The 41,987-nt window shown below is 46.6% G+C and carries 47 protein-coding genes and 1 riboswitch (1 of these 48 only partly in view); of the genes, 5 read left to right on the top strand and 42 right to left on the bottom strand.

Annotated elements, in window-relative coordinates; all coding sequences use genetic code 11:
- Nucleotides 1-16: 16 nt before the first annotated feature.
- The 15 genes from ispD to C805_RS09650 all read right to left on the bottom strand — a co-directional run bounded on the left by ispD (nucleotide 17) and on the right by C805_RS09650 (nucleotide 12,952).
- Nucleotides 17-760 (bottom strand): 2-C-methyl-D-erythritol 4-phosphate cytidylyltransferase, encoded by a 744-nt coding sequence (gene ispD / locus C805_RS09720; protein ID WP_016213663.1) that lies wholly within the window; start codon nucleotides 758-760, stop codon nucleotides 17-19.
- Nucleotides 760-1,794, bottom strand: coding sequence for a tRNA (adenosine(37)-N6)-threonylcarbamoyltransferase complex transferase subunit TsaD (gene tsaD, locus C805_RS09715; RefSeq protein ID WP_016213662.1), 1,035 nt, complete (start codon nucleotides 1,792-1,794; stop codon nucleotides 760-762). Before tsaD ends, ispD begins: the two co-directional genes overlap by 1 nt.
- A 6-nt stretch (nucleotides 1,795-1,800) precedes the next feature.
- Entirely contained in the window at nucleotides 1,801-2,355 is a 555-nt protein-coding gene (locus C805_RS09710; RefSeq protein WP_016213661.1) for a DUF6715 family protein, read from the bottom strand.
- Nucleotides 2,356-2,382: 27 nt separating this feature from the next.
- Entirely contained in the window at nucleotides 2,383-3,288 is a 906-nt protein-coding gene (locus tag C805_RS09705) for a ribonuclease Z (RefSeq protein ID WP_016213660.1), read from the bottom strand.
- Between the two features lie 11 nt (nucleotides 3,289-3,299).
- Nucleotides 3,300-3,527, bottom strand: coding sequence for a hypothetical protein (locus C805_RS09700; RefSeq protein WP_016213659.1), 228 nt, complete (start codon nucleotides 3,525-3,527; stop codon nucleotides 3,300-3,302).
- Nucleotides 3,528-3,650: 123 nt separating this feature from the next.
- On the bottom strand, nucleotides 3,651-4,103 hold the full coding sequence (gene rimI / locus C805_RS09695; RefSeq protein WP_016213658.1) for a ribosomal protein S18-alanine N-acetyltransferase: 453 nt from the start codon (nucleotides 4,101-4,103) through the stop codon (nucleotides 3,651-3,653).
- Nucleotides 4,100-4,819 (bottom strand): tRNA (adenosine(37)-N6)-threonylcarbamoyltransferase complex dimerization subunit type 1 TsaB, encoded by a 720-nt coding sequence (gene tsaB / locus C805_RS09690; protein ID WP_016213657.1) that lies wholly within the window; start codon nucleotides 4,817-4,819, stop codon nucleotides 4,100-4,102. The genes rimI and tsaB overlap by 4 nt, the downstream gene beginning before the upstream one ends.
- Nucleotides 4,816-5,250, bottom strand: a complete 435-nt coding sequence (gene tsaE, locus C805_RS09685; RefSeq protein WP_016213656.1) for a tRNA (adenosine(37)-N6)-threonylcarbamoyltransferase complex ATPase subunit type 1 TsaE — start codon at nucleotides 5,248-5,250, stop codon at nucleotides 4,816-4,818. The genes tsaB and tsaE overlap by 4 nt, the downstream gene beginning before the upstream one ends.
- A gap of 60 nt (nucleotides 5,251-5,310) precedes the next feature.
- Entirely contained in the window at nucleotides 5,311-5,820 is a 510-nt protein-coding gene (locus tag C805_RS09680) for a YcxB family protein (RefSeq protein ID WP_016213655.1), read from the bottom strand.
- 287 nt (nucleotides 5,821-6,107) lie between these two features.
- Nucleotides 6,108-6,572 carry a 6,7-dimethyl-8-ribityllumazine synthase gene (gene ribE, locus C805_RS09675; protein WP_016213654.1) on the bottom strand — a complete coding sequence of 155 codons (465 nt, stop codon included), beginning with the start codon at nucleotides 6,570-6,572 and terminating at the stop codon, nucleotides 6,108-6,110.
- 43 nt (nucleotides 6,573-6,615) lie between these two features.
- Nucleotides 6,616-7,818, bottom strand: a complete 1,203-nt coding sequence (locus C805_RS09670; protein ID WP_016213653.1) for a bifunctional 3,4-dihydroxy-2-butanone-4-phosphate synthase/GTP cyclohydrolase II — start codon at nucleotides 7,816-7,818, stop codon at nucleotides 6,616-6,618.
- A gap of 31 nt (nucleotides 7,819-7,849) precedes the next feature.
- The gene (gene ribE, locus C805_RS09665; protein ID WP_016213652.1) at nucleotides 7,850-8,500 is read right to left on the bottom strand and encodes a riboflavin synthase; all 651 of its coding nucleotides are present in this window, start codon (nucleotides 8,498-8,500) and stop codon (nucleotides 7,850-7,852) included.
- Nucleotides 8,482-9,639, bottom strand: coding sequence for a bifunctional diaminohydroxyphosphoribosylaminopyrimidine deaminase/5-amino-6-(5-phosphoribosylamino)uracil reductase RibD (ribD, locus tag C805_RS09660; protein WP_016213651.1), 1,158 nt, complete (start codon nucleotides 9,637-9,639; stop codon nucleotides 8,482-8,484). The genes ribE (C805_RS09665) and ribD overlap by 19 nt, the downstream gene beginning before the upstream one ends.
- A gap of 16 nt (nucleotides 9,640-9,655) precedes the next feature.
- The gene (locus C805_RS09655) at nucleotides 9,656-10,282 is read right to left on the bottom strand and encodes an ECF transporter S component (RefSeq protein WP_016213650.1); all 627 of its coding nucleotides are present in this window, start codon (nucleotides 10,280-10,282) and stop codon (nucleotides 9,656-9,658) included.
- A 297-nt stretch (nucleotides 10,283-10,579) separates the two neighbouring features.
- Nucleotides 10,580-10,744: riboswitch (FMN riboswitch) on the bottom strand.
- 66 nt (nucleotides 10,745-10,810) lie between these two features.
- Nucleotides 10,811-12,952, bottom strand: coding sequence for a Tex family protein (locus C805_RS09650; protein WP_016213649.1), 2,142 nt, complete (start codon nucleotides 12,950-12,952; stop codon nucleotides 10,811-10,813).
- A 177-nt stretch (nucleotides 12,953-13,129) separates the two neighbouring features.
- Between C805_RS09650 and C805_RS0104435 the strand changes: the two genes are divergently transcribed.
- Together C805_RS0104435 and C805_RS09645 are read left to right on the top strand one after the other, a co-directional pair.
- Complete coding sequence (locus C805_RS0104435) at nucleotides 13,130-13,504, top strand: DUF4190 domain-containing protein (RefSeq protein ID WP_016213648.1); 375 nt, start codon at nucleotides 13,130-13,132, stop codon at nucleotides 13,502-13,504.
- 13 nt (nucleotides 13,505-13,517) lie between these two features.
- A complete protein-coding gene (locus tag C805_RS09645) occupies nucleotides 13,518-14,621 on the top strand; it encodes a hypothetical protein (RefSeq protein ID WP_016213647.1) in 1,104 nt (367 codons plus the stop codon).
- Between the two features lie 112 nt (nucleotides 14,622-14,733).
- Here C805_RS09645 and C805_RS09640 read toward each other — a convergent pair whose 3' ends face one another.
- The 4 genes from C805_RS09640 to C805_RS26955 are packed head-to-tail and all read right to left on the bottom strand — an operon-like array spanning nucleotide 14,734 to nucleotide 17,014.
- Nucleotides 14,734-15,489 carry a DUF975 family protein gene (locus C805_RS09640; RefSeq protein ID WP_016213646.1) on the bottom strand — a complete coding sequence of 252 codons (756 nt, stop codon included), beginning with the start codon at nucleotides 15,487-15,489 and terminating at the stop codon, nucleotides 14,734-14,736.
- Nucleotides 15,490-15,514: 25 nt separating this feature from the next.
- Nucleotides 15,515-15,637, bottom strand: a complete 123-nt coding sequence (locus tag C805_RS27305) for a hypothetical protein (RefSeq protein WP_022750920.1) — start codon at nucleotides 15,635-15,637, stop codon at nucleotides 15,515-15,517.
- 58 nt (nucleotides 15,638-15,695) lie between these two features.
- A complete protein-coding gene (locus tag C805_RS09635; protein WP_016213645.1) occupies nucleotides 15,696-16,430 on the bottom strand; it encodes a PepSY domain-containing protein in 735 nt (244 codons plus the stop codon).
- A gap of 32 nt (nucleotides 16,431-16,462) precedes the next feature.
- On the bottom strand, nucleotides 16,463-17,014 hold the full coding sequence (locus C805_RS26955) for a hypothetical protein (protein WP_016213644.1): 552 nt from the start codon (nucleotides 17,012-17,014) through the stop codon (nucleotides 16,463-16,465).
- A gap of 178 nt (nucleotides 17,015-17,192) precedes the next feature.
- Between C805_RS26955 and C805_RS09625 the strand changes: the two genes are divergently transcribed.
- Nucleotides 17,193-17,633, top strand: a complete 441-nt coding sequence (locus C805_RS09625) for a DUF2752 domain-containing protein (RefSeq protein WP_016213643.1) — start codon at nucleotides 17,193-17,195, stop codon at nucleotides 17,631-17,633.
- A gap of 7 nt (nucleotides 17,634-17,640) precedes the next feature.
- Here the strand turns inward: C805_RS09625 and C805_RS09620 are convergent, their stop codons facing one another.
- From C805_RS09620 to C805_RS09580, 10 genes are all read right to left on the bottom strand, one after another.
- Nucleotides 17,641-18,846, bottom strand: coding sequence for an aspartate kinase (locus C805_RS09620; RefSeq protein ID WP_016213642.1), 1,206 nt, complete (start codon nucleotides 18,844-18,846; stop codon nucleotides 17,641-17,643).
- Between the two features lie 24 nt (nucleotides 18,847-18,870).
- Nucleotides 18,871-20,076 (bottom strand): cofactor-independent phosphoglycerate mutase, encoded by a 1,206-nt coding sequence (locus C805_RS09615; protein ID WP_016213641.1) that lies wholly within the window; start codon nucleotides 20,074-20,076, stop codon nucleotides 18,871-18,873.
- 17 nt (nucleotides 20,077-20,093) lie between these two features.
- On the bottom strand, nucleotides 20,094-21,296 hold the full coding sequence (locus tag C805_RS09610) for a homoserine dehydrogenase (protein ID WP_016213640.1): 1,203 nt from the start codon (nucleotides 21,294-21,296) through the stop codon (nucleotides 20,094-20,096).
- A gap of 29 nt (nucleotides 21,297-21,325) precedes the next feature.
- Nucleotides 21,326-21,769 carry an ACT domain-containing protein gene (locus C805_RS09605; RefSeq protein WP_016213639.1) on the bottom strand — a complete coding sequence of 148 codons (444 nt, stop codon included), beginning with the start codon at nucleotides 21,767-21,769 and terminating at the stop codon, nucleotides 21,326-21,328.
- Nucleotides 21,770-21,936: 167 nt separating this feature from the next.
- Nucleotides 21,937-22,434, bottom strand: coding sequence for a TPM domain-containing protein (locus tag C805_RS09600; protein ID WP_016213638.1), 498 nt, complete (start codon nucleotides 22,432-22,434; stop codon nucleotides 21,937-21,939).
- The gene (locus C805_RS09595; protein WP_016213637.1) at nucleotides 22,431-23,483 is read right to left on the bottom strand and encodes a TFIIB-type zinc ribbon-containing protein; all 1,053 of its coding nucleotides are present in this window, start codon (nucleotides 23,481-23,483) and stop codon (nucleotides 22,431-22,433) included. Before C805_RS09595 ends, C805_RS09600 begins: the two co-directional genes overlap by 4 nt.
- Nucleotides 23,484-23,511: 28 nt before the next feature.
- Nucleotides 23,512-24,357, bottom strand: coding sequence for an SPFH domain-containing protein (locus C805_RS09590; protein ID WP_016213636.1), 846 nt, complete (start codon nucleotides 24,355-24,357; stop codon nucleotides 23,512-23,514).
- A complete protein-coding gene (locus C805_RS27485; RefSeq protein WP_016213635.1) occupies nucleotides 24,317-24,805 on the bottom strand; it encodes an SPFH domain-containing protein in 489 nt (162 codons plus the stop codon). The genes C805_RS09590 and C805_RS27485 overlap by 41 nt, the downstream gene beginning before the upstream one ends.
- 156 nt (nucleotides 24,806-24,961) lie before the next feature.
- A protein-coding gene (gene prfB, locus C805_RS09585) for a peptide chain release factor 2 (protein ID WP_155957607.1) occupies nucleotides 24,962-26,078 on the bottom strand; the annotation gives its coding sequence in 2 pieces (ribosomal slippage) (nucleotides 24,962-26,002 and nucleotides 26,004-26,078; 1,116 coding nt in all).
- A gap of 145 nt (nucleotides 26,079-26,223) precedes the next feature.
- A complete protein-coding gene (locus tag C805_RS09580; protein WP_016213633.1) occupies nucleotides 26,224-26,940 on the bottom strand; it encodes a DNA alkylation repair protein in 717 nt (238 codons plus the stop codon).
- 80 nt (nucleotides 26,941-27,020) lie between these two features.
- On the opposite strand from C805_RS09580, the gene C805_RS09575 reads away from it, so the two are divergent.
- Both C805_RS09575 and C805_RS09570 read left to right on the top strand, forming a co-directional pair.
- A complete protein-coding gene (locus C805_RS09575) occupies nucleotides 27,021-27,521 on the top strand; it encodes a methylated-DNA--[protein]-cysteine S-methyltransferase (protein WP_016213632.1) in 501 nt (166 codons plus the stop codon).
- A 31-nt stretch (nucleotides 27,522-27,552) separates the two neighbouring features.
- A complete protein-coding gene (locus C805_RS09570) occupies nucleotides 27,553-27,948 on the top strand; it encodes a hypothetical protein (RefSeq protein WP_016213631.1) in 396 nt (131 codons plus the stop codon).
- 18 nt (nucleotides 27,949-27,966) lie between these two features.
- Here C805_RS09570 and C805_RS09565 read toward each other — a convergent pair whose 3' ends face one another.
- From C805_RS09565 to C805_RS09505, 13 genes are all read right to left on the bottom strand, one after another.
- Nucleotides 27,967-28,308, bottom strand: coding sequence for a hypothetical protein (locus tag C805_RS09565; protein ID WP_016213630.1), 342 nt, complete (start codon nucleotides 28,306-28,308; stop codon nucleotides 27,967-27,969).
- A complete protein-coding gene (locus C805_RS09560; RefSeq protein WP_016213629.1) occupies nucleotides 28,295-28,573 on the bottom strand; it encodes a hypothetical protein in 279 nt (92 codons plus the stop codon). Before C805_RS09560 ends, C805_RS09565 begins: the two co-directional genes overlap by 14 nt.
- A gap of 1 nt (nucleotide 28,574) precedes the next feature.
- Nucleotides 28,575-29,927 (bottom strand): AAA family ATPase, encoded by a 1,353-nt coding sequence (locus C805_RS09555; protein ID WP_016213628.1) that lies wholly within the window; start codon nucleotides 29,925-29,927, stop codon nucleotides 28,575-28,577.
- Nucleotides 29,928-30,016: 89 nt separating this feature from the next.
- Nucleotides 30,017-31,135, bottom strand: coding sequence for an N-acetylmuramoyl-L-alanine amidase (locus C805_RS09550; protein WP_016213627.1), 1,119 nt, complete (start codon nucleotides 31,133-31,135; stop codon nucleotides 30,017-30,019).
- Between the two features lie 28 nt (nucleotides 31,136-31,163).
- The gene (gene pyk, locus C805_RS09545; protein ID WP_016213626.1) at nucleotides 31,164-32,915 is read right to left on the bottom strand and encodes a pyruvate kinase; all 1,752 of its coding nucleotides are present in this window, start codon (nucleotides 32,913-32,915) and stop codon (nucleotides 31,164-31,166) included.
- A gap of 108 nt (nucleotides 32,916-33,023) precedes the next feature.
- Entirely contained in the window at nucleotides 33,024-33,956 is a 933-nt protein-coding gene (gene arcC, locus C805_RS09540; protein WP_016213625.1) for a carbamate kinase, read from the bottom strand.
- 219 nt (nucleotides 33,957-34,175) lie between these two features.
- Nucleotides 34,176-35,780 (bottom strand): S1C family serine protease, encoded by a 1,605-nt coding sequence (locus C805_RS09535; protein ID WP_016213624.1) that lies wholly within the window; start codon nucleotides 35,778-35,780, stop codon nucleotides 34,176-34,178.
- 505 nt (nucleotides 35,781-36,285) lie between these two features.
- The gene (locus C805_RS09530; protein ID WP_016213623.1) at nucleotides 36,286-36,711 is read right to left on the bottom strand and encodes a GtrA family protein; all 426 of its coding nucleotides are present in this window, start codon (nucleotides 36,709-36,711) and stop codon (nucleotides 36,286-36,288) included.
- A gap of 472 nt (nucleotides 36,712-37,183) precedes the next feature.
- Nucleotides 37,184-39,010 carry a glutamine--fructose-6-phosphate transaminase (isomerizing) gene (gene glmS, locus C805_RS09525; RefSeq protein WP_016213622.1) on the bottom strand — a complete coding sequence of 609 codons (1,827 nt, stop codon included), beginning with the start codon at nucleotides 39,008-39,010 and terminating at the stop codon, nucleotides 37,184-37,186.
- Nucleotides 39,011-39,024: 14 nt separating this feature from the next.
- Entirely contained in the window at nucleotides 39,025-40,140 is a 1,116-nt protein-coding gene (locus C805_RS09520; protein ID WP_016213621.1) for an LCP family protein, read from the bottom strand.
- Between the two features lie 182 nt (nucleotides 40,141-40,322).
- Nucleotides 40,323-41,102, bottom strand: a complete 780-nt coding sequence (locus tag C805_RS09515) for a glycosyltransferase family 2 protein (protein ID WP_016213620.1) — start codon at nucleotides 41,100-41,102, stop codon at nucleotides 40,323-40,325.
- Nucleotides 41,096-41,863 carry a glycosyltransferase family 2 protein gene (locus C805_RS09510; RefSeq protein ID WP_016213619.1) on the bottom strand — a complete coding sequence of 256 codons (768 nt, stop codon included), beginning with the start codon at nucleotides 41,861-41,863 and terminating at the stop codon, nucleotides 41,096-41,098. The genes C805_RS09515 and C805_RS09510 overlap by 7 nt, the downstream gene beginning before the upstream one ends.
- Nucleotides 41,860-41,987: the 3' portion of a sugar transferase gene (locus C805_RS09505; RefSeq protein ID WP_016213618.1), read on the bottom strand. The gene runs 1,288 nt beyond the window's last position; the window shows 128 of its 1,416 coding nt (coding positions 1,289-1,416); its start codon lies off the right edge, out of view — the gene reads right to left on this strand; its stop codon occupies nucleotides 41,860-41,862. The genes C805_RS09510 and C805_RS09505 overlap by 4 nt, the downstream gene beginning before the upstream one ends.

The raw sequence follows: 41,987 nt of genomic DNA, 5'->3' as shown, positions 1-41,987 counted from the left end.
CAGTTCGCCTTTCCCCTTAATTCCGGCGGCAAAACACCTCTGCCAGCCTTAAATCTTCCGGCGTCGTTATCTTTATATTTTCATAGGAACCTTCCACCAGTCTGACTTTCTGATGGCAGATGGTTTCCAGTACCATGGCGTCGTCTGTTACTGAAACCGTTTTTCCCTCTTTTTCACATTGTATCAGTTCCTGGTAGGCCTGATAAATCAGGGAAAACCGAAACACCTGGGGAGTCTGTATCTGCCAGACACGATTTCTGGGCGGCGTTTCCCCGGCAAACAGAGCGTCATCCGCAATTTTAATGGTATCTTTCACCGGCATACCCGCCACACAGGCCTGAAATTCCTCCACTGCCCCGGCACAGCGCAGAATCGTCTCCTGGTCCACGAACGGTCTGGCACCGTCATGTATCATCACATAATCAGGAGGATTCTTCTCCTTGTTCAGTTCTTCCAGACCGCAGAAAACCGAATGGTACCGTTCCTTTCCTCCAGGTATCACCGCTTTTATTTTTGTAAATCCATATTTTTCCACAATTTCCTTCCGGCACCAGGAAATGTCTTCTGCCCCGGTTACCAGAACAATTTCTTTCATCATGCTTTTCTCAAAAGCAGACAGTGCATAAAAAAGCACCGGCTTCCCATGAATCATAAGATATTGTTTGGGTATGTGGCTTTTCATGCGCATTCCCCTTCCGGCAGAAAGCACAATAGCTGCGTAGGTCCTGTCTTTTATTTTTTCTTCCCGTTTTTCTTCCATCAGCGCTCCCCCAGTTTCAGGCCAGGCACGGCGTTCAGCTCCCAGCCGTCTCTCCTGCCGGCCAGAAATTCATGGAAAGCGGCCGCTCCGATCATCGCGGCATTATCTGTGCAGAATATGGGAGACGGATAAAAGAATTTAATTCCTCTGGTTTTACAGGCTTCTTCCATTCCCCTGCGCAGCGTGCCATTGGATGCCACGCCGCCGGCAATGGCAAGGGTATCCATTCCCGTTTCCTCCAGCGCATGAACCGCATGTTCTATCAGCACATCTGTCACAGCCTTCTGAAAAGAAGCTGCAATATCTGCCTCCACAACGGGAATCTGCTTCATCCGGCACCCATTAATGTAATTCAGTACCGCGGATTTTACGCCGCTGAAGCTGAAATCATACGGATGTTCTGCCACCTTCGCCCTTGGAAATACAATGGCGTCGGGATTTCCCTCTCCGGCCTTTTTCTCAATTTTGGGTCCGCCTGGATAGCCCAGTCCGATGGCACGGGCAACTTTGTCAAAAGCCTCTCCTGCCGCATCGTCCCTGGTCCGTCCCAACACCTCATACTTTCCGTAATCTGCCACTTTCACCAGATGGGTATGGCCGCCGGATACCACCAGGCACAGAAAGGGCGGTTCAAGTTCTTTATTTTCAATATAGTTGGCACAGATATGCCCTTCAATATGATGTACGCCGATCAGAGGCTTTCCGGCCCCCCAGGCAATTGCCTTGGCTTCCGCTACTCCCACCAGCAGCGCTCCCACCAGCCCCGGTCCGTAAGTAACCGCTATTGCGTCCATATCTTCCAGAGCCAGCTTCGCTTCTGACAGAGCTTCTTCAATGACCTGATTAATTCTCTCAATATGCTTGCGTGATGCAAGTTCCGGCACTACTCCTCCATAGAGGGTATGGAGATCTATCTGAGAAGAAATAATGTTGGACAGCACCTCTCTTCCGTTCTTAACCACTGCCGCCGCTGTTTCATCACAGGAACTTTCAATTGCAAGGATTACCACGTCTTTTTGTTTATTTACCGCCATTTTTCTTTACTCCTGATAAAATCCCAGTATTTTCCATCTTCCGTCGTCGTCTTTGCGCAGGATATAAGTCTGGCTGGCACGCCCTGATTTATCTTTTCCGCTGTAATTTTTCAGGAAATATGTCACATCCACATAAGCGCATTCCCGTCCGTTTCTGGTCTTATACTCTACCTCTTTACTGCTTTCCACGCTGATATCGGAAATGGCTTTCTCATCTTCTTCATAACTGGAAATTTCTGCTTTTACGGATTCCAGATACACTTCCGGAGGATTGATTTCCTGCAGTTCCGCATCCATCAGCTTTCTGGCCTGCTCCGTCAGTTGTACCAGCTGTTCCTGGCTGTATTCCTGACTGTAATAGCATTTCAGAATCCGATTGTAAAATTTTACCACTTCTCTGGCCGTTTTGGGATAAGACTTTTCCAGGTCTTTGGAAATCAGCATTTCCACTTCTGTCATTTTTCCCTCGCCTGTGTCGCGATGGGACAGATAATAATAATATCCCAGACAAAGAGCGGCGCAGATTATCACGACCACCGTTGTCTTTATACCACTTTTCATAAAATCCCTCCTTACCCGATTCCGTCTTTACCGAAAATCCAGTTCCACCGTTTTTCCGTCTTTCCCCAGTTTTGCCTCCGGATAAATACTGCGTACTTCTTCCATATATTCTTCCGCCCGCACCAGAGAGGGACTGAAATGGGTGAGCCACATGTCACTGACCTCTGCGGCTTTTGCAATTTCCGCTGCTTCATAAAAGGTCATATGCTTATACTGCCTGGCTTTTACGGCCTTTTCTTTTTCTCCGTACATTCCCTCTATGATTAATAAATCGGCATGTTCGGCATGTTCTGTAATAGCGGCCACAGGCCTGGTATCTGTACAGTAGGTCACTTTTATGCCTTTTCTTTTGGGGCCAAGCACCATATCCGGCGTATAGGTCCGTCCTTCCAGCTCCAGTGTCTCGCCTTTCTGCAGTCTGCCCCAGCAGTTTTTGGGAATTCCGAGGCTCTGGGCCTGCGCAACCTGAAATTCTCCGGCCCTGGGAATCTCAAGGGTATATCCATAACAGGTCACATTATGATTTACGCGGAAGGCGGTAATATAATATCCCCGTTCCTGCAGATGTTCCACCGGCTGCGTCAGCTCTCTGTAGCGAATCTCAAAGGGCAGCTCCGGCGCAATGGTGCGCAGTGCGGTTACCACCCGTTCCAGTCCTCTGGGCCCAATCATGGTAAGGGGCTCCGTCCGCTCCGCATTTCCCATGGTAAGCAAAAGCCCCGGCAGACCGCTGATATGATCTGCATGGTAGTGGGTAAAACATATGGTGTCAATGGGTTTTGCACTCCAGCCCTTTTCCTTCATGGCTATCTGAGTACCTTCCCCGCAGTCAATCAGCAGGCTGCTTCCGTTGTACCGCGTCATCAGTGCGGTGAGCCAGCGGTAAGGCAGGGGCATCATTCCTGCCGTGCCCAGTAAACATACATCTAACATTCCATTTCCTTTCAGACTAATTCTGTCACTTCTATGGTTTTTACCGGAATCTGAAAGCTCTTAACCCATGCGTCATAGCAGGATTCACAGATGTCAAATTCCTGTATTTCTCCGTCTTTTCCGGAAAAATACCCCCACTCTTTCTCCACATGAAGAAACTCCCTGCGGGGTATTCCGGCCTGTTCCTGTATTACTTTTTTACAGCAGTTGCATATGATTTCCTGTTTTTCTGTCTTCATCTGTTGTCCTCCCTGTTTCCGTAGTTATAATCCCGGAATTTTCAAAGGGCTGTGCCCGTTCATCCATTTTATTATAGCGAACAGTACCTGCCTTTTGAAAGAGGGAAATCTATCCATGAAGCCTCACAGACAGGGCGGCTGTTCCCATACCATAATCATTCCATCCTCTCTGGGCAGCTCATATAAATTTTTTCTGACTCCGCAGCTGTGAAATCCCAGCTTCTCATACAAATGAACGGCCGGGGCATTGCTCACCCGCACTTCCAGAATCAGGCGGCGGATATCTTTTTCCTGCGACTGTTCCTTCAGTACATTCAGCATCCTGTACCCCACTCCCTGGTTCTGCCAACCTGGGGCCACAGCCACATTCACAATCTCTCCTTCTCCGGAAAAACAGTACATGCCGCAGTACCCTGCTATGATATTTTCACTCCATGCTGTCAGAAATAATGTATCCTGCTGCAGGGAATCCAGAAATGCCTGTTCTGACCAGGGCTGGGAAAACAACTGTTTTTCTATCATGGCAACCGCAGGGATGTCCTGCGCCTTCATAGTACGAATCACAATTTCTGTCATACGGTATCCTGTCCGGCCCTTTCCCTGGCCAGCCGCTCCCGTTCTGCCTGGGCCAGCCGCAGATAATCAGGCCTGTGCTGTGCTGCTGTCTGAATGTTTCCTTCTCTGTAATAATTCAGACCCAGGGCAGCTATCGAAGCTGCCCGCTGTTTATTCATATGTGCCGGTGCAAAGGAACAGGGCACCTGGCAGTTTTCTTCAATATAAGAGCGAAAAACCGGCACTCCGTCTCCCAGAAATATCACCGGCCGGTTTCTTTCGTTGATTTCTATTATAATTTCATCAATTCCAACGGCACACTGGGGCTTTAGCACCTGCATCCCTTCTTCTGTAAATTCATACAGTCCCGTATAAGTCTGATTTCTTCTGGCATCCATCAGCGGGCATACCATGTCCCGGCTGCCATAGAGATTATACGCCAGCCCGTCCACAGTCGGTATCTGAATCAGCGGCTTTTTCAACGCAAGGCCCAGACCTTTTGCCGTGGCGGAACCAATACGCAGACCTGTAAAAGAGCCTGGCCCTCCTGCCACTGCTATGGCGTCCAGGGTATTTAAGTCCAACTCTGTCATTCTGACTATTTCATCCAGCATGGGAAGCAGTGTCTGGGAATGGGTTTTCTTATAATTGACGGTATACTCAGCCAGCAGATTATCGTCTTCCACGATGGCTGCGCCTGCCACCAGCCCGGAACTGTCCAGTCCTAATATTTTCATTTTGTTACCTCACTTATTGTAATTCTGCGGTAATCAAAGCCTTTTTCCGGATCTTTTTCAATTCGGATTTCCTTATGGTTCTTTGGAAGAATTTCACGAATCAGTTCCGCCCACTCTATAATGGTCAGACCCTGTCCATAGAAGTAATCTTCATATCCGATTTCTTCCATTTCCTCCACGTCCCCAATCCGGTATACGTCAAAATGATAAAAAGGCATTCTGCCTTCTTCATATATCTGAACAATGGTAAAAGTCGGGCTGCAGACCGGTTCTTCCACGCCCAGCCCCCTGGCAATTCCCTGAGTCAGCACGGTTTTCCCGGTACCCAGATCTCCGGTCAGCGTATACAGCTCTCCGGGCCGGGCCTGCTCTCCCAACTTCTGTCCCAGCCGGAAAGTTTCTTCCGGTGAAAATGTTTCTGTTCTCTCCATAAGTTCCTCAATTCTCATACTAAGTCTGAATGGCTGTTTCCTGTTACGGAATCCAAATTTCTATACCCGGAACGGATTCAGTTTCAGACGATAACCATCCAGATGATTGATGGCAAGAGCCACCACCGTCTCATATTTCTGTCCCAGCGCTTCTCTGGGAATCACATAGGCATTCATTCTGTTGCTATAAATCAGCAGATTGTTTTTCGTGGAAACCATTTTGTAAATCTGCTTCCACTCCAGGTCTCCGGTTTCTTCTCCCTGAGACACATGGACTCCTTTTTCATCAATCCTGTAGTGCAGAGCCTGCTGCAGCACCTCGGAACTTCTCACCTGTTTTTTTGAACGCAGATACAGGTTGCCCGGCACATAAATCAGAAATACAATTCCCAGTACCACATAAAATACTGTGTATATGATACTTACTTTCCCATATGTTATCACAGAGGTTATCAGCACCCAGATTCCCACCAGCGTGGCCATAATTCCCTGCATTCCATGGTATGCATGATACAGGTTAAACCGGTACATGTCTTTCTCCGTAATATTTGTATCAAATTCTACTGACATTTATCTGCTCCTTTTCTTTTGGCTTTCGTCATATTATACTCTTTTTGGCCAGGTATCACAAGGGATTTTTCATAATTTCATTCCTTCCCGAAAGATTGCAGAAAACGGAAGAAAACAGACGGAATCATTGAAATATCACAATGACTCCGGCGGAAATTTCCCAGGAAACAGACTGACAGAATTCACAAAGCGGGGCCCGTTCCGAAATGTTCCGTGCCCCGCCTGCAGATTTCTCAACCTGATTCAGGTACCAGAAGTACCCAAACCCCGGTTTTAAATTCTGATTCTTATTTCATATTCTGTATCAGATTTACCATTTCGATGGCAGCACAGGCCGCATCATATCCTTTGTTTCCGGCTTTGGTCCCGGAACGTTCAATGGCCTGTTCAATATTATCTGTGGTGACTACACCGAAAATGGTGGGAATTCCTGTTTTCAGCCCTACTGTGGCCACGCCTTTGCTGACTTCTGCGCACACATGGTCATAATGGCTTGTGGCGCCTTTGATGACGGTTCCAAGGCAGATCACTGCGTCATAATTCCCGGACTCAGCCATTTTCTGTGCAGTGAGGGGAATCTCAAAGGAGCCGGGCACCCATGCCAGGGTAATATCATCATCTTTCACACCATGGCGGAGTAATGCGTCCTGTGCGCCGCTTACCAGTTTCGACACGATAAATTCATTAAATCTGGAGGCTACAATTCCTACTCTGGTTCCGTTTGCTACTACATTTCCTTCTAATACTCTCATCATTTTTCCTCTTTTCCTTTTTGATATGTTACTGACATGCTGTTTAATAATCCGTCATGTGCTGCATTTTGCTCTGTTTTGTTTTCAGATAAAAAACATCTGTTTTTTTCGCCGGCATCTGAATGGGCACCCGCTCTTCAATGGAAATTCCATAGCCGGAAAGCCCGGTGATTTTTTTTGGATTATTGGTGAGCAGCCTGAGCTTCTCTGCGCCCAGGTCATGAAGAATCTGAGCACCGATGCCGTAATCCCGCAAATCAGGAGCAAATCCCAGTTCCACATTGGCTTCCACTGTATCAAGGCCTTTTTCCTGCAATTCATATGCTTTTAATTTATTAATCAGGCCAATGCCTCTGCCTTCCTGCCGCATATACAGAAGGATGCCCCGTCCTTCTTCTGAAATAGCTTTCATGGCCGCATCCAGCTGTTCGCCGCAGTCGCAGCGGTCAGAGCCGAACACATCTCCTGTCAGACACTCGGAATGTACCCGGCAAAGCACAGGTTCTCCATTGGCAACGTCTCCCATGGTCAGCGCCACATGATGCTCTCCGTTCAGCTTGTTGACATAACCGTAGATTTCAAATTCACCGTATCTGGCAGGAAGTTTTGCATGGGCTTCCTGATGTACCAGACTGTCCCGTTCCATGCGGTAACGCACCAGGTCTGCAATGGTAATCACCGTCATATCAAATTTTTCCGCCAGTTCCAGGAGCTCTGTGGTACGCATCATGGTTCCGTCTTCCCGCATGATTTCACAACACAGCCCGCTGGGTTTCAGTCCGGCCAGAACTGCCAGATCCACAGTAGCTTCCGTATGTCCGGTCCGTTTCAGCACGCCGCCTTCTCTGGATTCCAGGGGAAACATATGGCCCGGTTTCCGGAAATCCTCCGGCCTGGCATCGTCTTTCATGGCCGCCAGGGCCGTTTCCGAACGCTCAAAAGCAGAAATTCCTGTCTCCGTATGTATTCCGTCAATGGATACGGTAAATGCCGTCTGATGGTTATCTGTATTCTGTTCCACCATCTGTTTTAATCCCAGTTTCTGACAGAGTTCTCTGCTCATGGGCATACAGATCAGTCCTTTTCCATGAGTGGCCATAAAATTAATATTTTCCGGTGTTGCAAATTCTGTGGCACAGATAAAATCTCCTTCATTTTCTCTGTCCGGGTCGTCAATGACCATGACAATTTTCCCCTGTCTGATATCCTCAATGGCCTGCTCTATGGTGTCGATTTGCCTGTTCATTTTTTCTTCCTCCCTGTATATGGTTTTATATTCAGAAAAATCCGTGTTCCATCAGGAAATTTTCTGTAATTCTGCTTTCTTTCTTTGTTTCTTTCGGAGCAGATAAAAGTTTTTCCACATATTTTCCAATTACATCACACTCAATGTTGATCATGCTTCCTGCTTTCTTTTCGGTCAGCGCTGTTTCCTTCCGGGTATGGGGAATTACTGACACCTGAAAATCCCCATCCGTTACTTTTGCCACGGTCAGGCTGATTCCGTCCAGTGCCACCGAGCCCTTTTCCACAATATACCGTATAAGCTCCGGTTCCGAGGCTATGGTATACCAGACTGCATTCTCTTCCTGCCGGATTTCTGTCACTGTTCCGGTTCCGTCAATATGGCCTGCCACAATATGTCCGCCGAACCTCCCGTCTGCCGCCATGGCCCGCTCCAGATTTACCTTTCCCGGAACTTTCAGCTCCGACAGGCTGCTGCGGCGCATGGTCTCTGCCATTACATCTGCCGTAAAGCCATCCTCTGCAAGGGAGGTCACCGTAAGGCAGATTCCATTGACTGCAATACTGTCCCCCACTTTCGTTCTTTCCAGCACCTTCCGGCACCGGATTTTAATACGGGCAGACAGGGTTCCTTTTTTTATTTCGCAGAGTTCTCCTGTTTCTTCTATAATTCCGGTAAACATGTCTTCCCTCCAATCCTGCCTGTTATGCACAGATCCTTTCCATATCTCATTACTTCTGTCTGCTGCAGTTCCACAGCGTCCTTCATCCGGGAAATTCCTCTGCCTTCCACCGGGGATTTTGCCTGGGCTCCCGCTACCAGCTTCGGTGCGATAAAGCCATACACGCGCTGCACCAGTCCTTCCTGCAGAAAAGAGGCGTTCAGGGTTCCTCCTCCCTCCAACAGAATGCTGTCAATGCCCCTGTCTGCCAGCTTTTGCAGCAGATAACAGAGATTTAACTGATTTTGCTGTTCTTTCAGGGGAACTTCCAGCAGATTTACACCCTGCTGTTCCAGTTTTTTCACGGTTTCTTCTGTCTGACTTCCCCATCTGGCTGCCTCCCTGGGATTCCATGCCACAATTGTTTCAATTTCAGACGATGTTTTCACAATCTGACTGTCCAGAGGAATCCGCAGTCTGGAATCGCAGATAATCCTCACCGGATTCCGGCCTCCTTCCATGCGGCAGTTCAGCATGGGATCGTCTGAAAGCACCGTGCCGATTCCAGCCATAATCCCCCGGTAACGGTTGCGCAGGCACTGCACATATGTCCTTGCCTCCTCCCCGGTTACCCACCTGGAATCTCCGGTTTCACAGGCTATTTTCCCGTCCAGGGTCATGGCATACTTCATGGCAACGAAAGGCGTTCCATGTTCCATATAATGGAAAAACACTTCATTCAAATCCCGGCATTCCTGCTCCAGGATTCCGGTTTCCACCAAGATCCCATGTTCCCGCAGTATCTGAATCCCTTTTCCCGCTACTCTGGGATTGGAGTCCGTACAGCCCACATAAACTTTTCCAATCTTTTTTTCTATGATAATTTCCGTACAGGGAGGAGTTTTTCCATAATGGCAGCATGGCTCCAGATTCACATAAAGCTCCGCCCCTTCCAGATCCTCCTGACAGTCCTTAAGTGCATTCCGTTCTGCATGATATCCCCCGTACTGTTCATGATAACCTGCGGCGACTGTTTTTCCGTTTTTCACCACCACACAGCCCACCATGGGATTGGGAGATACCTTTCCCGCCCCCTGTACTGCAAGGTCCAGTACCTGCCTCATATAATCTTCCGGTGTTTTATTCCTGTTCTGCTGCATGTCTGTTCTCCTGATTTTACTTCCTGTATGCTCCTTTTAAGAAAGGAGACAGGGGCTTGTATATTAACATGGTAATCACCACGCTGAAAATTCCCTTAACAAAGGTAAAAGGTGTGTTGAACACAATCAGACACTGGAAGATATCTTTCACTCCTGGGAAAATCATCTGATATGCCGCCAGAATGGCTTCTTTCGGCATGAAATTATAGTACACCGGATATACAATGAAATAATTGGAAAAAATACTGATTACTGCCATCAGTGCCGCACCTGCCACTGCTCCGGCAACGGCGCTTTTTCTGCCTTTCCATTTCCGGTAAACCAGACCGGCCGGAACCACAAAGCTGGCTCCCAGAATAAAATTGGAAAGCTCCCCTACGCCTCCGGTGGTGGTCATAAACAGATGAAGCAGATTTTTAATCAGGCAAATGAGCATTCCGCTGACAGGCCCCATGGCAAAAGCCCCCACCAGCGCCGGCAGTTCTGATAAATCCATTTTTATAAAGGACGGCATAACCGGTACGGAAAATTCCAGGAACATCAGTACAAATGCTATTGCTGACAGCATGGCTGTCATGGTAAGTTTCCAGATATCTTTCTGTTTTGCCTGTTTTCCTACAGTTGCAGTATTCATGGTACTCATAATAATTCCACTCTCCTTAATTGTATAATAGAACAAAGCGGACAGGTCCGCTTCAACTCCCTGAATCCCTCACTCATAAGGGACCTGGACGGTTTGCTGCGCCGAGTGCGGTCACGCAGTGACATCTTCTATTCGCACGAGCGTGCATATTCTTTTTTCTTCTATAGGAAGACACTTTCGCGCTTTAGCGTAACAAGGTATTTCCTGTAGAAATTTTCACTTCGCACCCCTGCGCATAAAAAAACCCTGAATCCGGAGATTCAGGGCATATAAAAAACTACATGCATAATAAAACAATGTTTTCTTCTCCCATCCAGACTGTACTGTCGGTTTTGGATTCTCACCAAATCATGCCTTACGGCTCACGGACTTGCCCTCTGAGGGGTATCACCGTCGGTCGGGAATTCTTTCCAAAATTACCTGCTGAAAATTCTGAAAAGTCACCCTGCCCTGAAGAACACTATTTAATTTATGGCTATATTTTACTCCTGGCTGTCATTTCTGTCAACTGACATATTTTAGCATGTGTCAGATTTTCATTGTGAGCTGAATTCGTTTTTTCTGCAAATCCACGCTCATGACTTTCACCTCCACTATGTCCCCCACGCTGACTGCTTCCAGAGGGTGTCTGATGTAGCGTTCCGTCATCTGAGAAATATGTACCAGTCCGTCCTGATGCACTCCAATATCCACAAAGGCTCCAAAATCAATCACATTGCGCACGGTTCCTTTGAGAATCATACCAGGGGTCAGATCCTTCATTTCCAGTACATCATTGCGCAGGACAGGTTTGGGCATATCGTCTCTTGGGTCTCTCGCCGGCTTTTCCAGCTCTTTCACAATATCTTTAAGGGTCATTTCTCCCAGTTCCAGTTCTGTCGCCAGTTTTTTATAATCTGAAATTTTTTTCGAAATTCCGGACAGTTTCCCCTCCTGAATTTCCTCCGGTTTATATCCCAGCTTTTCCAGAAGTTTCAGTGTTGCGTCATAGCTTTCCGGATGGACGCTGGTACCGTCCAGAGGATTTTTTCCATTGCTGATACGCATAAAACCCGCACACTGTTCGTATGCCTTCGGCCCCAATTTGGCCACCTTTAACAGTTGTGCCCGTGTCAGGAATCTGCCGTTTTCTTCCCGGTAGGCCACAATATTTCTGGCAATTACCTTTGAAATACCGGAAATGTACTCCAGCAGGGAGGCGGAAGCGGTGTTCAAATCCACACCCACTTTATTCACGCAGTCTTCCACCACGCCGCCCAGAGCGTCGCTTAATTTTTTCTGATTCATGTCGTGCTGATACTGTCCTACTCCAATGGATTTCGGATCTATCTTTACCAGTTCCGCCAGGGGATCCTGAAGGCGCCTTGCAATGGAAGCCGCGCTTCGCTGCCCCACATCAAAATTGGGGAATTCTTCCGTGGCCAGCCTGCTGGCAGAATATACGGAAGCTCCGGCTTCATTTACAATCACGTACTGTACCGGAACGGGAAGCTCTTTCAGTAAATCCACAATAATCATTTCCGACTCTCTGGAAGCAGTTCCATTTCCAACAGAAATCAGGGAAATTCCGTATTTCTGAATCAGCTTTTTCAGAACCGCTTTGGATTCTTCCACCTTATTCTGGGGCGCTGTGGGATAAATTACCGTCGTATCCAGCACTTTTCCGGTGGAATCCACCACAGCCAGTTTGCAGCCGGTACGAAATGCAGGATCCCAGCCCAGCACTACTTTTCCTGCAATGGGCGGCTGCATTAATAGCTGCTCCAGGTTCTTTCCAAACACCCGGATGGCGCCGTCCTCTGCCCGTTCTGTCAGCTCATTGCGGATTTCCCGCTCAATAGCCGGTGCAATCAGCCGTTTATAGCTGTCCTCCGCCACTGCTTTTAATGTGGGCGCCGTATTGGGGTTGTCTCTGGAAATGATCTTTTTCTCCAGATACTGCTGAATCTTTTCTGTGGGAGCTTCAATTTTTACAGTGAGAATTTTTTCTGATTCTCCCCGGTTCAGCGCCAGGATGCGATGGCCTGCCAGTTTTGCCAGTCCCTCCTCAAATTCATAATACATTTCATAGACCGACTCTTTTTCAGGATCTTTGGCCGTTGAAATGATTTTTCCGGTATTCATGGTAATATCACGTATGTATTTCCGGTAATCTGCCTCATCGGAAATATTTTCTGCCAGAATATCCATGGCTCCTGCAATGGCGTCTGCCGGAGTTTCCACCCCTTTTTCACTGTCCACAAAAGGCTGCGCTTCTGTTTCCAGACTTTCTTTTGTCATCTGCAGCAGAATAATATTTGCCAGCGGCTCCAGCCCCTTTTCTTTCGCAATGGTTGCCCTGGTTCTCCGCTTCGGCCGGTAAGGGCGATACAGGTCTTCCACTGCCACCAGCGTTTCCGCAGAAAGAATCTGCTGTTTCAGTTCTTCCGTCAGTTTTCCCTGCTCCTCAATACCGGACAGTACCTGCTCTTTTTTCTCTTCCAGATTGCGCAGATAGGTCAGACGTTCGAAAAGATTTCGAAGCACTTCATCATTCAGCGCCCCGGTGGCCTCCTTCCGGTATCTGGAAATAAACGGGATGGTATTTCCCTCGTCAATCAATTTTACCGCAGCTTCTGCCTGTTGTCTGCGGATATTCAGTTCTTCCGCTAACTTTGCAATAATATCCATGGGTAACTCTCCTTATTTTTCTGTCTCACACTGCCAGTTATCTGAAATCATACTCCAGGCAGTTTCCGCTCTTCATTATATCGGATTTGCCGCTGTCTTTCAAGAAAATATATTTGTGTTTTTCACCGGCACATGCTACAATAATAGCACTATCATGGAATGTTTAAGGAGGTTTTTATGGATTACGAATCAAATAAATCTTACCTGGAAATGCGTTCTGCAGGTATGTCCGTGGCGTCTCTGGTTCTGGGTATACTGGGACTGGTTATGAGCTGCTGCGTCTATCCTGCCATAATTTTCGGCTCCCTTGCCATTATATTTGCTCTGCTTTCCAGAGGAGGCGAAATGCACACCAACAGCTATGCCAGAGCCGGACTGATTCTGGGCATAATCGCCATAGCCTGCGGCATTCTCTTCCTGTTATACTCTTTCTTCACCATAATGGCCCAGTTTGGCGGTATGGAAGGTTATCTGAATTATATTGAAGATACGATGCAGGAACTCGGATATCCCGATGCAACCAGTCCCTATGATTTTTACGATATGCTGTAAAGGAGGCAAAACCATGTTTCAGCCCGCAGAATTAATCAGTAACTATCAGAAAATGAATCCGGGAGAAGCCCGCCTGTCTGCCATTCGGGAAGCCATATGGCAGGCGGACCTGGCAAAGGATTCCCCTTATATGCTGTATTTTCGCTGTGAATACGCCAATGCCAGCCGGGAGGCAGACACTTTTTTACTGCAGCTCTATCTGATTTTCCCGGAAATACTGAAGATTTTTGAAGAACAGCCGGACATTCGGATGCCGGACTGCAGTTTTATGAATGCCACTGATACGGTTCAGGAACTTTTTTCAGAAATGGTGTCATGTGCTGACTTTTTCTATCAGATTCCTGTGGCAGACATGGAAAGATATCTGGAAAAATACAAAGATTTCTGTCTGAAATACGGTTATGCTCTGTTCTCTTATTACATGGCTTCCGCCAGGCTGTACCGGCAGATTGACGACAAAGAACGCACCATGCAGAACCTGAAAGATTTTAAGGCTCTCTGCCGGACTGAAAATCGAAAAAATGCCAACTGCCTGGATTTTATTGCAGAGCTGGCCTGCTGGTATGACGATTTGGACACCCTGCTTAAGGCAACCCGAATGCTGGAGAAAAAATTCCCGGAATCCAGCCAGCTTATCTATGAATATGGCCGGCTTCTGTACTGTTATGCAGTACGCAGACAGGATCTTAAGGCAGCCGCCCCTTATTATGAAAATCTGCAGCGGCTCTGCCGGAAATTCCGGACTGGCAACCCATATTTTGCAGATACCATGGTTTACCTGGCTTTGACGGATCAGAAGAAAGCCTGGAGCTTTTTTCAAAAAGAAGCACCTTCCCAGATAACAACCACCGTACCTCTGGATAAAATGGAATTTTCCACCGGCGCGGAGATTATGATGCGCAGCCTGATGAAAAGCGGCAGGAAAACTGTGCGCATTTCTCTTCCGGGCAATCAGCCCTGGCAGCTGGAAGACGACTGTTATGAAACAAAGGTGCTGGCAGAATATTTTGGGAAAGAAGCCAGGGAAATCTCCGCCAGATTTGACGCCCGCAACGGAAATAACCATTCCATGGAGGAATATGAACTGTTCCTCAGCGCGGCAGAAAACTGTATTTAAAAAGGTACAGGTGCTGTGGCAAAATAGCCGTCGTATACAGGATATGGAATTCAAACCCAGAGAATCTATCCATCTATTGTATATAGGCTGCATTTTGCAACAGCACATGATTCTATTCGAAAAATTCGGCACATGATTCTGGTTTTTCCATTCTGTCCAGTTCTCCGGTCACATCCAGATAGAAGCTGATCAGAGTCTGGCTTATATAAGGTGTAATCCAGAGCATACCCAGCCCGCAGGAACACATCCCCAGCAAACTCCACCCGATAAAGCTCAGATACAGATAAAACAGCCGGCCTTTGTTTCCATCCATCAGGCTGCGGCTTTCCCGGAGAGCCTCCAGAGCTCCCATCTGTGTATTGTCCACCAGCAGAAAATATGCCAGAGCAAAGTGCAGAGACACCAGTATCAGAACCACAATTCCCACCAGATACAAAACAAATCCGATCACGTTTGCCAGCACAGCTCCCTGTACCATTCCCACTGACCAGCAGATAGACCCAGGCAGAATGCAAAGCAGCTCGATTCCGAATATCACAAGAGAAGCCAGAATATAACGATCCGGCCTTCTGGTAAATTCTCCAAACATCATACTGAGTTCCGGATCCCGTTTCCGTGCGAACCCCAGCATCATTCTGGTAATTCCGCACCTCATGAGCATGGCAATTATGCTCACAAACAGTACCGCCAGCATATATGTGACAAACTGTACCATTCCCATTCCGCTGAACAGAAACAGACAATAAAATGGGATCAGAATAGCTGATGTAATCAGGCCCGACAACAGAGTCGCCCCAATGACCAGTCCCCAGTGGCCTGTCAGTTTCTCCCTTGCCAGTCTTTTCAATTCTGCCGATGTTCGTTCCATATCTTCCTACGCTCCATTTCTGTTTTTATATTACGGTCAGTTCTTTCCTTTCCACCTGGTACAGCTTCCGGTTCAAATCCTGCTGATTCTCTTTTTCACAGTCCTCTTCCCCTGATATTTCCTTATTTATACAATTTCGCACCTGCACAGAAGCAGCTCCTGATACCTTTCACTGCCTCTGTACCTGTGCGAAAAAGTCTGAGATATTAATCTCTGTAATCCTGATCAAAATCCAGTATCTCTCCTGTTATGGCATGGATTTCAAGATCATATTCAAATTCGTCTTTGATCATCTCCACTTCATAAAGAGGCACTCCGTCATCCCTGTCAAATTCCACCTTGATTACCGTTGCGCCGGGTACCTTTGACAGAGCGATCTGTTTTGCCTTCTCGGCCCCAATATAGTTATTGTTACTCTGTTTGGGCTTGATTTCCTCTTTCCATTCATATCCAATCAGTTCACGGGTTCTTGCATGATATTCCAGTTCATACTTCTTATTCCCTTTTTTCATCTTAACCTTATACTGGTCAATCCCATCGTCATATTTCAAACGGATACTGGTGATGGCTGCGCCGGGAACTTTCTTCTGTGCAAGGCTCCTGCATTTGCTCTCGCTCATTTTTTTCTTCCTGCTGGAACGGTTGAGCTTATGCTGTTCCCATCCATACTCAATCAGCTTTCCATCGGAAGCCCGGTAAGTAAGATTATATTCTTTGGTGCCTTTTATCATTTCAATCTCATAAATCAGCACTCCCTTTTCATAATCTTTATCTGATTCTGTTATTGTTGCATTTTTCACCTTTTTCCTGGCCAGCTTCTCTGCCTGTCTGATACTGGTAATTTTCTTCGCATATGCAGTATAGGGAGTTACCAGAACCCCCACAGATACAAAACAGAACATCAGAAGCAGCAGGGCTGCTATTTTACGTCTCTGAGCCATAGATAAAACCTCCTTTTCTTATTTGGATTCAATTATGCTGCATAATCAATATTTTTTCCTTTTGCGTCCTCTTCTCCGAGAATCTTCCGGCTCTTCTCATAAGGGTCTGCCGGATACTTTATGCTGGTGGAAGTTGTTCCGCCGGACACATAATTTTTCCCGCATTCCGGACAGACGGAAGTGTGAATACTCACAGAGGCCCTGACCACTTTCCCGTCATTCTGAGCCGCCTTTGTATATGCATTGGAAACATGCTCTCCCTCGTGAGCCCGCACTGCACTGCCTGCCGCCTCAGGAGAAATATGAGCTGCCGCCTTAAAGGAAACATTTTCATTGGAGCCGTCCTGATACCTGCGCTTTGCACAGGTCTGGCATTTCTCTCCGTTTTTTTTCACGGAATCGTCTTCGCTTTCCCGATCCCAGTATACCCCCTCCGCTTCATAGTCTCTTCCGGTTCTGCCGGTTCCCTGTGCTCCGGAATCCCCGCTGTTCCTGTAAATCCCGTTCATTCCATCCTGGTACCGGCTGCTGTTTCCATAATCATTATAACTGTAGCCGCCGATTCCCCCAATTGCTCCTGCCATACAGACACCTCTCTTTTATTTCTATGTTTATGAAACACAATATCTGACTATTTTTCAGAATATATTATATCATACTTTTTATATTTTGACAAACAGGAAAAAAGAGATTATACTAATATTTCGTAACAGTTCGGCCACAACAGGCTGAACTTACAATATAATGATTAAGGATGATATTATGAGACAACGGGAAAAAGAAGAAACTGCCCTGTTCTTTACCGGCTGGACATTGTTGGCCATATTGTGTTTATTTTGGATATTTTACCGGCTGTTCCCCGGCTTTTTTTCCAGCCTGCTGGTACCCTGCCTGGTCAAAAGCACTCTGGGAATCTACTGCCCTGGCTGCGGCGGGACCAGAGCTGCTGCTGCCTTTCTGAGAGGTGATTTTCTCACTTCTTTCATCTGCCATCCTCTGGTTCTTTATACCGCTGCGGTGGGCGGCTGGTTCTTAATCACTCAGACCATTGCGCGCATTTCCGGACGCCGGCTGAACATCGGTATGAAATACCGGGACGGCTATATATGGGCCGCCCTTGTTATTGTAATTGTGAATTTTATAGTCAAAAACCTGCTGCTGTTTCTGTGGCATGTGGATTTATTAAAAGATTTTCATCTGTAATCCCGGATTATTCTTCAATAAACTGGTCATGCACTGCGCGCATGGCTTTCTCCACATCTTCTTCATCAATCAGCACCGTAATGCGAATTTCTGATGTGGCAATCATGCGGATATTAATTCCGGCATTATAGAGGGCTTCAAACATACGGGAAGCCACGCCGGGATTGGACTGCATTCCTGCTCCTACAACAGACACTTTTGCCACGGTGTCATTTACTTTGATTTCTCTGGCTGTAATTCTGTTTTTATGCTCTTCCAGAATGGCAACGGTTTCTTCTGCATCATCTCTGGCCACAGTAAAGGAAATATCTTTCGTTCCTTCCCGGCCGATGGATTGCAGAATAATATCCACATTGATCTGGTGTCTGGCCAGCAAATCAAATATTTTAAAGGCTATTCCTGGTACATCCTTTACTCCGAACACTGCGATTCTGGCTGTGTTTTTGTCTACTGCAACTCCGCTGACAAGCATACTCTCCATGTCTGTCTCCTCCTTTACGATGGTTCCCTCGGCGTTATTCAGACTGGAACGGACCACCAGCTGCACACCATATTTTTTTGCCATTTCCACGGATCGGTTATGCAGCACTTTTGCCCCCAGTGTGGCCAGCTCTAACATTTCATCATAGGTAATTTCCGGAACTTTTCTGGCGTTGGGCACAATCCGCGGATCCGCAGTATATACTCCCTCCACGTCTGTATAGATTTCACAGGCGTCTGCGTGCAGTACCGCCGCCAGCGCCACTGCTGTGGTGTCAGAGCCGCCCCGGCCCAGCGTGGTGACGTCATCGTATTTATTCACGCCCTGGAATCCTGTGACAATAACAATTTTCCGGTTTTCCAGCTCATGCCGGATACGCCGGGTATCTATTTTCTTAAAACGGGCATTTCCATATCTGGAGGAGGTCTGCATCCCCACCTGAAAAGCATTCAGGGAAACAGACGGTACGCCAAGAGCTCCCATGGCCATGGACATCAGGGCGGTGGAAGTCTGTTCTCCGGTGGTCAGAAGCATATCAAGTTCTCTTCTGGAGGGATTCGGATTGATATCCTTTGCCATCTCCAGCAAATGGTCCGTGGTTTTACCCATGGCAGACAATACCACCACCACATCATTTCCCTTCTGATAATCTTCCATGCAGCGTCTGGCCACATTATAAATCCGTTCTTTATCTGCTACGGAGCTTCCTCCGAATTTTTTTACTATTAACATAGGGTTCTCCTGAAACTTTTTTCGTCATTTTCCGGAAATCAGATAATCAATCATTTCACATCCTCTGGAAACACGATGGCCGCTTCCGGCCGCCTCTTTTTCATTGTATTTCCAGGTATTTTTCTGGGGTGCGGTACTGTCATACAGAAGATAAGGCACATCGTCCCCGGTATGGGTTCGGATGCGGATGGGGGTAGGATGATCCGGCAGAACCAGAAGCCGGAATTCCTCTCCCGCCTGTTCCAGTCCCTCTTTGACAGGAGCAATCACCTGTTCATCCAGAAACTGAATGGCCTGCACCTTTTTCTCTACGCTGCCCTGATGGCCCATTTCATCCGGAGCTTCCACATGCACATATACAAAATCATAACTGTCTTTTGTCAGCACATCCACAGCCGCCTGGGCTTTCCCCCGGTAGTTGGTATGAAGACCGCCGTTTGCCCCTTCTACCAGAATCGTTTTCATGGAAGCTCCCACTGCAATTCCCTTCAGTAAATCCACAGCCGATACCATGGCCCCTTTCAATCCTGTTTTCTCCTCAAAAGAAGAAAGGGAAGGCCTGGTTCCGGCGCCCCAGAACCAGCAGGAATTGGCAGGATTCAGCCCCTGTTTTTTCCGCTCCAGGTTGATGGGATGGTTTACCAGAATATCATAACTTTTTTTCATCATATTCCGCAGCATTTCATCCTGGGGCAGATACTGTCCAATGGTCTGTCCCAGCACATCATGGGGCTGGGTCAGCTCCATCACCTGTCCCTGCTGCCAGATCAGCAGATGACGGTAACTGGTTCCCGCATAAAACCCATATGTTTCCGTCTCCAGTTCTTTCTTTACTGCCTCCAGTAAAACAGCCGCATCTTCCGTGGAAATCTCTCCGGAACTGTGATCCAGAATTTTCCTGTCTTCATAATTATTTTCTTCCTCCGTCAGCGTCACCAGATTACAGCGTAAAGACACGTCTGTGGATTTCATATCCACGCCGATACTCAGAGCTTCCAGAGGAGAGCGGCCGGAATAATAAATCTTCGGGTCGTATCCCAGCACAGACAGATTGGCCGTATCACTTCCTGGAGCCATTCCATCCGGTATGGTGTGAACCATTCCGATTTCTCCTGCTGCAGCAAGCCGGTCCATGCAGGGTGTCCGGGCATATTCCAGGGGCGTCATGCCCTGCAGTTCTTCCAATGGGAGATCAGCCATTCCATCCCCCAGCACAATCACATATTTCATAATGAATCCTTTCTGCTTTACACTACGCGGATTCTCTGCAAAATGTGCTTCAATCCCGCTGCTTTCTGCTCATATTCTTCCTCTGTCATCTGTCCGGTCAGAAATCCTGTCTCCCCGGTAATTCCCTCTGCTTCCACAAATTCCACATTTCCGAACAGTTTCCGCACCTCTTCTCTGGCATCTGTGCACCTTACAAAAAAGCGGCTTTCAGATTTTCTGCTGTCTGTCAGATCCATTTTCCGGGAACTCCAGGAAATCAGTATATTTTTATGGAGATGCTTTGCAATATCCACAATATCGGCAACCACTGCGCTGGCGGTGGGAAGTTTCCCTGCACCGCTTCCGTAAAACATGGCGTCTCCCAGTACATTTCCATGGACAAAAATGGCGTTAAACACATCATTTACATTATAAAGGGGATGCTCCTGGGATAACAGAAAGGGCGCAACCATGGCACAGTAGCCTTCTTCTGTTTTTTTGCTGGTAGCCAGAAGTTTGATTACCCGGCCCATGGCTTTGGCATAACGGATATCCGCTGCTGTGATTTTCGTAATTCCTTCCGTATATATTTCCTCAAAATCCACCTGCTGTCCGCACACCAGGGAAGTCAGTATGGCAATTTTCCGGCAGGCATCATGGCCTTCGATATCTGCAGTGGGGTCGGCTTCCGCATAGCCTCTGGACTGGGCATCTTTTAACACATCATCAAATTCCAGCCCTTCAAAGGTCATTTTGCTCAGCATGTAATTGGTGGTTCCATTTAAAATTCCTGTAATTTCCTCAATTTCATCTGCCGTCAGGGAAGAATTCAGGGGACGTATAATAGGAATTCCGCCGCCTACGCTGGCCTCAAACAGAAAATTAATGTTCTGTTCCCTGGCAATGGCAATCAGTTCTGCTCCGTGTTTTGCCACCAGCGCTTTGTTGGAGGTGGTAACGCTTTTTCCTGCCAGCAGAGCCCGCTTTACAAAGGTGTAAGCCGGTTCCACGCCGCCCATGGCCTCCACCACTACCTGGATTTCCGGATCATCCGCAATAATATCATAATCATGTACTATTTTTTTCTCCATGGGGTCTCCCGGAAAATCCCGCAAATCCAGAATATACCTGACCTCAATTTCATCTCCTGCACGTTTTGCAATGCTTTCCTGGTTGGTGTTCAGTACCTCCACCACCCCGGAACCTATGGTTCCGTATCCTAAAATTGCAATTTTTATCATAAATTTCCTCCATTCTGCATGTTCCTGACTTACTCTCTGGCCAATATTTTCACATAGTGAACTCCCTTTTGCTGTTCAATATTCTCTATCATCTGAGACACGTTTTTTGTGTCCGGAAGCACGTCCACACTTAAAGTCAGGGACGCTACTCCATTTACCGGAATACTCTGATGAATGGTAAGAATATTGGCATGGAAATCTGCCACAATTCCCAGTACCAGAGAGAGCAGTCCCGGTTCGTCATCCATCTGAATCACCATTGTGATGGTTTTCCCCCTGGCATTGTCATGAAAGGGAAAAATATCATCCTTGTATTTATAAAAAGAACTGCGGCTGATTCCCACCAGTTCTGTAGCCTCCTGCACAGATTCTGCCCGTTCTGACTCCAGCAGACGCTTTGCCTCCACTACTTTCAGCAGCACTTCCGGAACCGCTTTTTTCTTCAACACAAAATATTTCGTCTTTTCTTCCATGGCGCCCTCCGGCCTTTTCCACATACAACAGTTCGGATACCCCCACTGCTGCCTCCATACCGCTTTCTGTATTTCTGTGAAATACATATGTACTCACAGGAAAGATATTAGCACATTTGTTTTCTGAATGCAACCTGTTTTTTTAATTTCCGGATGCCTCCGGAATTTCATTTGGATATATCCCGTTTTTTCACAAACTGGTTCACCAGCCGTTCTTCCTGGATACGAAGATTTAAGTTTCCGTTCTTTTCCACAGGATATCGGTAACCCCCAAATCTCAGCCGGTATTTCACTATAATATTACCTGCGGTAATACCTCCGGCTGCCAGCGCTGCCACTGCCGCAATCAGCAGTTCTGTGTCTGTAATGCTTCGGCGTTCTTCCTGGTCATCTGCTGCTTCTTTGGTATCTTCCGGATATTCTGATTCATATACCCCGGTATCCTGTTCCAGTTCTTCAGCCTGACGGGTAAGTTCCTGTATCTCTTCTTCCGTCAGAATTCCCGCCTGGACGGTGACTGCCCGCTCCGCCGCCTGTGTTTTTACAGGTAACGTCAGACAGAGTACCAGAAACATCCACATCAGCATCTTCGCTCTTCCATGCTTCCTCTTAAAATATCCTGTTCTTCCCGTCTGCTGACCGGAACATATGCTGTACAGATTCATAAGAAATACCCTCCTGTCAGTCCAAGCAGAAATACAATCAGTGCAATCAGGCCGCTGAACAGAAACACTTTTTTATAATCAACAGGGAGTTCACCGCATACTTTCCCATTCTGTCCGTTCATGGAATAATAGTAAACCTTTCCGTCCCTGCCTTCATAGGTTACGGTCCAGACGGGAAGGAACACATATTCCCAGTTTTGCCGCCGGACGTCAAAAGTACATTTTTTTACAGACAGGGAATCGTACCCGTGAACCGTATCACGAAGCATTTTCCCTCCATAATCTCCGGCCTCTCTCCCCACACCTGTTTCCAGATCTCTCTGTTCTATATCGCGCTTTTCTGCCAGAAATCCCGACAGATAGCCCATCTGAAAGTCCCTGGCTCTGCTCATATCGTAGGGCAGAACCCCCAGAGAAAGTTTATTGTTGGCTTTTGTCAGAGCATTTCTGGTGATATCCTCCAGATGAATATCCCCTCTCCGTTCCACCCAATACAGTTTTGTCTCGGTGTATTCTGTGTCTTTTTCGCGCCAGACCCGAACCTTTTTTCCTTCCGCCTGTAATGTTCCTTCAAAATCCAGATCCACCAGCCAGTAGGGGAAATAGACACCGGTTATTTTTTCCATCTGGCTTTTTTTAAAAAAAGCTCTCGGAACAAATTTTTTACTGTGCACATATTCCAGAAATTTCTCCGCAGCCTGCTCTTTGTCAATGGCAAAAGGAATGATTTTATGGGGCATGAATTCCCCGGATACCCTTCCGGACAGCACCACCGGATTATGACAATAGTAACAAAATGACGCCGCGGTGGTTTTATCCGTCACAACCTGGGCCCCGCAGCTGGGACAGCTGTAAACACTGCCTTCCTGATTCCGGGTCTTGCCGGACGAGACATCTTCCTGTTTTTCTTTCGATGTTTCGGGCTGCATCCGATTTAATTCTTCCTGCGAAAACGCAGAAATACAGTATTCACACCTGTACTTCTGCGTTCTCGGATGGAATACCAGTTCACCGTCGCAGTTTGGACATTTATAACTGATCACTGACATTTGTATTCTCCCTGTCTCTTCTGTTTCCCTACTGTACCGGTTTTCCGCAGTCAGAACAGAACTTTCCGCTGTTTACCGCTCCGCACTTACAGGTCCATGTACCAGGCTGTTCTGCCTTCGGCGCTCCGCACTCGGAGCAGAATTTCCCCTGGTTCCTGTGGCCGCATTTGCAGGTCCATTCTTCCGGTTTTTTTGGCTGGGGCTTCCCACACTCGGAACAGAATTTTCCGCTGTTTACTGCTCCGCACTCACAGGTCCATCCTGCTGTATTTCCGGCAGCCTGTGACTGGAACTGCTGTCCGCTCCGGTTCTGCTGCATGTTCTGAGCATTCTGCATCTGCATTTGCTGCATATTGGCTGCGGAAGCCGCTCCCATGGCGTTTCCGCCGGCCTGCATACCAACGCCCATTCCCATAAATCCGGCCATGGCTCCGTTGGCATTCGAACCCGCTGCTTCCAGTCCACGGGCCATATGCCCCTGCAGATATCCTTCCCGCACCGTTGGATCGCCGAGCATGGCTCCTTCGTTTCGCATATTAATCAGCTCTGTGGATTTTTCATCATAGGAAACGCTGGCAATTCCCACTGCCTGAACTTCCATTCCGCGCATCCGGTTCCAGTCTTCATCCAGGGTATCCGCCATATATTTTCCCAGTTCCCGTCCTTTGGAGGCTACGTGGGAAATACGGATTCCGTCGGCTGACATCTGATTGATGGCAGACTGCATTGCTTCCAGAAATTCTGAAAGGTACTGCTCGTTGATATCTTCTATTTCCACCTGCTCCTCATTTTTGGGAATTGCTTCCCCGTAAAACCGTATGGGATCTGTAATTTTAATGGAATAAGTCCCATGGGCGCAGAAACAGCTCTGCATTGTAAAAATTATCAAAATAATTGATGGGATTTCTGGTGCCGAATTTTATCCCCTTGATTTCCTGCAGATTGATATAAAATACTTTCTGCATGGCGGGGGTCTGACCGCCGAATCTGATACGCTGAAAAGATTCCTTCACCGCGTCCTTCAGCTGACCGTTAAACAGGGAAGGCAGTGCGGAATTGTCTACCTCGTAGTATCCCGATTCCGCTGTATAATCTACGATTTTCCCTCCGTCCACCAGCATCATAAACTGATTGTCATATACATGGATTACAGATCCGTTACTTACCGTATCATCGGTTCCTTTTACATTTTCGCCCTTCCTGGTCCTGACGCCTCTGGTAAATACCGTTCTGTCTCCCATGTCTCCCGGTTCATATACTTCCAGCCACTGGTCTGCCAGTCCTCCGGACACTGACTGCACTGCCGCTCTGATAATTCCCATTTTTCTTCCTCCTGTACTCTGTCACAGCCTGGCAGGAAAGGTTTCTTCTCCTGCCTGCTGTACCCGGGGCACATACTGCGTAAACAGCCAGTTTCCTTATGCGCCCCTGTGCATAAACAGCCGCAGGCCCGCAAGGCGGCGGGCCTGATACAACCGTTACTGTGTTTTTCCCAGACTTTTCCACTTCAGGTAAGCATTGATAAACACATCAAGTTTCCCGTCCATCACACTGTCCACATTTCCTGTTTCCGCATTGGTACGGTGATCTTTTACCATGGTATAGGGCTGCATGACGTAAGAACGAATCTGGTTTCCCCAGCCAATTTCCGTTACTTCTCCCCGGATATCCGCTGCTTTTTTCTCGTTTTCTTCCTGTTTTAACAGATAGAGTTTCGCTTTCAGCATCTGCATGGCCTTATCCTTATTCATATGCTGAGAACGCTCGTTCTGACACTGCACCACTATTCCTGTGGGAAGATGGGTAATACGAATCGCAGAGGAGGTCTTGTTGATATGCTGCCCGCCGGCCCCGCTGGAACGGTAGGTGTCAATCCGAAGTTCATCGTCTTTTACTTCAATGTCCAGATCCTTTTCAATATCCGGCATTACATCACAGGAAGCAAAAGAGGTCTGCCTCTTGCCTGCTGCATTAAACGGCGAAATCCGCACCAGACGGTGCACGCCTTTTTCGGATTTCAGGTACCCATAGGCATTTTCTCCCCGCACCTCAAAGGTAATGGATTTGATCCCCGCTTCCTCTCCGTCCAGGGAATCCAGCACTTCCACCTCATATCCCCGGTCTTCCGCCCACCGTTTATACATCCGGTACAGCATGGAATTCCAGTCACAGGATTCCGTTCCTCCCGCTCCCGCATGGAGAGAGACAATGGCGTTTTCCCCGTCGTATTCCCCGGAAAGCAATGTCTTAATCCTGATAGTTTCAAATGTACTTTCAAACTCCTGCAGGGACTCCTCAATTTCCGGTATCAGAGAAGCATCATTCTCTTCATAGCCCATTTCCAGCAGGGTCTCAATATCTTCGTACTGGCCGGAAAGCTGTGCATAGGTCTCCACATCATCTTTCAGACTTTTCAGCTCTTTCATTTTTATCTGGGAAAGCTCCGTATTATCCCAAAAATCCGGGGCTTCCATTTCCCGTTCCAGTTCCTGGATTTTCTTTTCTTTATTTGCCAGGTTAAAGTGAATCCCTCACTTCCACTAATGGTCCTTTGTAGGTGTTCAAAGTTGTTTTGAACTGGTCTAATTCTACCATTGTGTCACCTTCTTTCTTTCATAATATAACTGACTGTATAACTGCCTCAGGGCTTATTATAAAGTTTTACGGCCTTATCGTCAATGGAATCGGGCGAATATGAAAAACAAATATCTTATCAGAGCAGAGAACCGTAAAATCAGATTTACTGCCGTCTCAGGGTTTTCACCAGCTCTTTCTTCTCCCCGGACACTTTCAGAGACTCTGTAATCTTCTGAATGGCCTTGTTATGGGTAAAATCATTCAGAGTATTTTTCTTAAGAACCGGCAGTGTTGCTTCCGGAAACTCCCGGTAGCAGATGGATATTGCCCAGGCCTGTGCCATGTTGACATAATAAGCCTCCTGCTGCACCTGCTGCACCGCTTCCAGCACTCTTTCAAGATACGTTTCATTTACATAATAGTCCAGAAGCTGTACCAGCCCAAAACGAATCTGAAATTCCTCCCTGCTGTTTAAGTACTGCTGCAGAAATTCCCAGAATTCCGCTGGCTGGCTTCTGGCCAGTTTGATGGTGGAACATACGCTGTCACAGACCGACCAGTTATTTATTTTGGGAATAAATGTTTCCAGAAACTTCCTCTTTTCCTGTAAATCTCCTCTGGCATATCCCAAAACCATCCCCTGCAGCATTACTTCTTCATAACTGTCATCAACAGCATGACAGAGATACGTTTTCCATTCTTCTTTTGCAAGCTGCCTGGCCAGACTGCGCAGCAGGGGCAAACGCACCCCCAGAATATGCTCCACTCCCGGCAGCAGTTTCGAAGTAAACTGCTGAAATTCCGGCTCCGCAAGCTGCTCCAGCTGTTTTCTGATTTGGATATTGCATTCTTCCGGATTTCCGGAAAACAGGACTGTCATTTGTATGTTCTCCTTTTATTTTTCTTAATTTTATTGTATACTGATTACACATTACATCTGAAAAAAGAAAGGCTGCAATCATGAAATATCTGGATTACTATTCCTCCCCTCTGGGCACCATGCTGATTCTGGAGGAACACGGGTACCTGACACGCCTGTGTCTGTCTGACCGGGAAAAACTTCCGGCTGATTTCCCTGCCAGGCAGAAAGATACTGTTCTTATCCGCTCTGCCAGAACCCAGCTTACCGAATACTTTCAAGGCAGTCGGAAGGCTTTCGACCTTCCTCTGAACCCCTGTGGAACCTTATTTCAGCAAAAAGCCTGGAAGGCTTTATGTACCATTCCCTATGGGGAAACACGCAGCTATAAAGAAATTGCTGTACAGATCGAAAATCCCAGGGGCTGCCGGGCAGTGGGTATGGCAAATAACCGCAACCCCATCATGATTATCATTCCCTGTCACCGGGTCATAGGAAGCAACGGTTCCCTTGTGGGTTATGCCGGCGGACTGGATATCAAAGAATGGCTGCTGGAACATGAATACAAAAATTCACATCTGTTTGTTGAAAGAACAGACTGATTTTACATTTTCAAAACCAGGAGATTAAGATATGATTTTCAGAATATTAAGACTGGTATTGTGTATAGCAGGGGTTTATGTTGCTCTGGCCGCAGGCTGTGAATACCGAAGTTTCCGGGGCGGCCACAGATATATCCGGGCTTTTCGGGCAAAAACCCTGTATCAGCATTTTTTTACCCTGCTGCAATGTGAAAAGGATATTCACGGAGCAGATATGGGAAAACTGACTTATCTGGGATACACAGGCGTTTTACTGGCCACAGCAGCCGGCCTTCTGCTTCTGCTGCTGGTTCCGTATCTGTTTCTCACAGGAAACTGGCTTTTTATGGAACTGGCTTTCTATCTGTGGGCCATGCTCGGCATGGGATGGGGATTTTTATCTGTTTTGCTTCAGGTTCTGGATGGACTGCTGAACCGGTTTTTCTGAATTTGAAGATGCTTATTTTCAGATACATAAGGTTCCGTCACCATCCTGATTCAATTTTATTTTCTGATGAGGCAGCATTCTGTTTGTTCCGTCCAGTTCCAGCTCGCATACATCATTATTCCACTGCTTTATTTCCTTTAATTTATCTCTGTTATTGCTGGCTCTCAGAGCAATCAGAGACTCATTTTGCATGGAAGACAGATTATCCTTCCTGTATCCGGAATACAGATAAATATTTTCCAGTTCCATCCCCAAAAAAGCAGCAACTGCACGGGCATTATAAATTCCCATGGTAAACTGCCATTTTGATTTGCCAAGGGAGCCGGTATTGATCGTCTTTTTAAACTCAATTACATGCAAATCCCATACTTCCCTGTTTTCCTCCCATCTGTACACAAAAATATCTGCACAGGATGTTGCCCCCCTTCTGTTTTCCATCCAGCCAGGGCAATACATTGTGTTCCGGAGATAACAGAATCAATGTCTCTCCCAGAACAGTAAATGTAAGTTTCACCCTGCCGCTCTCACTTTTTTCCTCCAGTTCTTTCTGTTCATTCTCATTCAATACTGCATACTTTTCTTTCTGAAACATCTGCAGCTTTTTCTCCACATGCAGCGGAAACATATTATTCCCCCTCAAAATCCTGTACTTCTGAAGTTTGCTCCAATATCTTCATCAGTGCATTTGTAAATGTTTCTACTCTGAACTCTCCGTCCACAGGAAGTTTCCGTTCCATTTCAGAATACATTCCCTTATCCGTAAACTGATAAACAGCCACATCCCGTATGTCCATCAAATCTTCCCGGTTCAGCCCCAGCTTCTCCAGTAATTCCTCTGAAGCACCCTTTTCCTTCAGGCTGCACATGTTATTGATATGCTGGACAATAATATCGCTGTGGGTTGTTACAATCATGGAAATTCCGCTGTTTACAAGACGTACCAGCAATCTGCCCATCTCCTGCTGCAATTTGGGATGAAGACACATTTCCGGTTCTTCATAGCAAACAGTACTCAACATACGTTTATATTTCAAAATCAGCAATAAAGGTGTTAATTCTGTTACTACTGCTGAAGTTGTACGCAATGGCAGACTGATTTCACTTTCCTGCGGCACATATCTGATTTCATTTCTGTTTGCATCACTGCCATACTGAAGCTCTCCATGGGTCATATTTTGCGTAATCCAGTCAGCAATTTCTCCATACTTTGTTTTATGTTCTAAAGAAAGGCTCTCCAATATGTCCAAAAAATGAATAATCGGTCTGGTAAAAGGCTCCATATCCTCTTTCTCTCCCATATCATGCAATCCGGATACATTATAGGCCGCCTGCCTTCCGACTTTATTTATTATGTTTCTGGTCAGCATAAAACCTGTCCTTGCCGCCGGAAGATATACCACATTGGAACTGTAATAATCTCTAATGTTTCCTTTCAGAAACCACAGCAGAATATGCCTGAAAACTATCCTGGCTGCCATCTCAGGTTCCTGTTCCATCATCTTCTCTGAAAATAAAACAGATTTTTTTTCAGCAAAAGAAACCTCTGTAAACTCTCCTTCTTTCCGGTTTTCTACAATCACCTCGAAATTCTCCTGGATTTCCACAAAAAGATGTTGAATAGATACCTGTTCAGAATTGAAAATCTCTGACACAAATCTGTTTTTATTCTTTTTTAATGCAGCATTCAGCACTTCTAAAAATTTTACAGAAGCTATTTTTATTTTCTGTCCCTGATTTCCGCCTGAATTTCGTAACAGATGACAGAGCCTCCCATAAATTTCTTCATAAACTTCCCGTTTTAATTTTTGTAAACCTGCGAAAAGAACGGAAGATTCATCTGCGGTGTAAATTCCCCACAGCAATGACAGGAGATAACTTTTCCCACTGTTATTATCCCCCACAAACAGAGTAAAAGGGGCCATTTGTATATCTGCCCGTTCAATTTTTCCAAACTTTTCTATAATCAGATGATGCCTCATCCTATTCTCCTTCATTTACAGGATTCAGGCACTTCTGACACCTGAATCCCTGTGAAAATACACTTCTGAAACAGATTACAGCCTTCGGCTTAATTCCCAAAATATGCGTCCACCCCGTCCGCAATGCCTGCGGCAAGCTGACTCTGATATCCGTCATCCGCCATATTCAGATCCTCTGTGGGATTAGTCATAAAACCCATTTCCACAATGGTAACAGGAACGGTACACCAGTTAATTCCGCTCATGGTATCCGTCTCCCAGATATATTTCTTATTGGCTCCGGTGGCATTCACCGCTCCGTCCAGCACACATTCGGACAGACTCCGGCACTGGCTGTAGAGATTTCCCATATAGGGATTGGCAGAGGTGGGGCAGATGGTCAGAATCCCGTGCTCACTGCTGTCGTCTGAACCGTTGGCATGTACCCGGATAAATGCGTCGGCTCCGGCATTGTTGGCCACCGCCGCCCGTTCGCTGTTGCTGATATTCACATCATGGCTGGTACGGACCATAAGAACCTGATATCCTCTGGCTTCCAGTTCCGCCTGCAGCTTCAGTGATACCGCAAGGGTCAGCTCGTATTCATTCAGGCCGCTGGCACAGCCGGAAGTACCGCTGGCTACTTTTGCCTTGGTTTCGGAAGCTCCGGGGCCAATGGGCTCCTGCTCACTGTTCCCTTTGCCCTGATGCCCTGCGTCAATCACCACCAGATATCCGTTATCTGTCATTTCTGATTTCAGTTTCAGATATTCGGAAGCAATGTAGTATTCCTTTCCTTCCAACTCCACCGCACTCCAGGTTCCGTCGTCCGCTGTCCGTACAAATTCACTTCTGCGGGCCGCCGTCTGATACACTTCGCTGTCCGTAGAAGGCGCTGTCCGCACATTGACGGAAGAAGTCGTCACCACTTCTTCCCTGGCATATACCACAGTTTCTTTATTCAATGCCGGACCGGCCGGTTCCTCCGGTTCCGGATTTTCTTCCGGTTCCGGATTCCCTTCCTGAGGAGATTCTTCTGTATCTTCCGAATCCGGCTGCTTTTCATTCTCCGCTGTCTGCATCCCGGAAGAATCCTGTTCTTCTGTCTGCTGCTTTGGAGCCTGTGATTTTAACCCGGCATTGTCCGCAGCATTTCCACAGCCGCTGCACAGTACCGCTATGATCATCAAAAATGCCAGCTTTATCGGTATTTTCCTGTATTTTTTCATCTGAATCCCCTTCCCTTTTTCTTCCTGTTCAGCGATTACAGCTTACAATTCCTTCTTTTGCGTCCAGAGTAACGTATGCTCCTGTTTTTAAAATATCGGTGGCATATTCCGCATGAACAAGCACCGGAATATCCAGGCTCAGCCCTGCAATCACCGCATGGGAACCGCTCCCGCCTGCTTCCACAATCAAACCGGAAGCCTCCCGGATCTGCTCCATCATCTCATTACTGGTTTCCTTTGCCACAATAATGTCCCCTGCTTTGAAATTCCGCCGCAGGTCAGCCACATTTTTGCAGACACAGAGACTGGCGGACACAGATTTCTCATTGATTCCATCTCCGGTAAGCAGAATATGGCCTGCCACATGGACTTTCAGAATATTGGTTGTTCCGGATACGCCCAGGGGCACTCCGCCGGTAATCACCGTAATATCTCCCATGGAAATCAGGCCGGCCCGTTCTACCACATCCACCGCATGCTCAAACAGTTCGTCCGCATCTTCCTTGGGCTCCATAATCAGGGGCGTCACACCCCAGGAAAGGTTTAACTGACGGCATACCTTGGGGTACATGCTTCCTCCGATAATGGTACAGTCAGGCCTGTATTTGGAAATCATACGGGCTGTCCTTCCCGACTGGGTAACGGTAATTATCGCCGCAGCATTCAGATCATTTGCCGTCGTACAGGTGGCATGGGAAATGGCATTGGTAATATCTGGATTATCCGGATTCTGTCTTGCTTTAAACCGGGCAGTGTAATTGATATCCTGCTCGGTGCGGATGGCAATTTTTACCATGGTTTTTAAAGCCTCCACAGGGTAAAGCCCTGCTGCGGTTTCTCCGGAAAGCATAATCGCGCTGGTTCCGTCGTAAATGGCATTGGCCACGTCAGTAGCCTCTGCACGGGTGGGCCTTGGGTTCTTCATCATGGAGTCCAGCATCTGGGTGGCGGTAATGACCTGTTTTCCGGCCTCAATTACTTTCTTAATCATCATTTTCTGGATAACCGGCACGTCTTCCAGAGGTATTTCCACACCCATATCTCCTCTTGCCACCATGATTCCATCGGATACCCGGATAATTTCGTCAATATTTTCCACACCCTGCATATTTTCAATTTTTGAAATAATGTTGATGTTATTGCAGTTCTTTTCCTCAAAAATTTTCCGTATCTGCAGCACGTCATCGGCTGTCCGCACAAAAGATGCCGCCACAAAGTCAAAGTCATTTTCAATGCCGAATACGATATCCTCATAATCCTTTTCACTGATATAAGGCATGGTCAGTTCCACATTGGGCACATTGACTCCCTTCTTATTGGAAATCATGCCCCCGTTTATCACATGACAGACGATCTCTGTGTCGGTTACCTCATCCACAATAAGTTCAATCAGTCCATCGTCAATGAGAATCCTGCATCCTGGCTCCACATCTTTTACCAGATTTTTATAAGTTATGGAAACCCGGTTTGCGTCTCCCAGGATTTCTTCCGTTGTGAGGGTGAATTTCTGTCCTGCTTCCAGCATTGCCTTACCGTCTTTCAGTTCACGGAGACGGATTTCCGGACCTTTGGTATCCAGCAGAGAAGCCACCGGCAAATCCAGTTCTTTCCGCAGACGCTGAACTTTTTTCAGCCGTTCTCCCTGTTCCTCATGAGTGCCGTGGGAAAAATTAAATCGGGCCACATTCATTCCCTCTATCATAAGCTGTTTTAATATTTCCTCTTTGTCCGTTGCCGGACCTAACGTACAGATAATTTTTGTTTTTCTTAAATTTTTCATTTTACTCTCCTTTCGTGGTCTCCCATTTATAATATCTGTTTCTACAGAAAAGAAACCGTATCCCTGTTTACGGTTTCTCTTTTCTCTGGAACTAAAACAAAGCGGGCCTTACTTGTGTATCAGTGTTCCAGGCGTTCTTTTCACACCCTCGCGTGAAACTTCCAGCCTGGTAATCAGTGCGCTGCGCACTGCAGAATTGCCGATAAATTCGATAGCCGCCTCGATTTTTGGCAGCATGGTGCCCGCTTCAAACTGTCCTTCTTCCATGTAGCTTCTGGCCTGTTCTATGGTCATTTCATCTATGGGTGTCTCCTGCTCTGTCCCAAAATTCAGACAGACCTGTTCCACTCCTGTCAGGATCACCAGACGTTCCGCGTCCACCAGATCTGCCAGTTTTCCTGCCGCGGAATCCTTTTCAATCACTGCACTGGCCCCTTTCAGCTTATGTCCCTGGGCAAGGACGGGAATTCCTCCGCCGCCGCAGGCAATTACAATCTGGTCTGCATCCAGAAGAGCTCTGACAGCATCAATCTCCACAATATCCATTGGCCGGGGCGCCGCCACTATTCTGCGGTATCCCTGTTCTGTTTTTACCACATGATTCCCTTTTTTCTCTTCTGCCTCCGCTTCCTCTTCCGTCATATAACGTCCGATTTCTTTGGAAGGCCGGTAAAAGGCTTCGTCATAGGGGTCCACACTCACCTGGGTCAGAATGGTAGAAACCGGCTTGTAAATTCCCCGGTTCAAAAGCTCGGTTCGGATAGCGTTCTGCAGATCGTATCCAATATAACCCTGACTCATGGCAGAACAGACTGACATGGGCGTAGCTGTATACTCCGGATAGATTCTACAGAATTCTGCCATTGCAGTATGGATCATTCCCACCTGAGGTCCGTTGCTATGGGAAATCACCACCTGATAATCGTCTTTTATAAAATCCACCACTGCTCCGGCCGTTTTCTTCGTGGCGCTTTTCTGTTCCGGCAGTGTGGTTCCAAGGGCATCATGACCAAGAGCAATTACGATTCTTTTCTTTCTCATAAAAACCTCCCATCTTTCCTGTATGATGAAACGCCAATCCGGACAGATTCCAGATTGGCATTTTCGTTTTTTCGCATTGATTCCTGCAAAAAGAATTCCTGTTTATTTTATCACATTCTCCGGTATTTTAAAAGAAAAAAATCATCGTTCTGTTTCTTTCCGGGCATTTTGTTCACAGCCTTACTGTAAGGAAATGCATGGGGGAAACCCTGCCTTCTGTTACTGGGCCTGCGTATTCTTTTTTCCCAGTCTGGCAGTTACCTTCTGCTCCTGCCATTCTCCGTTCTGACTGGTCTGAATAATAATCTCCACTTCACTGCCTGCTGCATAATACTGTATGATATCTGACAGTCCCTCCATGGATCTGATTTTTCTTCCGTCAAATTCTGTAATAACGTCGCCTTTTTTAATTCCTGCCTGCTCTGCAGCGCTGTTTTCCTGGACAAATGTAATGTACAGTCCTTCTGGCATACCAAAATCTTCTGCCAGGTCTTCTGTCACATCCTGCCCGGACACACCCAGGTATGCGGAGTTGGACTCGTCTACTATTTCTCTTGTAATCAAATCATTGATAATGGGTTCCGCTGCGGAAACCGGAATGGAAAATCCCATCCCTTCCACCTGGGTATCTGAATATTTTACGGAATTGATTCCGATTACTTCACCATTCATATTCAGCAATGCACCGCCGCTGTTTCCGGGATTAATTGCCGCGCTGGTCTGAAGCAGGTCATTGGTGATGGAGGTTCCGGTATTTTCATCCTGTACTGTTACTTCCCGGTCTACTGCACTGATTACGCCTGTGGTAACAGACTGGCCATAACCCAGTGCATTTCCAATAGCCACTACTGCCTGGCCCACGCGTACGTTCTCAGAGTTGCCCAGGGTTGCCACTTTTATTTTTTCCATGGTTTCTGCCGGAATGGATTTAACGGGGATGGACAGCACTGCCAGATCTGTGCTGGGGTCTGTACCTTTAATCTCTGCAACAACATTCTGATCGTCATGGAAATTCACCGTAAGCTGGGTGGCATTTGCAACCACATGATTATTGGTGGCAACATAAAGTTCTTCTTCTGTCTGGCCAATAATAATGCCGCTTCCTGCACTTTCCGTATCCTGTACAAAAGAACGTCCGAAGAAATCTCTTCCAAGCTCTGTCTGGCCCATATTGGTAATGGACACAATGGAAGGCATTACATTTTCCACAATATCCGATACGTCATTGATGATGGTTGCTGTGCTCACGCCTGTAGCGGGAACATTTCCTGTATTGGAAGTGGTTCCGTCTTTTTTATTGCTGCCTCCCGCGGTAGTCTCTAACGCTGTGCTTCCGGAAGTTCCTCTGGTATACTCAAAAGCCAGTCCTGTTCCGTAAAATACCGTACCGGAAACCAGTCCGAATACCAGAGCAAGGGCTGCACACTTTGCCATTGCCATCCCAAATCCATGGTGCTTTTTCTCTCTGACTTTTTTGGGTTTCTTTTTCTTATCAGCGCCTGAATTCCACTGGTTTGCAGTCTGTCCATCCGTACAGTCCCGGCTTTCCGTCTGCTGGCTTCCCTGAGTCTGTCCGGCTGCATCAAACTGCTGCTCACCTGTCTGTCCGGTAGTGTAGAACTGCCGGTCATCTCTCTGATATGGTTCTCCCGCTGTGTAAATTCTCTCACCGTTGTGAGTTGTTACCGATTCTGAAGCCGGCTGGCTGTTTTCCTCTTTTCTCTCATAATAATTGGGATTCCGTTCCTGATTCTCCTGATTGAGATAGCTGTATGAATATAAGGAATCCGAATTCTGACCATTGTTATTGTTATTATTTTCCATAACAGATTCTCCTTTCGCGGCTGTTTCCTTTGCTTTGTTTTATCTATTAAGCAGTTTACGGAATATTTGTGATAAAAATGTGACAAATATTTTAAAAATGCGTGATATTGTTCTGATACTTTTTCCTTTATGATAATAAGCGGCGATTTGAAATTTTTATGAGGTGTATGAGAACTGGAATCAGAAAAAAATAACATTAAAGCAGGCCGCCAGAGCCTGCAATTTACCGGAAAGCACCTTTTTCTATAAAGCAAAGGCCATTAAAAAACCTGATTAAAAGAATCAGGGCAAACCTGGCAGGAGGCAATGGGACGCTTACACGGAAACCATTATGGCTCCTGCCAGAATCAATGCCACTCCCGTAATTTTTTTGCCTGTAATATTCTCTTTCAGAATGCAGCAGGATAATACAGACACAAGGAGAAGATACCAGCATCAGGAAAATGCCTTTTTATTTTTTTTAATGACTTTATCAAAAAATCATACCTTTTAATCTATTATCAATTTAAAGCAGTTCCTTTCTCCTGCCTGCAATCCTCTGCCTTATCCCATCTTCCAGAAACACTTTCCTGGAACTGAAATTCCAGAAAGACACCAGCAGAGCCGCACATATTTTTGCTGCCATATAATGCAGTTCCAGGTGTTCCACAAACCATTTCATAATCAAAGAATTCATCAGAAGTCCGCAGCCACTCAACAGCAGAAAAATACTGAATTCCCCTTTTCTTTTCTGTTCTCCGGCACATTCAAATACATATTTTGTACTGTATATATAGTTAAATGCTGTTGCTGCAGAAAAGGACAGCATGGACGACAGGAGGTAATGCATGTGAACGGTTTCCGTAAATATAAACAGCAGCGCATAATCCACCAGAAAAGACCCTGCTCCCACCATACTGAATCTGCAAAATTGTTTTATCATCTTTTTCATAATATCCTCTTATTTTCATATTCAGAATCTCCTGTAAGTAAAAAAGAATGCGCATAGCGCATTCTCCGCGCGCGAGCGGATTGCCCAGCAATAAACATCACCCCCGCGAGCTGCGCATCATTGTTTTGTTCTTCTATAGGAAATCCAGAGGAATTTCCTATAGAAGAACAAAGCGGACAGGTCCGCAGGGGCTCCCTGAACCCCTCATTCATAAGAGACCTGGACAGTTTGCTGCGTCGAGTGCGGTCGCTTTAGCTACATCTTCTATTCGCACGAGTTCGCATAATTGTTTTTAATCTTACAGGAAATACTTTCGCACATTAGCGTAACAAGGTATTTCCTGTAAGATTAAAAACCGGCAGCAATTCTGCCGCCGGTTTCTCATTGTATCTTATTTTCAATTATTTTGCAAGGGTAAATCATACCAGTATCTGCCTTCCATCAGGGCTTTTCCTCATGACAGATAACAAACTCATTCCACCGTAACGGATTTTGCCAGATTCCTGGGCTTGTCCACGTCACAGCCTTTTCCTACAGATACATAATAGCTGAAAAGCTGCAGGGGAATAATTGCCAGAGAATTGGTAAAATACCGGTTAGTTTGAGGAATGTAGATGACATAATCGGCTGCCTTCTCAATGTCCCGGTTGCCTGCATTGGTCACTGCAAGGACAAAAGCACCTCTGCTGCTCAGCTCCACAATATTACTGATGGTTTTTTTATATAAATCTTCCTGCGTTATCACAGCGGCCACCAGCGTCCCTTCCTCAATCAGGGAAATGGTGCCATGTTTTAACTCTCCTGCCGCATAGGCTTCCGAATGAATATAGGAAATTTCCTTTAATTTCAGGGAACCTTCCAGAGAAATGGCATAATCAATGCCCCGGCCCACAAAAAATACGTCTTTTGCCGCAATATAACGATTGGCAAAATGCTGTATTTTTTCTTTGTTGCTCAGAAGCATTTCTATCTGTTCCGGCAGTTTCTGTAAATCTCTCAAAAATCCTGCCACTTCATTTTCTGTAATCTCTCCGCGCACCTGTGCAAATTTAATGGCCAGCAGATATTCTGCAATTAACTGGGCGCTGTAGGCTTTGGTGGTTGCCACTGCAATTTCCGGGCCGGCCCAGGTATACATAACCCTGTCTGCCTCCCTGGCAATGGAACTTCCCACCACATTGACAATTCCAAGGGTTTTTACACCATGCTTTTTTGCTTCCCGCAATGCTGCCAGAGAATCCGCAGTTTCTCCGGACTGACTGATAATAATCACAAGGTCTTCCGGCTCCAGAATGGGATTGCGGTAGCGGAACTCAGAAGCCAGATCCACTTCCACGGGAATTCTGGCCATTCCCTCAAAAATATATTTTGCGGTAACACCAGTATGGTATGCGGAACCACAGGCAACAATATGGATTCTGCGGACAGAGCGGATCTCCTCATCACTCATGCCAAGTTCCTCAATCACAATGGCTCCTTCCTTAATCCTGGGATTCAGGGTATCTCTTACAGTCTGAGGCTGTTCATACATTTCCTTTAACATGAAATGTTCATAGCCGCCTTTTTCCGCTGCATTGATATCCCAGTCTATGGCAGTGGATTCCTTCTGTATTTCCTCTCCGTCCACATTGTAAAAATCAATGCTTTCGCCAGTTAAAACTGCAATTTCTTCATTCTGTATAAAATAAACATTTCTGGTATATTTTAATACGGCGGGCACATCGGACGCAATGAGATTCCCGTCCTTTCCATGGCCCACAATCAATGGGCTGTCCTTACGGACCGCATAGATTTTATCCGGATGTTCTTTAAAAATAATCCCCAGTGCATAGGATCCTTCCACCCTGTGCATTACCTTGGTAATAGCCTCCACCGGATCCCCTTTATAATAACGGTCCAGAAGATGGGCAACAACTTCTGTGTCCGTATCCGACAGAAACTGATATCCTTTCTGCTCCAGACGCTTCCGCAGTTTCAGATAATTTTCAATAATTCCATTATGAACCACTGCAATGGTTTCTGTCTGATTATAATGAGGATGTGCATTATCGTGGGACGGAGCTCCATGCGTAGCCCAGCGCGTATGCCCGATTCCGGATAACCCTGGCATGGTAGCTCCGTCATGGGTCAGCTCACTGAGCACTTTCAGACGCCCCACCGCTTTCCTGACCTGAATGTTCTCTCCGTCATACACTGCAATTCCTGCTGAATCGTATCCTCTGTATTCCAGTTTTGACAAACCCTCCAGTAAAACAGGCGCCGCCTGAGATTCACCGATATACCCTACAATTCCACACATATGATGTCCTCCTGTTATTCACTCTTGTCTGCCCTCACGCCTGTGCGGTACACAATTTCGTCACTGATGCTCTGCACGCTTTCCGTCACCTGATAATCATCTGTTCCATAAAGAAAATCATGAAGCTGTTTCACATTAGAAGCCAGATCCGCAGGAATTACGCAGTCCTGACTGCCTTTCTGGTAGGAAATACTTACCACTGCACTTCCTCTGTCAAATGGAAAACCTGCCGTTTCTCCCATTTTATACTGAAACGCATCTGCTGCAAGGGCCAGAATTTCAGTTTTTGACAGACTGGTCTTAACATCAGGAAATACGGTATCAATCAGTTCATTGATGGTAGCCATATCTGAAGCCAGCGCCTTTTCGACCATCTTCTCCAGAACTTCCCGCTGACGTTCCGTTCTTTTAAAATCGTCTCCTATCGTATACCGGATTCTTCCGTAGGAAACTGCCTGTACTCCATTCAGATTATAGGTGCCGGCTCCTGACAGGGGACTGTAGCTTTTTCCGGTTACTTTGGAGGTTTCAATGCAGTAGTTATTAAGATGATCCACCTCTTCACTGGTCACCTCCATTTCCACACCTCCCAGAATATCCACTGCTTCTGCCACTGCGGAAAAGTCAAAAGAAACATATTCCTGAATATCCAGATCCAGATTGGTATTCAGCATTCGCACCGCCTGTTTCGGTCCGCCTTTGGCATAGGCTGCATTCGCCTTGCTGTAAGCCCCTGTGTTATCCAGATCCGCCATTTTCAGAAATGTATCGCGATACACGGAAACCAGTCTCACTTCCTTGGTTTCCTTGTCTATCCTGGCCACCATGATGACGTCTGAATTTCCACGCTCATAAGATCCTTCGTCCCGGTTATCCAGTCCAAACAGAGCAATGGTGGTAAATTCTCCCAGTACATCCTGCGTTTCTTCCGGCAGTTCCACTCTTACATCCTTCCCTTTAAAAGAAACGTCCGTATTCAGCTTGTCCATTTTGCTGTTTACCCAGATCCAGCCAACTGCCGACAGCAGAATCAGCAGCTCAATTGCCACAATCAGCAGTTTTCGTCTCTTTCTCTTTTTACTTTTCTTCGTGGGCTGTTTCGCCCCCTGTACTTTGCTTTGTTTTGCCATACCTTCACCCTATCTGTTCTGATTCCCATGAGGAGCATTACCGCCGCCTGAGGCAGGAATACTGCCCTCCCAATCTTTAATTCCTTCCGGACGCCTGTGTTTTCTGAACTGTGTATCCCACAGAACATACATTTATCACAATTAATACATATGGTCTATATTATAATATTTCAGACCATTTATCAACCGTCATTTTTCTTGAATTTTCCAGAAATGACATGTATTTTATGGTAACTTTGTATAATTCTTACAAAAAAATAACCGAAAAACCAGAGACGGTTTCGTAACATTTTACCAAATCCATAATGTTTCATACTGGAATTATTATCTCCATGTCTGCGGTATAACAACAGTGTATCCGGCAGAAAACAGGATTTTCCAGCGGCATAATCTCCCAGAATCCCAATCCACTGGTCATGCATTTCAATCTGATTCGGAATGGGCAGAATGATTTCTTTCAGTTCCTGCCGAAATGCCATACAGCAGCCAATGTAACTGTTTTTCAGCATGTTTTTCCAGACGCCGGCCCTGGAACCTCGAAATCGGAAAAAAGATTCTATCTCAATCTGTTGCGGATTATCTCCCTCAAATACTGCTGCGTCATGAATCACCACCATGGCCTTCTTCCGTTCAAATGCCTCCAGTACCCTCTCCACCTTATGCTCCACCCAGATATCATCCTGGTCCGCCAGAAAAATATACCTGCCTCTGGTACAGCGGAGGGCATGTTCCACATTTTTTTTAATTCCCTGTCCAGGTCCCCTGAAAAGCCGGATTCTGGCATCTTTCTTCTGATATTCTTTTATAATATCAACTGTATGATCCGCAGAACCGTCATCTGAAATTACCAGCTCATCCTGCGCCTGAAGCTGACGTATGACAGAAGTGATCTGTTCCCGGATATAACGTTCTCCGTTAAAAGTCACCATGGCCACGGATACGCGGATTTCCTGTGTCAGCATAATTTCCACCCCCATTTTCGAAAATACCGGACCATGGAAGTAACATGTATTTTCAGTAAAGACAGGTCTTTATGGGAACCCTTCTCCCATTTGTGAATGACTGTGGTATGGGGACAGTACCAGACACTGCTGCACTGACTGACCTGCCGGCACAGATCCGCATCTTCCATATACATAAAATAACGCCGGTCAAATCCTCCAAGCTGTCGGAACAGCTCCGTGCGCAGGAACAGAAAACTGCCCTGTGCAAAGGGCACTGGAAATGGTTTTTCATAATCCATATCCTGCATGGTATGATATGACTGGCGTTTTTTGAAATGGGAAGACAGAAACATACGGATCCCCATATCCGCAACTGTCAGTTCCCGACGGTAAACAGGCTGCAGATTCCCCTCTGCATCTGTCATACGGGGCACAGCCATCCCCACAGATTCCTGTTCTTCCATAAATTTCAGTAAAGCGGTAAAACTGTCTTCTGTCAGAATGATATCAGGATTCACTATGGCATGAAATCTGGAATCCAGTCTGGAAAGCACATAATTGTGTCCGCCTCCAAATCCCAGATTTTTTCCGGGACGCAGATATGTGACCTCCGGGTACTTCTGTTCCAGTCTGAAAAGTCCATTTTTTTTACTGCTGTTATCCACCAGAAACAGTTCTTTTGAAACAGCGAGAGCGGTACATTCCATAATAGAACGTACCGCATTCTTTACATCTTCTTCATCATTATATGCTACAATGGTTATTGATATATCTTTCATGACGATCCTTTGCCTGTGAGCACCACCCCGATAGTCCGAAACAGAATCCGCACATCCATTCCCAGAGACCAGTTGGAAATATACTGGGTATCCAGTGCCACAATCTCCTCAAAATTCTTAATAT

The organism is Eubacterium sp. 14-2 (assembly GCF_000403845.2).
Taxonomy (GTDB): domain Bacteria; phylum Bacillota; class Clostridia; order Lachnospirales; family Lachnospiraceae; genus Petralouisia.
Note: the sequence above shows the minus strand (reverse complement) of the source record. Positions and strands in the feature narration are given on the sequence as shown.

What these genes read in the sequence shown, in the direction of transcription:
- ispD (WP_016213663.1), bottom strand. Translation starts at nt 760, where the DNA reads ATGGAAGAAAAACGGGAAGAAAAAATAAAAGACAGGACCTACGCAGCT.
- tsaD (WP_016213662.1), bottom strand. Translation starts at nt 1,794, where the DNA reads ATGGCGGTAAATAAACAAAAAGACGTGGTAATCCTTGCAATTGAAAGT.
- C805_RS09710 (WP_016213661.1), bottom strand. Translation starts at nt 2,355, where the DNA reads ATGAAAAGTGGTATAAAGACAACGGTGGTCGTGATAATCTGCGCCGCT.
- C805_RS09705 (WP_016213660.1), bottom strand. Translation starts at nt 3,288, where the DNA reads ATGTTAGATGTATGTTTACTGGGCACGGCAGGAATGATGCCCCTGCCT.
- C805_RS09700 (WP_016213659.1), bottom strand. Translation starts at nt 3,527, where the DNA reads ATGAAGACAGAAAAACAGGAAATCATATGCAACTGCTGTAAAAAAGTA.
- rimI (WP_016213658.1), bottom strand. Translation starts at nt 4,103, where the DNA reads ATGACAGAAATTGTGATTCGTACTATGAAGGCGCAGGACATCCCTGCG.
- tsaB (WP_016213657.1), bottom strand. Translation starts at nt 4,819, where the DNA reads ATGAAAATATTAGGACTGGACAGTTCCGGGCTGGTGGCAGGCGCAGCC.
- tsaE (WP_016213656.1), bottom strand. Translation starts at nt 5,250, where the DNA reads ATGGAGAGAACAGAAACATTTTCACCGGAAGAAACTTTCCGGCTGGGA.
- C805_RS09680 (WP_016213655.1), bottom strand. Translation starts at nt 5,820, where the DNA reads ATGTCAGTAGAATTTGATACAAATATTACGGAGAAAGACATGTACCGG.
- ribE (WP_016213654.1), bottom strand. Translation starts at nt 6,572, where the DNA reads ATGAGAGTATTAGAAGGAAATGTAGTAGCAAACGGAACCAGAGTAGGA.
- C805_RS09670 (WP_016213653.1), bottom strand. Translation starts at nt 7,818, where the DNA reads ATGAACAGGCAAATCGACACCATAGAGCAGGCCATTGAGGATATCAGA.
- ribE (WP_016213652.1), bottom strand. Translation starts at nt 8,500, where the DNA reads ATGTTTACCGGAATTATAGAAGAAACAGGAGAACTCTGCGAAATAAAA.
- ribD (WP_016213651.1), bottom strand. Translation starts at nt 9,639, where the DNA reads ATGCAGCAGAACAGGAATAAAACACCGGAAGATTATATGAGGCAGGTA.
- C805_RS09655 (WP_016213650.1), bottom strand. Translation starts at nt 10,282, where the DNA reads ATGAGTACCATGAATACTGCAACTGTAGGAAAACAGGCAAAACAGAAA.
- C805_RS09650 (WP_016213649.1), bottom strand. Translation starts at nt 12,952, where the DNA reads ATGGATATTATTGCAAAGTTAGCGGAAGAACTGAATATCCGCAGACAA.
- C805_RS0104435 (WP_016213648.1), top strand. Translation starts at nt 13,130, where the DNA reads ATGGATTACGAATCAAATAAATCTTACCTGGAAATGCGTTCTGCAGGT.
- C805_RS09645 (WP_016213647.1), top strand. Translation starts at nt 13,518, where the DNA reads ATGTTTCAGCCCGCAGAATTAATCAGTAACTATCAGAAAATGAATCCG.
- C805_RS09640 (WP_016213646.1), bottom strand. Translation starts at nt 15,489, where the DNA reads ATGGAACGAACATCGGCAGAATTGAAAAGACTGGCAAGGGAGAAACTG.
- C805_RS09635 (WP_016213645.1), bottom strand. Translation starts at nt 16,430, where the DNA reads ATGGCTCAGAGACGTAAAATAGCAGCCCTGCTGCTTCTGATGTTCTGT.
- C805_RS26955 (WP_016213644.1), bottom strand. Translation starts at nt 17,014, where the DNA reads ATGGCAGGAGCAATTGGGGGAATCGGCGGCTACAGTTATAATGATTAT.
- C805_RS09625 (WP_016213643.1), top strand. Translation starts at nt 17,193, where the DNA reads ATGAGACAACGGGAAAAAGAAGAAACTGCCCTGTTCTTTACCGGCTGG.
- C805_RS09620 (WP_016213642.1), bottom strand. Translation starts at nt 18,846, where the DNA reads ATGTTAATAGTAAAAAAATTCGGAGGAAGCTCCGTAGCAGATAAAGAA.
- C805_RS09615 (WP_016213641.1), bottom strand. Translation starts at nt 20,076, where the DNA reads ATGAAATATGTGATTGTGCTGGGGGATGGAATGGCTGATCTCCCATTG.
- C805_RS09610 (WP_016213640.1), bottom strand. Translation starts at nt 21,296, where the DNA reads ATGATAAAAATTGCAATTTTAGGATACGGAACCATAGGTTCCGGGGTG.
- C805_RS09605 (WP_016213639.1), bottom strand. Translation starts at nt 21,769, where the DNA reads ATGGAAGAAAAGACGAAATATTTTGTGTTGAAGAAAAAAGCGGTTCCG.
- C805_RS09600 (WP_016213638.1), bottom strand. Translation starts at nt 22,434, where the DNA reads ATGAATCTGTACAGCATATGTTCCGGTCAGCAGACGGGAAGAACAGGA.
- C805_RS09595 (WP_016213637.1), bottom strand. Translation starts at nt 23,483, where the DNA reads ATGTCAGTGATCAGTTATAAATGTCCAAACTGCGACGGTGAACTGGTA.
- C805_RS09590 (WP_016213636.1), bottom strand. Translation starts at nt 24,357, where the DNA reads ATGCAGAGCTGTTTCTGCGCCCATGGGACTTATTCCATTAAAATTACA.
- C805_RS27485 (WP_016213635.1), bottom strand. Translation starts at nt 24,805, where the DNA reads ATGGGAATTATCAGAGCGGCAGTGCAGTCAGTGTCCGGAGGACTGGCA.
- C805_RS09580 (WP_016213633.1), bottom strand. Translation starts at nt 26,940, where the DNA reads ATGACAGTCCTGTTTTCCGGAAATCCGGAAGAATGCAATATCCAAATC.
- C805_RS09575 (WP_016213632.1), top strand. Translation starts at nt 27,021, where the DNA reads ATGAAATATCTGGATTACTATTCCTCCCCTCTGGGCACCATGCTGATT.
- C805_RS09570 (WP_016213631.1), top strand. Translation starts at nt 27,553, where the DNA reads ATGATTTTCAGAATATTAAGACTGGTATTGTGTATAGCAGGGGTTTAT.
- C805_RS09560 (WP_016213629.1), bottom strand. Translation starts at nt 28,573, where the DNA reads ATGTTTCCGCTGCATGTGGAGAAAAAGCTGCAGATGTTTCAGAAAGAA.
- C805_RS09555 (WP_016213628.1), bottom strand. Translation starts at nt 29,927, where the DNA reads ATGAGGCATCATCTGATTATAGAAAAGTTTGGAAAAATTGAACGGGCA.
- C805_RS09550 (WP_016213627.1), bottom strand. Translation starts at nt 31,135, where the DNA reads ATGAAAAAATACAGGAAAATACCGATAAAGCTGGCATTTTTGATGATC.
- pyk (WP_016213626.1), bottom strand. Translation starts at nt 32,915, where the DNA reads ATGAAAAATTTAAGAAAAACAAAAATTATCTGTACGTTAGGTCCGGCA.
- arcC (WP_016213625.1), bottom strand. Translation starts at nt 33,956, where the DNA reads ATGAGAAAGAAAAGAATCGTAATTGCTCTTGGTCATGATGCCCTTGGA.
- C805_RS09535 (WP_016213624.1), bottom strand. Translation starts at nt 35,780, where the DNA reads ATGGAAAATAATAACAATAACAATGGTCAGAATTCGGATTCCTTATAT.
- C805_RS09530 (WP_016213623.1), bottom strand. Translation starts at nt 36,711, where the DNA reads ATGAAAAAGATGATAAAACAATTTTGCAGATTCAGTATGGTGGGAGCA.
- glmS (WP_016213622.1), bottom strand. Translation starts at nt 39,010, where the DNA reads ATGTGTGGAATTGTAGGGTATATCGGTGAATCTCAGGCGGCGCCTGTT.
- C805_RS09520 (WP_016213621.1), bottom strand. Translation starts at nt 40,140, where the DNA reads ATGGCAAAACAAAGCAAAGTACAGGGGGCGAAACAGCCCACGAAGAAA.
- C805_RS09515 (WP_016213620.1), bottom strand. Translation starts at nt 41,102, where the DNA reads ATGCTGACACAGGAAATCCGCGTATCCGTGGCCATGGTGACTTTTAAC.
- C805_RS09510 (WP_016213619.1), bottom strand. Translation starts at nt 41,863, where the DNA reads ATGAAAGATATATCAATAACCATTGTAGCATATAATGATGAAGAAGAT.